Annotated in this window: 29 protein-coding genes and 10 pseudogenes; 19 read left to right on the top strand and 20 right to left on the bottom strand. The window is 58.7% G+C overall.

All coding sequences use genetic code 11. The annotated features are described in order from the left end of the window. Positions 1-311: 311 nt before the first annotated feature. Positions 312-1,013: an IS6 family transposase gene (locus GCT19_RS35180; RefSeq protein WP_026229095.1), complete on the bottom strand. Its 702-nt coding sequence runs from the start codon at positions 1,011-1,013 to the stop codon at positions 312-314. Between the two features lie 326 nt (positions 1,014-1,339). On the opposite strand from GCT19_RS35180, the gene GCT19_RS42990 reads away from it, so the two are divergent. Together GCT19_RS42990 and GCT19_RS35175 are read left to right on the top strand one after the other, a co-directional pair. Next, the gene (locus GCT19_RS42990; protein WP_176137971.1) at positions 1,340-1,498 is read left to right on the top strand and encodes a hypothetical protein; all 159 of its coding nucleotides are present in this window, start codon (positions 1,340-1,342) and stop codon (positions 1,496-1,498) included. A gap of 28 nt (positions 1,499-1,526) precedes the next feature. Next, positions 1,527-2,249, top strand: a complete 723-nt coding sequence (locus tag GCT19_RS35175) for an IS6 family transposase (protein ID WP_152854484.1) — start codon at positions 1,527-1,529, stop codon at positions 2,247-2,249. Between the two features lie 574 nt (positions 2,250-2,823). Here GCT19_RS35175 and GCT19_RS35170 read toward each other — a convergent pair. Beyond that, a pseudogene (locus GCT19_RS35170) lies at positions 2,824-3,171 on the bottom strand (integrase core domain-containing protein); the annotation flags it as partial. A gap of 126 nt (positions 3,172-3,297) precedes the next feature. Between GCT19_RS35170 and GCT19_RS35165 the strand changes: the two are divergent. After that, on the top strand, positions 3,298-4,491 hold the full coding sequence (locus GCT19_RS35165) for an IS5 family transposase (protein ID WP_051106769.1): 1,194 nt from the start codon (positions 3,298-3,300) through the stop codon (positions 4,489-4,491). 148 nt (positions 4,492-4,639) lie between these two features. Here the strand turns inward: GCT19_RS35165 and GCT19_RS35160 are convergent. Next, positions 4,640-5,419, bottom strand: a pseudogene (locus tag GCT19_RS35160) (IS3 family transposase); the annotation flags it as partial. A 135-nt stretch (positions 5,420-5,554) separates the two neighbouring features. Between GCT19_RS35160 and GCT19_RS35155 the strand changes: the two are divergent. Then, positions 5,555-7,297 (top strand): annotated as a pseudogene (locus GCT19_RS35155) (DUF4158 domain-containing protein); the annotation flags it as partial. Positions 7,298-7,456: 159 nt separating this feature from the next. On the opposite strand, the gene GCT19_RS35150 reads toward GCT19_RS35155, so the two are convergent. Next, on the bottom strand, positions 7,457-8,902 hold the full coding sequence (locus GCT19_RS35150) for an IS1182 family transposase (protein WP_026228897.1): 1,446 nt from the start codon (positions 8,900-8,902) through the stop codon (positions 7,457-7,459). 67 nt (positions 8,903-8,969) lie between these two features. Here GCT19_RS35150 and GCT19_RS35145 point away from each other — a divergent pair. Both GCT19_RS35145 and tnpC read left to right on the top strand, forming a co-directional pair. Then, a pseudogene (locus tag GCT19_RS35145) lies at positions 8,970-10,217 on the top strand (transposase); the annotation flags it as partial. Between the two features lie 6 nt (positions 10,218-10,223). After that, a complete protein-coding gene (gene tnpC / locus GCT19_RS35140) occupies positions 10,224-10,595 on the top strand; it encodes a Tn3 family transposase post-transcriptional regulator TnpC (protein WP_018436491.1) in 372 nt (123 codons plus the stop codon). 66 nt (positions 10,596-10,661) lie between these two features. Here tnpC and GCT19_RS44480 read toward each other — a convergent pair whose 3' ends face one another. From GCT19_RS44480 to GCT19_RS35120, 6 genes are all read right to left on the bottom strand, one after another. Beyond that, positions 10,662-10,787, bottom strand: coding sequence for a hypothetical protein (locus tag GCT19_RS44480; RefSeq protein WP_018436490.1), 126 nt, complete (start codon positions 10,785-10,787; stop codon positions 10,662-10,664). Positions 10,788-10,793: 6 nt separating this feature from the next. Beyond that, complete coding sequence (locus tag GCT19_RS43765) at positions 10,794-11,225, bottom strand: tyrosine-type recombinase/integrase (RefSeq protein ID WP_265102393.1); 432 nt, start codon at positions 11,223-11,225, stop codon at positions 10,794-10,796. A gap of 69 nt (positions 11,226-11,294) precedes the next feature. After that, positions 11,295-11,669, bottom strand: a complete 375-nt coding sequence (locus GCT19_RS43760; protein WP_018436488.1) for a hypothetical protein — start codon at positions 11,667-11,669, stop codon at positions 11,295-11,297. Further along, positions 11,648-12,877: a diaminopropionate ammonia-lyase gene (locus tag GCT19_RS35130; RefSeq protein ID WP_018436487.1), complete on the bottom strand. Its 1,230-nt coding sequence runs from the start codon at positions 12,875-12,877 to the stop codon at positions 11,648-11,650. The genes GCT19_RS43760 and GCT19_RS35130 overlap by 22 nt, the downstream gene beginning before the upstream one ends. A gap of 393 nt (positions 12,878-13,270) precedes the next feature. Next, positions 13,271-13,648, bottom strand: a complete 378-nt coding sequence (locus GCT19_RS45110) for a M20/M25/M40 family metallo-hydrolase (RefSeq protein WP_018436485.1) — start codon at positions 13,646-13,648, stop codon at positions 13,271-13,273. Between the two features lie 167 nt (positions 13,649-13,815). Continuing rightward, the gene (locus GCT19_RS35120) at positions 13,816-15,000 is read right to left on the bottom strand and encodes a M20 aminoacylase family protein (protein ID WP_018436483.1); all 1,185 of its coding nucleotides are present in this window, start codon (positions 14,998-15,000) and stop codon (positions 13,816-13,818) included. Positions 15,001-15,142: 142 nt separating this feature from the next. On the opposite strand from GCT19_RS35120, the gene GCT19_RS35115 reads away from it, so the two are divergent. Next, positions 15,143-15,622, top strand: a complete 480-nt coding sequence (locus GCT19_RS35115) for an Lrp/AsnC family transcriptional regulator (protein ID WP_018436482.1) — start codon at positions 15,143-15,145, stop codon at positions 15,620-15,622. Between the two features lie 5 nt (positions 15,623-15,627). On the opposite strand, the gene GCT19_RS35110 is transcribed toward GCT19_RS35115, so the two are convergent. Next, complete coding sequence (locus GCT19_RS35110) at positions 15,628-16,764, bottom strand: branched-chain amino acid ABC transporter substrate-binding protein (protein ID WP_018436481.1); 1,137 nt, start codon at positions 16,762-16,764, stop codon at positions 15,628-15,630. Positions 16,765-17,047: 283 nt separating this feature from the next. After that, positions 17,048-17,386 (bottom strand): annotated as a pseudogene (locus GCT19_RS43750) (SDR family oxidoreductase); the annotation flags it as partial. A 911-nt stretch (positions 17,387-18,297) separates the two neighbouring features. Between GCT19_RS43750 and GCT19_RS35100 the strand changes: the two are divergent. The 3 genes from GCT19_RS35100 to GCT19_RS42980 all read left to right on the top strand — a co-directional run bounded on the left by GCT19_RS35100 (position 18,298) and on the right by GCT19_RS42980 (position 20,684). Next, a complete protein-coding gene (locus GCT19_RS35100; RefSeq protein WP_018436479.1) occupies positions 18,298-19,638 on the top strand; it encodes a tetratricopeptide repeat protein in 1,341 nt (446 codons plus the stop codon). A 17-nt stretch (positions 19,639-19,655) separates the two neighbouring features. After that, positions 19,656-19,961 carry a hypothetical protein gene (locus GCT19_RS42985; RefSeq protein WP_026228895.1) on the top strand — a complete coding sequence of 102 codons (306 nt, stop codon included), beginning with the start codon at positions 19,656-19,658 and terminating at the stop codon, positions 19,959-19,961. A 156-nt stretch (positions 19,962-20,117) separates the two neighbouring features. Then, positions 20,118-20,684: a hypothetical protein gene (locus GCT19_RS42980; RefSeq protein WP_176137860.1), complete on the top strand. Its 567-nt coding sequence runs from the start codon at positions 20,118-20,120 to the stop codon at positions 20,682-20,684. Between the two features lie 632 nt (positions 20,685-21,316). Here the strand turns inward: GCT19_RS42980 and GCT19_RS35090 are convergent. Then, positions 21,317-22,783 (bottom strand): extracellular catalytic domain type 1 short-chain-length polyhydroxyalkanoate depolymerase, encoded by a 1,467-nt coding sequence (locus GCT19_RS35090; protein WP_051106766.1) that lies wholly within the window; start codon positions 22,781-22,783, stop codon positions 21,317-21,319. Positions 22,784-23,270: 487 nt separating this feature from the next. Here GCT19_RS35090 and GCT19_RS35085 point away from each other — a divergent pair, with 487 nt between their 5' ends. Further along, the gene (locus GCT19_RS35085; protein WP_018436476.1) at positions 23,271-24,719 is read left to right on the top strand and encodes a sigma-54 interaction domain-containing protein; all 1,449 of its coding nucleotides are present in this window, start codon (positions 23,271-23,273) and stop codon (positions 24,717-24,719) included. Positions 24,720-25,243: 524 nt separating this feature from the next. On the opposite strand, the gene GCT19_RS43745 is transcribed toward GCT19_RS35085, so the two are convergent. The 3 genes and pseudogenes from GCT19_RS43745 to GCT19_RS35075 form a co-directional block, all read right to left on the bottom strand. Next, a complete protein-coding gene (locus tag GCT19_RS43745) occupies positions 25,244-25,477 on the bottom strand; it encodes a hypothetical protein (protein ID WP_018436474.1) in 234 nt (77 codons plus the stop codon). Positions 25,478-25,499: 22 nt separating this feature from the next. Further along, positions 25,500-25,850, bottom strand: a pseudogene (locus tag GCT19_RS44875) (transposase); the annotation flags it as partial. 23 nt (positions 25,851-25,873) lie between these two features. Beyond that, positions 25,874-26,179, bottom strand: a complete 306-nt coding sequence (locus GCT19_RS35075) for a hypothetical protein (protein ID WP_221314192.1) — start codon at positions 26,177-26,179, stop codon at positions 25,874-25,876. A gap of 44 nt (positions 26,180-26,223) precedes the next feature. Between GCT19_RS35075 and GCT19_RS35070 the strand changes: the two are divergent. Further along, positions 26,224-26,567 (top strand): annotated as a pseudogene (locus GCT19_RS35070) (hypothetical protein); the annotation flags it as partial. A gap of 491 nt (positions 26,568-27,058) precedes the next feature. Here the strand turns inward: GCT19_RS35070 and GCT19_RS43735 are convergent. Then, a pseudogene (locus GCT19_RS43735) lies at positions 27,059-27,344 on the bottom strand (IS5/IS1182 family transposase); the annotation flags it as partial. Positions 27,345-27,457: 113 nt separating this feature from the next. Further along, a complete protein-coding gene (locus GCT19_RS35060) occupies positions 27,458-28,876 on the bottom strand; it encodes a methyltransferase domain-containing protein (protein ID WP_152854480.1) in 1,419 nt (472 codons plus the stop codon). Between the two features lie 758 nt (positions 28,877-29,634). Here GCT19_RS35060 and GCT19_RS35055 point away from each other — a divergent pair. Beyond that, positions 29,635-30,317 (top strand): annotated as a pseudogene (locus tag GCT19_RS35055) (transposase). A gap of 58 nt (positions 30,318-30,375) precedes the next feature. Here the strand turns inward: GCT19_RS35055 and GCT19_RS35050 are convergent. Further along, entirely contained in the window at positions 30,376-30,540 is a 165-nt protein-coding gene (locus tag GCT19_RS35050; protein ID WP_456299584.1) for an SDR family oxidoreductase, read from the bottom strand. Positions 30,541-30,812: 272 nt separating this feature from the next. Here GCT19_RS35050 and GCT19_RS35045 point away from each other — a divergent pair. The 6 genes and pseudogenes from GCT19_RS35045 to GCT19_RS35015 all read left to right on the top strand — a co-directional run. Further along, a pseudogene (locus tag GCT19_RS35045) lies at positions 30,813-31,215 on the top strand (LysR family transcriptional regulator); the annotation flags it as partial. Between the two features lie 452 nt (positions 31,216-31,667). After that, on the top strand, positions 31,668-32,471 hold the full coding sequence (locus tag GCT19_RS35040) for an EamA family transporter (protein ID WP_152854482.1): 804 nt from the start codon (positions 31,668-31,670) through the stop codon (positions 32,469-32,471). Between the two features lie 158 nt (positions 32,472-32,629). Next, the gene (locus tag GCT19_RS35035; RefSeq protein ID WP_026228999.1) at positions 32,630-33,325 is read left to right on the top strand and encodes an iron-containing redox enzyme family protein; all 696 of its coding nucleotides are present in this window, start codon (positions 32,630-32,632) and stop codon (positions 33,323-33,325) included. 10 nt (positions 33,326-33,335) lie between these two features. After that, a complete protein-coding gene (locus GCT19_RS35030; protein WP_227717777.1) occupies positions 33,336-34,568 on the top strand; it encodes an ATP-grasp domain-containing protein in 1,233 nt (410 codons plus the stop codon). Between the two features lie 220 nt (positions 34,569-34,788). After that, entirely contained in the window at positions 34,789-35,901 is a 1,113-nt protein-coding gene (locus tag GCT19_RS35025) for an ATP-grasp domain-containing protein (RefSeq protein WP_311544517.1), read from the top strand. 1,628 nt (positions 35,902-37,529) lie between these two features. Beyond that, a complete protein-coding gene (locus GCT19_RS35015; protein WP_152854479.1) occupies positions 37,530-42,980 on the top strand; it encodes an AAA family ATPase in 5,451 nt (1,816 codons plus the stop codon). Positions 42,981-43,134: 154 nt separating this feature from the next. Here the strand turns inward: GCT19_RS35015 and GCT19_RS35010 are convergent. Then, positions 43,135-43,633, bottom strand: a 499-nt coding sequence (locus GCT19_RS35010) for an IS66 family transposase (protein ID WP_152854478.1), incomplete at its 5' end; no start/stop codon positions are given.

Genomic DNA, 43,633 nt, shown 5'->3' with positions numbered 1-43,633 from the left:
CTGTTCGACATGTATAAATCATATAAAAATATATATAAAAATATATATAAAAAGAATACGTTAATTGAATTAAAAATTGATATAAATCAATATTTATTGATACTCCCAACATAAAGATACGATGATGATTTACTCTGCTTGACAGAGTATTTTTATCCGGGGCGCGTAATGACGATCTCGAGAGCGAGGGTACAAACCACAACAAAGCGGATTGGGATTTGCTGCCTTTCCCTGATTGCGTTCTGCCTCCATGTTGGTTCTGTCGCGGTAAGAATGAGAGGTTAGTAAAGACCCGATACGATACGGACTACTTATCCAGCCAGTGAATAGAATTGCTGTGCGGGATTCTGATCGACACCACCATCGTCCATCTGCCCCTTGACGATCATGTGCATAACTTCGATGCCGCCCAACAGGATGCGGGCACAACGAAATTTCTTGAATCCAAGCATCGGTCGGGTCCGGCGCTTAATCGCCCGATGATCCTGTTCGATGATGTTATTCAGATACTTTTTCTGGCGGACCTTGATCGGCACATCCCGCGGGGCGTTGATCGCTTGCAAGGCAGCCAGATTCGATCCGCTCCTGTCGATCGTCACGGTCTCGGGTTCGCCATTCTGGTCGATTGCCTTTTCGAAACAGGCCCGGGCTGCAGCCTTGTCCCGTCGGGCTCGCAGCAGAAAATCAACGGTGTTGCCTGCCTTGTCGACAGCCCGATAGAGATACCGCCACTCACCCCTGATTCGAATGTAGGTCTCGTCCATCCTCCAGCTCTTGCCGACCGTCCGTTTGCGCCGTCGAAACTCCTTCTCCAGGACCGGCAACAGCTTGAGTGCCCAACGATGAACGGTCGAATGATCGACCGCAATCCCGCGCTCGGCCATCATCTGTTCGAGATGACGCAGGCTCAGCGGATAGGTCACGTACCACCGAACGCACAGCAACATCACGTCCAGCGGGTAATGCAAGCGTTTGAGTACTTTTCCCACACCCGGACTCAGCTTCTCGGTCATCGATCACGTCACGCATTAAGGCCCGTCGGCATAGCAGACCGACTTATTGCGACAGATCCCGCGCGGGCGGCGGGCCAAGTCGGATCCGCGATGGGAGTCGCGATATTGGGTTCGTTTTTGTCTGGAGCACGCGGCATCAGCAATGTGCTGTTCATCTCAGCTTCCTGGGCTGCCATCGTTACGGCGTCCATTCTTGCGGTCAACGTCTACCTTCTGCTTCGCGCAGGGACCACCCAAACGTCGGGAGTGTCCCGGGCTGACTGAAGATGTGGTCGAAGTGCCTACACTTACAATTTTCCAATCTACCAACGTACATAGGATTACTAATGGAAATCTTGGCAAAAAAAGGAAGCGAATATCGTCACTCCACCATTTCCGGGCAAGGCTCCAAGAACGCCGCCCTCCCGCTACTCATCGCGTCGATTTTCACCGCCAGAAAGACGACACTGAAAAATGGGTTTTGTCGCAATAACGCGGTCAAGTAAAATCCGCCGACGACAACGCATGACAAGCATGATGACAAAGACGAAGACGCCATGCAAGAGGCTGCCCGCTGGCATTGGCAAGGTACTGAAGCGGCTGCACTACCCGCTGGACGTGATCCTGCTGTGCGTCCGGTGGTACGTGGCGTACTCACTGAGCCTACGAAACCTCGAAGAAATGATGGCCGAGCGGGGTATCGAGGTGGACCATTCGAGCGTGCACCGGTGGGTTATCAAGCTGCTGCCGGTGTTTGAAAAAGCATTGCGCAAACGCAAACGGCCTGTCGGCAAGAGCTGGCGCGTCGATGAGACCTATGTCCAGGTCAAAGGCCATTGGAAATACTTGTACCGTGCCGTGGACAAGGCGGGCAACACGGTGGATTTCCTGCTGCGCGCCCATCGGGACAAGGCCGCGGCGCGCCGCTACTTCGAGAAGGCGATTGAACAGAACGGCGAGCCCGAGACAATCACCGTGGACAGGAGCGGTGCCAATCTGGCTGCGCTTGAAGCGCTCAATGCCGAGCGTTTAACGCCGATCAAGGTCCGGCAAAACAAATACCTAAACAACGTCGTCGAGCAGGATCACCGTGCCATCAAATGCATCATCGAACCGATGATGGGGTTCAAGGATTTCCGCTGTGCGCGCATCATCCTGTCTGGCATTGAGATCGCACACATGATCCGCAAGGGGCAGATGTATGACGATGGCGTCGCCTCGACTGCAGCCGAACAATTCTATTCTCTCGTGATGTAAGCAATCCTCTTCACCTTAGGCGCCTGATCGTCGCATCGTCCTTAACGCGACACAACCCCTATCAACAGGGCTTGATTTTGATCAAGCGATGACGAGTTGAAGTCGGCGGTCCTATGCCTTGGTATATAAACTGGCTCAACTAGCGTCTACCTTTCCGGGAGACATTAGCTAGAAAATCGAGTGCCGTACTAGGATTGATTGCTCTATGCATTCATACACCCGCATTAATTGAAGTTCTTCTGATTTTGTAGGCCAGTATCGAAGTGTCATAAAGTTTTGTTTTCAATTCATGGGGATTGACATGTGCAAGAAGCTTAAAAAAGTGATATTCGTTGGTTTAATGGCGGCGACTGTGCTTGTTGGAGCTATGCCTGCAGTCGCAGCGGAAATGGATAGGTGGTCCGACGACTGTTTGTTCCTTGAAATCGGCAAGGGTGATTGGAAGATTTGTTTGTAACGCTGACGGGCTTAGGCGCTGCAGCCCTGACGGATTTGTCAGGTTGACGATAAGCGGCGGCAGAACGAAGGTGATGAAGAAAGCGAGTGGATTTGCCCCATACGTCCGGACACCGCCTCACACTAAGGTTGATGAATCGGTCCTACGTCGGAACTCGCGTGGCGAGCGATATTTCAGCGCGCTATGCGGGTGCTTCTCGTTGTAATGCTCGAACGCGACGGCCAGATTGCGAACAGCGGTCGCTGCATCTGGCTTGGGCATGAAGGCCACGTAGTCGCGCTTCATCGTCTTCACGAAGCTCTCGGCCATGCCGTTGCTCTGCGGACTGCACACAGGCGTCGTGAGCGGTTTGAGTCCAATGCCCGAGGCGAAGGTCCGGGTCTTCTCGGCGATGTAACCCGAGCCGTTATCGCTGAGCCATTCAATTTGCTCTGGCGCTTTCGAAACGTTGCCGAAGCGATGCTCAATGGTCGGCCTTGAACAATCCGCGAAAGCTTATGTGGTAAGGCTTCGAGGCCGAAATGGTGTTGTGGGAATTGCAGGGACCTAGCATATTGATGCCGAAATCCTGCAAATCCTGACGAGGTGCGGATGGGTCCGAAGACGCCTGTGACAGAGGGCGATTTCTTCCGGCAGCCGCTGCGTGAGCAGATCAACCTCAAACATCCGCTGGTCCGACTTGCTGACCTGATCAAGTGGGATCGGCTGGGCATGGCGATGAGCGAGAGCTTCGTGTCGCGCAAGGGACGGCCGGCAACATCACCCAGGCTGATCGCCGGCCTGCTGTATCTGCAGCACGCATTCGATCTGTCGGACGAAGAGGTCGTCTGGCAATGGGTTGAAAATCCTTATTGGCAGGTATTCACAGGCGAGACGTACCTGCAGACCGAACCGCCGATCGATCCGTCGAGCCTGACGCGCTGGCGCAAGCGGTTGGGCGAGGCCGGAGTTGAAGAGTTGCTGGCCGAAACGATCGATGCAGCCAAACGGGCCGGCGTGATCAAGGCCGCGAGCGTGAAGCGCGTGATTGTCGACCCGACCGTCATGGAGAAAGCGATCGCACACCCGACCGATTCGCGGCTCCTTGAACGGTGTCGCGAACATCTGGTGAAGGCTGCCGCGCGGCACGACCTGAAGCTGAGGCAGAACTACAACCGCGAGGCGCCGCACCTGGCGCGTCAGATTGGCCGCTACGCCCATGCGAAACAGTACAAACGCATGAAGAAAGTGCTGCGTACGTTGCGCTCGCGTGTGGGCCGGGTGATGCGTGACGTGGAGCGGCAGATCGACGCGGCCCCCAAAGGCAGCCGCGCGGTCCTGCAGGATCTGATTGGCCGCACAAAACGGATCCTGTCGCAGAAGACAAAGGACAAAAACAAGCTTTATGCACTGCATGCGCCAGAGGTGGAGTGTCTGGCCAAGGGCAAGGCGCGTACGCCGTACGAGTTCGGTGTAAAGGTGTCGATCACGACGACGCACAAGGAAGGGCTGGTCGTTGGCATGCGCTCGATGCCAGGCAATCCGTACGATGGCCACACGCTTGCAGAAGCGCTGGAACAGGCGGCAATCCTGAGCGACGTCACGCCGGAAATCGCCGTCGTGGACCGGGGATACAAGGGCGTAGACCTCGAAGGGGTGAAGATCTACCACCCCGGGGCTGCGGCGAGGCATCACGCGTGGCTTACGTGCGATGATAAGACGGCGCAGTGCGATCGAGCCAGCCATCGGCCACATGAAGACAGATGGCAAACTCGATCGGAACTGGCTGAAGGGGACGCTCGGTGACGCGATGCATGCTGTGCTGTGCGGCGCCGGTCACAACCTGCGAATGATCCTCAGGAAGCTGCGGTATTTTTGCGCCCTCGTTCTTGTCGTGATGTTTGTTCCTGTCGATCAGACCGCGCCCGTCATCTGACGTCAGCATCGGAAAAAACGCTTTATTCAGGGTCGACTCAATGGCCGCCAGCATGACACCACGTACAACGTCGCCGCTATGGCCACCGGTCGTTGCCGCCCAGCTCATGGCTTCGCAGTCACAGCAGTCGAGCGCAAAGGTCACGCGCAGCGGCTCGCCGTTGTCGCAACGAAACTCGAAACCATCGGAGCACCAGCGTTGGTTGCTTCTGGGCACGGCGACCTTGCCATCATGCCGAGGCTGTGGGCGCGGCGGCTTGGGCCTGCGCTCATGCAGCAAGCCATGTTCGCGCATCACGCGATAGACCCGCTTGGCATTGACAGAAGTCGCGCACTGGCGCTCCCGCTCGCTGCGCATTGTGCCCCACACGCGTGTCGGTAACCCCAGCTCGGCAAGCCAGCGATTACGCGCCGGATTTCCTCCACCAGTTCAGCGTCGTCGGTTTGTCGAGCCGTGTGGCCGACCCGCCAATCAGCGGGTCGAGCAAGCTTTGCCGCCACGTTTGAGCGCGCCACACCGAGAACGTCGCAAATCTGCTTCACTGGTCGTCCCCCGGCAACGATGGCGAGCGCGCAATCCATTTTTTGCCCGGCCATACTCCACGGCTTCGCGAAGGATTTCGACTTCGACGGTCTTCTTGCCCAGTAGCCGTTGCAATTCCGGGATTTGCTTGAGCGCGTTGGCCAACTCCGAAGCCGGCACGACTTCTTCGCCAGCGCTGACCGCAGAGAGGCTACCGTCTTGATAGAGCTTGCGCCAATGAAACAGCTGGTTCGGATTCACGCCGTGCTGGGGGTAGCGGCAAGATAACCGCGAATTCCTATCATAAGCTTTTTGGTTATAAAAACACGCCGAATCATTTCGAACTGACCTGGTAACGAACGGGTTTTCTTCGGCTAATCTAAGCGGCCCGCTGCGATCAGGACGACTCGCATGGCCACCATCGAACGCACCGCAGCGTATCCGCGCTTTCCCAAGGTCCTTGCCACGCGGGACCTGCAGGCCTGCTACACGCCCCTGCCCGATCAGTTGGAATGGGCGCGGCGGTCATCCCGGCGCGACCGCCCCCAGCTGGGCCTGCTGGTGCTCCTGAAAGTCTTCCAGCAGATGCATCATTTCCCGTCGCTCGACAGCATTCCGCCGGCCGTCGTCGAGCACGTGCGCGCGGCGGCAAACATCGGTCCCGCAGTACGCTTCGGTCACGACACGCAGGCATCGCCGACGCTGTTCCGGCATTACGCTGCGGTGCGCGAGTACCTCGGTGTCAAGCCGTAGTACGGCACCGACGCGGGCACGATTGCGACGCGCGCCGCACATACTGCGTCACTGTCCATGGACCAGCCGGTTGACATCATCAACGCCACGATCGACGACCTGATCGCGCAGGACGTCGAACTGCCGGCGTTCTCGACGCTGGACCGGATTGCCGAGCAGATCCATGCGAAGACCCAGGCACGGCTTTTCAGGCGGGTCGCAGCACGCCTGACCGATGAACAGAAGCGTGATCTCGATCGCTTGCTGGCCCGCGACTTGTCGAGCCGGCAGAGCGCCCACAACCGCATCAAGCGCCACGCCAGGCGCCCATCCCGGCAGCACTTGGACCTGTTGATTGACCAGATCACCTGGCTCGATGAAATCGGCGGCTTCACCGTCGCACTCGCCGGCGTTCCAGCATCAAAGCTGCGCTCACTGGCCATGCAAGCGATGGCGCTCGACGCGTCCGCTCTCCGGAAAGACACTCTTCCCGACAAACGCTATACACTGATCGTGGCGCTGCTAAATCGCATACGTGTGTGCACCCGCGACGATCTCGCCGACATGTTCGTGCGACGTATGGGTGCGATCCGTAAGCGCGCGAGCGACGAACTGGAGATCGTTCAGCGCAGGCAGCGTGAGAAGGTCGAGGATCTCGTGGTCCTGCTCGGCGGTGTCGTCGACATCGTTGCTGACGAGGCCGACGAAAAGACGATCGCCCAGTCCATACGACAATGGCTTGCACCGAAAGGCGACCTCGAACCGCTGCGCGAAAGCTGTGCTGAGATCCGCGCATTCAGCGGCCGCAATTACCTGCCGCTGCTCTGGAAGCATTTCCGGGCGCACCGTTCGGTCCTCATGCGTCTCGCCCGCGCGCTTCAATGGGACTCCACGAGTCAGGTGCGCACGCTGCTCGATGCTCTCGATGTGGTGCTGGAGAGTGAAACATTGCATCGCGAATGGATCGACGCCAGTGTCGACCTGAGTTTCGCAGCGGCACGCTGGCGCAAGCTTCTGCGCCGCGCACACGGTGAAGGGGCGCCGACCAACCGGCGCTATCTCGAGCTGTGCGTATTCTCGTATATGGCGGAGGAGCTGCGCGTCGGTGACCTGTGCGTGTCCGGGTCCGATGCCTACGCCGATTATCGCGATTATCTGCTGCCGTGGCGGCAGTGTGAGCAGAAGTTGCCTGACTACTGCGCGAAAGTCGGCCTGCCGGAAACGGGCAGCGAATTCGTCGCTCAACTGCGTCAGTGGTTGACCGACGCGGCGCGCAAGCTCGACGACGAGTATCCGCGCAAGCGCGAACATGTCACGATCGACCAGAAAGGCGAGCCGGTCCTGCGCAAGACCATTGCCAGGGAAATTCCGGCCAGCGCGATCGCCCTGCAGGAGCGGATCAATGCACGGCTGCCGACCCAGGTTGTGTGGAAATGCCTAGAAAGCGGCATGTACGACGCAGCGGCATCACACCGATCGGCGTGTTTAACTGTTTTTACAATCGATCCCACAACAACAAATTATTAGATGGCTCCAAGGCTTTGTACGCGTTTATTCACGTTTTGATTTGCGTTACTGGATTTATGCACCCGCCAACCGCATAGCTTTCATGGCCCTCCTGAATCCCAGGATTCTCAGCACTCGCATCAGATTGTAGGCAAGTACATTCAAGCTCATCTCAGTACCCACGTTTGGCAATCTGCGTGTCAGGAAGTGCGTGTAACCCATCCAATGCTTGAACGTCCCGAAGACATGTTCAACTGTCCGCCGGCGTATTGTCATTGCCTCCGGGGTCTTGTCGAGTCGACGTTGGACTCCTTCCAGTACCGATTCATGCTCCCATCGGCTAATTCTCCGATACTTACTCGGGGTACAACGAGATCTCATCGAGCATTGGGGACAGGAACTGCTCCAGTAGCGGCGCAATTGCATGCCATGTTCTTCTCCGGTGAAGCGGTAAATTGCACGCTCGCCAGCGGGACATTGGTATTCGTCGTCCCGCGCAATGTAGATAAAGTCGGCCCGGTCAAATCGACCATGGGCTTTCGCGCTTGATGTTGTGGGCTTCGGCAGCATTACTGCGATGCCGACATCTGCGCATGCTTTGATCTGGGGAGCATTGTAGTAGCCACGATCAGCGACTGCCCGTAGTCTGGTTCTGCCCATAGCGTCGCGTGCAGCTTGCGCCATGGGACTAAGCTGCGCCCGGTCGCTGCCAGAATTGGTGACCTCGTGAGCAACAATGAGATGGTGCTTAGCATCTACGGCCACTTGTACGTTGTAGCCCACCATTCCTGATCCCTTGCCGCTCGTCGCCATAGATCGTGCGTCAGGATCGGTCATCGAGAGTTGGCCATCAGGCTGTGACTTGAGTTGCTCCTTGATCTGCTCGAGGTTTCGCATCTGTTCGCGCAAACGCTCGATCTTGTCCTTCAACCTAGTTGTCTTTGCTTCCAGTTCTGCCGGTTGCGTGCGATCTGCGGTCTCCAGCGCATTCAGATAACGCTGGATGCTCTCTTCGATCTGCTTCTGGCGCTTATCAACCTTGCCTTCGGTGAAGTTACGATCGCGTGTATTGACTGCCTTGAACTTGCTGCCGTCGATGGCGACCAGTGCTTGCGAGAACAGCTTCAGTTCACGGCACAGCATCACGAAACGGCGGCACACGTTGCGAATGCCTATGCCGTTGTCGTGACGGAAGTCAGCTATGGTCTTGAAGTCGGGCGCCAGGCGACCCGTGAGCCACATTAACTCAACGTTACGTTGACATTCACGCTCAAGACGGCGACTCGACTGAACACGGTTCAGGTAGCCGTAGATATAGATCTTCAAAAGGACTGCGGGATGATAGGACGGGCGACCTGTAGTCGACGGCATTGCTCCATCGAAACCCAGTGATGCAAGGTCAAGCTCTTCAACAAACGCCTCGATAATCCTAACCGGGTTGTCCTCTGCGACGAAGTCATCCAGGCACTCTGGAAGCAGTGTCACCTGCTTGCGATCTTCACCTTCTATAAATCGCTTCATCCGGTCACCCATGCTTAATGAGTTAATCCAGTTTAGGTGATCAACATGTTTTCACACAAGCTCGACCCGCAACGTGCTCGACGTTCTCGCGAACATTGAGCACTGGACGCATTTTACCCGGCGCTTTGGACCGTTGTCCGGAATCGATCCGCAGATACGCAAGCCGGCCGAGGTATTTGCTGACGATTTTCGGGATAGGCTGCAATCTGGGTCCGACCCAGGCGGCACGCCATCTCGATACCGACGTGACGGCGCACATGCTGTCATTCGTGAACCGTCGGCACATGAGTCTGGACAAGCTCGAGGCCGCGCAGCGCGAGTTGATTGAACTGTGCCTGCGGCTCGATCTGCCAGAAACACTGGGGCGACGGCAAAACGGTCGCTGCCGACGGCACGCAGTGCGACTTCTTCGACAACAACCTGCTGGCCGGCTATCACTTCCGCTACCGAAAAATGGGCGCAGTCGCGTACCGGGATGTCGCCGGTAACTACATCGCAGTGTTCCGGCATTTCATCCCGCCGGGCGTCTGGGAAGCGATCTATGTAATCGAAGGACTCCTCAAGGCGGGCCTGTCCGTCAAGGCCGACACTGTGCATGCGAATACGCAGGGACAATCAGCCGCCGTGTTCGCGTTCACCCATCTGCTCGGCATCAAGCCGATGCCCAGAATCCGCAACTGGAAGGACGTCGTATTGTACCGTCATGACAGCGACGCTAAGTACAAGCTTTTCGCGGCGACCATCGACTGGGTGCTGATCGAGCGGCACCGGCAGGAACTCATGCAGGTGGCGCTGTCGATCCAGACTAGAACGATCTCTTCGCCGCTGCTGCTGCGCCGCCTTGGGTCCGAGAGCCGCACGAACCGTCTCTATCTCGCTGCACGCGAACTCGGCAAAGTCGTACGCACGGTCTTTCCGCTTGAATGGATCGGCAGCCGGGAACTGCGCCAGGACGTGACGGCAAACACCAACAAGATAGAGTCCTACAACGGCTTCGCGAAGTGGCTATCGTTCGCCGGTGATGTGATCGCGGAGAATGAACGGGAAGAGCAGCAAAAACGGCTACGCTACAATGACCTCATTGCATCGACCGTGATCCTGCAAAACACGGTGGACATGATGCGGGCCCTGCGCGACATGGTGACCGCCGGCGAGAAGGTCCGCGCCGAGGACATTGAATTCGTGAGCCCGTATGCGCACCCACAACATTCGCCGCTTCGGGCGCTACCGGCTGCATCTGGAACGCCCGTCCGAAGCTTGGCTTAACGATGCCCTGTTTGGTAGGGCGTCCCGGCCTGACGACGAAATGAGGTAACACAGGATGAGTGCAAGAGCAGCGGTAGCCACCACGCCGTACGGTGAGGTCGATGCCGCCGCACTGGACGCGCTGCAGGCGCACTATGACACGACGCGGGTGCTCGATGCGGTGGATACACTCGACGAACTGCGCACAGGCCTTAACGATCCGGAAGGCCTGCGGGACGATCTGCTTCACGTGCATGGCATGGCGCATGCACTCGTCAATGGTGCGAACTTCGCGGCAATAACCCGGGACGCGTCGATTGTCGAACAGATCGAGGTCGTGCTCGACCAGATCGATCACTATGTCGCCGGGCTTTTATCGATCCGGGATGTGCTGTGCCCGCTCGAAGCTCTACGCCATGAAGATCTGGCTGGTCCGGATCGCGATTGAGCTTGCAGCGAATCTCTCCCGGTACGTATCCGTCACGGGGACGTGGGGTGTGCCTCGAGCCAGCGGTTATGGCGCAGGCAATGCGTTGACCGGTAGTTCCTGCTTGCCCGCGCCTGGCGTCGCGAGTGCCGATTCGATGCGGTGCTGCGCGAACGGATCGGCCGCGTCGATGTAGCGCATCGCGGAACGCACGTCTTTCTAGCCAACGTACTGCATCAGCATTTTCAGATCCCAGCCGTTCGAGTTGGCCCACGTTGCGAAGCCCCGCCGTAGTGAGTGGCTGCTGTAGCTGTCCGGGGCGGCCAGGTCTGCCGCGTAAAAAAGCGCACGCAACAGCGGCATGAAGCTGCCCCCATGCAGTCCCTCGTCGCTGATGTTTCCCCTGCGGTCAATGCTCCGGAACACGGGCCCTTCCGTCCGGCCGGACGCCGCAATCCACGCCTCGTAAGCCGTCACCGGACACAGGCGTGAAAGCGCCGGGGCCTTGAAGGTCGTGCCCAGCTGCGCGCGGTCGCGTTTCGTGCGCGGCAGGTACAGCGTCATGCCGCGGCCAGCCTCAACGGCTACGTGCTCGATCCGCAGCCGACTGAGTTCGTCGGAACGAAAGCCGCGCCAGAAGCCCAGCAGCACCAAGGCCCGGTTGCGAATGCACGCGAGGCGCTCGCGCTCGTCTGCTTGTCCGACGATCTGCTCATCGAGCTAGGCTGTGAGCTTTTCGAGCTGCGCGAGCTGCATGGGCTTCGCCCGCTTCTTGGTTGCGGGATGCAGCGCGACGATGCCTCTGAGGACCTTGCGCACATGCGGGGCTTTCGTCGGATCCGGAAAACCTTGCGTCTGGTGCCATTGCGCAAGTGCTGCAAGCCGCGAGCGCAGGGTATTGATAGACAGGGTTTCTGCGTGATCGGCAAGGTACCGCGCGATCAAGTCAGCGCTCGCGGGCAGAAAGCTGCCCCACTCAACCTCGAAATGCTGGAGTGCGGACTGGTAACTGCGCCGCGTCTTTTCGCGCGTCGCGGCTTGGACGTTCAGGTCGCGAGCGAGCGCATGTGCGCTCAGGCCATCGCTTTGGCGCACCGAGCCAGTTGGCGTTCGAGGACGGATTCGGCTGACTCGCCGACCAGTTCCCGGTAGGTAGCAGGCGCAGTCGCGCCTTCTGTACTGACGAGCAATACGCGGGAAGCGCCATCAAGGCCAACTTGCCTCGCCAACTGCTGGTTCTGCAGCAATACCATGAGCCCAGCGAGACCTGCTACACCCGACTCGCCGGCAACGATGGGTGCGTCTACATCGCTGCCTGCCGCCAAAATGCGCATGGCGTGCACTGCATCATCATCGCTGATCGTCATGAATGCATCGACGCCAGGCTGCAGAAACCTCCATGCTAGCGGCGATGTTTCACCACATGCGAGCCCTGCCATCACGGAGTCGACGGTTCCCGTCGCACGCGCGGCGCGTCCAGCCAATGCGCTCTGACACAGACAGTCTGCCTGCTGTGGTTCGACCACGACGAATCGCGGGCGATGTTTACCATGGAATTCCCAAAGGTAACTGACTAATCCTGCCGCGAGTCCGCCGACACCGCCCTGAAGAAACACATGTGTGTAAGCCGGCTGGTTCGGTTGACTATCGCTCTGCTCGACAATCTCTGCCGCAATCGTTCCGTAGCCTTGCATCACGTCACGCGGGATGTCTTCATAACCGTCGTATGACGTATCGGATACAACGTGCCAGCCGTTCAGAGAAGCTAAGCGAGCCGCCTCTTTAACCGATTCATCGTAGTTTCCGGTGATCCGGATAATCTCCGCACCGTACGCTGCGATAGCCTTCTCGCGCTCGACGCTGACATTGGCGTGCAGCACGATCACGCAACGGCATCCCAGCGTCTGCGCGGCGGCAGCCAACCCCTTTCCATGGTTGCCGTCCGTAGCGCTAACCACCGTGAAATGCGTCAGCAGATCCCGATAGCAACCTTCGAAGAGGCCACGAGCGTCCAGATCATGGTTCGACCAAAGCCGCTGGATCAGGCGCACCAGTGCAACTGGCGCACCCAATGCCTTGAAGCTACCCAGTACGGAGCGCGCCGACTCGTCCTTGATGCTGATGCTGTCGATCTTGAGCTTGGCGGCCAGCCCGGGCAACCCACGCAAGGGCGTTCGCCCGGGCGAAATCTTGTCCCAGCAGGAAAGCCAGGCACGACTTTCCTGAGCTTTCCCGATACTGAGAGTCTGTTTCAACTCACCGGGATACGAGGTGCGCGTTGCGCGTGGATTAACTACCAGCATGACCGTGATACTCCAGTAATAATGATGGGAATTGGCGACCCGATATCTATCACTTCTCTGCGAGACGCCTGAGCACGACATCCATCAGCACGTTGGCGCCATCAATGAGCTGATCGTGTTCGCGAGGGTTGTGGCTGATGCCGCCGCGGCTCGGTACGAATCATCGCGGCCGGCGCGATGCGCTCGATCATCTGGATGTCATGGGCGGCGCCCGACGTCATCGACGGATAATGGCCGAACGTCTGGTCCGGTTTCGAGCCGGTCGTATTCGATGCTGCACTGGCAAATGCGATCGAAGCTTCGGCGGAGCGCCTAGGCTTCACGGATCGAACCGGACCCAGCTCGATGTGCAGTTCGAGACATTCGTGCAGAACGACTGCGCCGGGCTCTAGGTCACCTGGCATAGCCAATCCGCTTGAGTTCATCGCCAAGGCGGGTGCCGTCGATGCCAACTGTATCCAGCGCTCCTTCAATGGACAGTCCGCCAGCGAAAACCAGCGAGCCCATCATGTCTGGCTGATAGCGGATGCCTTCCTCGCTGGTGGAGGCGCCGATAATGATCGAACGCTGCGGCTTGATGCCTGCCTGACGGAATGCTCTCGCGACTGTAAGCCAAGCCAGTACGCCGTAACACCCATCCAGCGTTCCGGCATTTTCAACGGGGTCGATGTGGAACCCCGTAATCAGCGGACGCTGGCTGCCGTCATCTGATTCGGAATGCAACGTGCGGAAAATATTTCCGAGGTGGTCGACGCGGACATCAAGGCCCATCTCATGCATCCATCTGACGACAAGATCGCGACCGGCATGTTCATCGTCAGTGAGAGCGATGCAAGTCCGTCCACCTACCTCGCGATCGACGTCCAGTTCGCCGAGTTGATGTAGTTGCCGAAGCTGGCCTGCGCCATCAAGTTTCAGGGACGAAGATACAGAGGTATTCATTTATGTCCCATCAATTTTTGGCTACACGGCAACTCGAGCCGCGCGATCTCGGCAAAATACCGGGAGCCTGTCAGAAGGATTCCGTCATTGAAATCGTAGGTGGCGTTGTGCAACGGCGTGCCGCCGTCGCCCATCGACTCGCCGTTGCCTATAAACATGAAGTTGCCCGGAACGACCTGCAGGAACGCGCCAAAGTCTTCCGAAATCATCATTGGCTGAACATTGGCATCGACGGCATCGACTCCCGCGACATTGCGCGCCGCCTTGACAGTGACGTCTACGTATTGCTCCGAGTTCACAGTCGGAGCGAATTCGTGTGTGTAATCAAAAGTGCAGTCGGCTCCGTGAGTACGGCAAATGCCTTCGCATACTTCACGCATTCGAGTCTCGAGCAGAGTCTGGACGTCGCGCGAATAGCTTCGCGTATCGCCCTTGACGATGACATTCGACGGAATGACGTTTCTCAAGCCATCAGTGATGAATTCCGTGCACGAAATCACTGCCTGCAAACTCGGGTCGAGATTGCGCGATACGACAGTCTGCAGCGCCATGACGATCTGTGATGCGATGACGATCGGGTCCACCCCCATGTGCGGACGTGCGGCGTGTGTGCCCCGCCCCTTGACATGAATGACAAAGTTGTCTTCACTCGCCATGATGCCGCCTGGACGCGTTGCAAACGTTCCTGCGCGCATACCTGGCATATTGTGCGCGCCAAAGATGGCATTGACCGGAAACCGTTCGAACAGGCCGTCGGCCATCATCGCCTTCGCACCGCGACCATGCTCTTCTGCCGGTTGAAAGATGAAGCGCACGGTGCCGTTGAAATCGCGCCGTTCAGCAAGGAGTCGCGCTGCCCCCAGTATCATCGACATATGCCCGTCGTGTCCGCACGCATGCATTTTTCCGGCGCTGCGCGAAGCATGCGCCCTATCGGGTGCCTGCTCCGCGATGTTCAGCGCATCCATATCGGCGCGTAGGCCGATAGCACGTTTCCCCTCTCCGACCGTCAGATTGGCAACGAGTCCAGTGCCACCGATGCCACGGTGCACCTCCAGTCCAAGCGTCCTGAGAATGTTCGCCACATAGTCAGACGTATTGACTTCCTCGAAGCCAGTCTCGGGATGTTGGTGCAGATACTGGCGCCAGCTCTTGAGCTGGTCTTGCAGCGTGCTTTCCATTGTCGGACGTCCTTGCTGATGAGGTTCGTGGAATGGTCATGTTGGTCACGGAAATAATATTCCTCGTACATATAGAAAAAATCTCTAGACCGACGCCCCTCATGCAAAAATATCTCTTTTCGAAGCTTTTAGCCGAAACGCCATGACACTCAGCCTGGACGACTTTGACCTCAAGCTATTGATGGAAGTCCAACGCGACGCGCACATTCCTCAGAACGAACTGGGCGCACGCGTCAACCTGTCTACGGCCGCCGTCAATCGCAGGTTGCGACGGATGTCGGACGAAGGCGTCATTCGCAACTACGCTGCTATCGTCGCGCCCGAAAAGGTCGGCTATCCGCTGACGATCGTCGCGACGGTTGAGGTCGAGAGCGAGCAGATCCATCTGCTCGATTCGATGAAGCGCACTTTCGCACAATGCCCGGAAATCCAGCAGTGCTACTACGTCGCGGGAGAATGGGACTTCGTGCTGCTTCTGACGGTCCGCAACATGGATGAGTACACGGCCCTCACGCGGCAACTGTTCTTCTCAAACAACAACGTCAAACGCTTCAAGACGCTGGTGAGCATGAACAACGTGAAGGTGGGGCTCGGTGTACCCGTGGCTCCCGAGGGAGGTTGAGGCCGTCAACGCACGACTGACTTGTCGGTCCAGTCGCCCTGATCAAATTGGCGCACGGTAATTGCGCCGTTACGGATATCCCCTTTCTCATCAAACTGGATGGGGCCTGTCACACCGTCCAGCTTCGAAGCCCGCAGCTTCGGGAGATACAATTTAGGATCTGTCGATCCAGCGTCCTGCATTGCCTCCGCCATCGCAAGCACCGCGTCGTAGGCATACGGGGCATATAACTGCACGGGAACACCGAACCGCTGCTGATAGCGTTTGAAGAATTCGGGTCCTTGGGGCATCTTTGCAGGCGGTACGCCCGCCAGGGTGCAGTAGACGTCCTTGTCCATCGAAGACCCGGCCAATTTGATGAACTGGGGCGTGCACGCTTCGTCGCCGGCAATGAACTTCACCCTCAAGCCAAGCTTTTGCGCCTGCTGCACGAACACCGCTGCTTGCGTGTCGCCACCCGTGAAAGCAATACCTTCTGGCTGACGGCTCTTGATGGTGGTGAGAATCGCCATCCAGTTCGTTGTCTTGTCGGTGCCGTATTCGCGAGCGACCACGCTGCCGCCGGCGGCCTTGACTGACTTTTCGACCTCGTCGGCAAGACCTTGACCGTACGCCGTGCGGTCATCGACGATGGCGATCTTGCGCGCACCCAGATTGCGGACCAGATACGCGCCGATGACTGCGCCCTGTCTCACATCATTCGCAACCATACGGAACACGTTCGTGAAACCTTGCTGCGTGAGCTTCGGATTGGTTGCCGATTCGGTAATCATCGGGACGCCTGCATCCGAGTAGATCCTGGAAGCAGGTATCGATGTCCCGGAGTTCGCGTGACCAACGACGCCGGCCACGCCATCATCCACCAGCTTCTGAGCGACGGTTACCGCCGTTTTGGGATCGGCCGCATCGTCCTGGGAGTCGAGCACGAACGTAACGTTTTGCCCACCTATCCGAATCTTTCTGCTGTTCAGATCTTCGATCGCCAGCCGCACACCGTTTTCGTCATCCTTTCCGATGTGGGACAACTCGCCGGTGAGCGGGGAAACCTGCCCGATCTTTACCGTCAAATCCGCGTGAGCCGCGAGAGGTTGCAGGACAAGCGTCAAAGTCGCGAGACATATCAGTGGCCGGGATGATTGCATGGTCGTACTCTCGATAGATTGGCTGGGAATCGGATCGACAGAACCTACGACCCGTTGGGCAAGCAACATTGCGCTGACCTGTAACTATCCTAATGACGAGAGCCGGTAGCCGAAATCAGTCACGGTGACACTTCTGCAAATTACTATCGAAATACGGGCACGTTTCGATATCTTTTCCCGTCGCCCACTTCCTGGGCAGCGCCACTTTCCGGCAGCCTGAGCTTTCGCGCCGCTATCAAGCTGAGATGCACCTGGCCCATTTCCCGCGGGGCCGGACATCTTGCTACGACGTGCACGAATCAAATCGAGCAGGTAAGCCCCCATCGTCCCAGATGGCCTGTCCCGTGTTGTACGCCGCGCCGCCCGACGCGAGAAACGCGACCGTTGCCGCGATCTCTGCGCTTGTGCCCTACCGGTGCATCGGAACGCTTTAACGACGCTCTTCGGTAGCGGGAAGACTGTCAATCTGTTGATAATGGCGCCCGCGCTGTTTCTTCATGTGCGGCACGACGAGGCGGGTGGGTCGAGCCACGTTCTGGAAGTATGTGTCGATTCCCTGATGCCACTGCTCATCGGAGAGCTCGAGGAGCGCAGCCCTTGGACCGTACTCTGCGCTGTTGACGCTGCTGCCCATCTTGAGACGAAACGCATACACGAACGCCGAGGTCGAGCCGTAGCCCCATCGCGGTACGAGTCACGCCCATCCCGCTGCCGAGCAGTTCGATCGCCCTCACCATCCTGATCCGCCGGCACTACGGCCGCAAGCTCATGCCGGTCTCGCTGACGAACCGCCGTGCCAGCGCACAGGCCGACACGCCCAGCACGCGCCCCCAATCGTCCGGGCCGCGCGGGTCTGCCGTGTCCGCTTAAAGCGTCTCGCAAAGCGTCGGGAGCGCGCAATCTCTGGGCCATGGCAATGCCGTCGGGTGTGGCCGGGAACGCCGAAGCTGCTCGAGAATCAGAGCACTGATCCGACCGGCGTAGCCATCGTCTTGGTGTCACTTCGATGCCTGCCGCTTCAACGATCAGTGCCTTCAGCAACGGCGAAACCGCGAACACCATCGGTGTCGTGCCTGCGAGCGCGGTGCCGGTCTCCTCCGTGATCCAGAGACTGCAACACTGGACGCCGAGCCGTGAACCGATCTTGGCCGAAGGCCCGTCGGCAACCATACGGCTTGCTCGGGAGAAATCCCGGGCGAGCCGCCCTCCGATATCACAGTCAACGCGCCGGATGTCGCATAGACCATCTAATGCCAGTGATGAGAGAGCTCGGGGAAAAAGTGACGCGCCGGATGAACTGCGCGCGGACCGTGAGCCGCGCTGGCGGCTTGGCGTCGACCGGAGCCTCGATTATTTTCGAGTTCATAGCGCGTGCCCGAAATGTTGGCAGATAATCGACACATGGCGACAAGTAGTCGAATTTCTGCCACACAGAAACCGGGTTTAATGAATGTCTCACATACTGAACCGCTACGCGGCCGGCCGCAGACGATAGCCGAGCCATTGCTAACGAATTTCTGGAGTATCCGATTTATGGGCCGCCTTGACCGCTACGACCTGCCGCTTTCAACGACTTCCGACCTCGCTGCAGAGCGATACCGAACCGGTGTCGATCTCCTGCTGTCGTTGTGGCCAGGTGCCGGGGAAGCACTGGACGAGGCGATCGCCGCCGACCCGGACTTCGCCCTCGCGCATGCCGCACGAGCACGCCTGCATGCGATCAGCGCACAGCCGTCCGAAGCTCGCGCAAAGATTGTCAAGGCGCTCGATCTCGTCGCTAGGAACGGGACCGAGCGCGAGCGCACCCACGTTAACGCGCTGTCGCTCGCCATTCATGGACAGTCGGCCAAGGCGCTCGCGGCGGTGCTGGTGCACACGGACCGCTGGCCGCGCGACATCGTCATCCTGTCGATGCCGCTGGGCGCGTTCGGCCTTTTCGCCTTCTCCGGAATGGCCGACCACGATCAGGCACGCGTCGACCTGTGCGAGCGTCATGCCAAACACTTCGATGCCGACGACTGGTGGTTCCTCACCTATCGCGGCTGGGCACACGGCGAAAACGGCAACCTTCGGCTCGGACGCACGCTGACGCAACGCGCGCTGCAATTGCGGCGACACAATGTGAATGCGGCGCACGCGGTCGCACACGTGTTGTACGAGTCCGGTGCAAACGAAGAGGCGCAGGAGTTCATCACCGGCTGGCTCCCTGAGTACGACAAAACGGGCGTGCTGCACGGCCACATCGCATGGCATAGCGCGCTCATCGCGCTCGAGCTCGGGGACATCGAGCGCGCCCTCGCGGTCTATAACGACCATGTCGCGCCGGCCTCGTCGCAGGGCACGCCGATCAATATTGTCAGCGACACCTCGTCGTTTCTATGGCGCCTGCATGCGTACGGCCACACAGTTCCGGCGGGAATGTGGGACGACGCGGCGAAATACGCGTCGAATTTCTTCCAGGACGTGGGCTTTCCGTTCGTTGACTTCCATATGGCGCTGGTAGCCGCGGCGAGCGGCAACGGCGAGGCTGTCGAGCAACGGGTTGCTGTCCTCCACAAGCTCATCGAGGACGGAAAGCTTTCGGCTGGCCCGGTGGTACCGGCGATCTGCCGCGCGTCGTTGGCCTTTGCTGAAGAAGAGTACGCGCTTGCCGCGGAGATCCTGGCGCCGGTTGCGCGAGAGGTTGTGCGGATCGGCGGAAGCGGCGCGCAGCGCGAAATCGTCGAAGACATGCTGCTGGTTGCATTGATGCGAAGCGGCGAAGCCGCGAAGGCTCACGCGATCCTCAACGAACGGCTGCAGCGTCGCCCTTCTCCGCGCGACACGCGCTGGCTCAATCAACTGCTCAGTCCCCAGACGTCGCTGGCGAATTGATGAGATGACGGGGTGGAATGCGAAAGCTGGTCGTCGACGGGATAGGTCCGGTCGCTGAGATCTCGATCGCGCCACTGTTCGGCACGGCACTGTGGTTCAGCGCGAATAGTACTGCCGGAAACCTGGTGAACATCTGGCACATCAGCGCGGCCGACATCGGCCGGCTGGCGAGCGCGATGCAACTTGGGTTCATCCTCGGCACCTGCGTCGTTTCGCTGAGCGGCGCCGTCGATCGGATCGCGCGAGCCGAATTTTCGTTTGCAGCGCGCTCGCCGGAGCATTGTTCAACCTGGGCTTCGCGTGGCTGGCGATGGATCTCGTGAGTGCTGCGCTGTTACGCTTTGGCGTCGGAATCTGCCTCGCCTGCATCTACCCGATGGGGACGAAGCTGATCATCGGCTGGGCAACCGATCGCACCGGGCAGGCGCTCGCCCAGCTAGTCGGAATGCTGATTCTCGGCAGTTTGCTGCGAGCATGTGATGCGCGTGCTGGGCACGGTCTTCCCATGGCAACTGATCATTTCCGCTTCCTCGCCGCTTGCTGTCGGTGGGGCCGCTATTGTCGGCGTGCTTGACGATGGACCGCACTCGGTCGTGTCGAGCGGCTCGGCAGGCATGATGGATACACCGGCGGCATCGCCGCCCTCTGTGCTCGGCGCGTTTTGCATCGGTGGGTTCTGGGCCGCGACGCTGGGCTATTTCGGGCATATGCGAGAGCTCTACGCGTTCTGGACTGAGGTGCCGCTGCTCATTTCCCACACGTCGTTGGCAACCGGCTTTCCGGGGATCAGTGTTTCGGCGATGCCATTCGCCGTGACCGGCATTGGCGCATTGAGCTCCATGCTGAGTGGTGTTGCGTCGCGTTACCTTAGCAGTGCAAAAGTGGCGACATGTGCACTAGTGGTATCTGGACATGCAACGAGGTTTTGTGACCGCTGGGAACCCGATCGGACGAAAAGCCGACAAGTCGGACAGCTCGCCGTAGCTGCGGACGTTTTTGAGGATCGACCGGTGCGGCTTCCATCGAGGAACAGCGATTCCGGATAGATTTTTTGCAAGCCACGGGGAGTCAAGAGCAGAGGTAGCAAAATTCGGGCAGACCATAGATTCCAGAATTGCTTTGACATCTCATCTGGCCCTCACCTACCGCTGGGACAGATTGCAGGTCCATTTTCAGGCGAAGCAAGTCTTTCATTTTGCGAATGGTCGTCCGGTGGGCCGGCGTCATCGGTGTCCCCAAAAAGTAGCCACCATAACCGACGGCCGATAGAGCCGTCCGCAGTAACGCTGGACGAAACCGCGCCTTTCATATCGAACATGCATTTCGGTGAGGTGAACTGCGGTTTCGGAGCACCGAACACCGATCGTGGAATCCCTCGAAACCGTTCGACTTCAAGCGAAACGGCTACTCACTTTCCTCCCGAAATCCAGTTTGACTTTGACCGAAATCCGTGTTTGGCTTCGCCGAAATACGCACTCGCCCCGCTTAGCAAAGGTAAACGGGATTTGTGTACCGTCCTCGGTTGTTTGGAGTCGATATCGGCAAGCGTGATCGCGGCTCGCAACGACGTCTGTATCGGTCGGACGAAAAACGCGGCCACCATGTCGGAAACAACCATCGTTAGGTTTGCCTGAACGGACAGGATGTCCGTTCAGGCGTTCATCAATCGCGTCCCGTATTACGGACAATTGCCGATGACATAGTATCCGGCAGACGTCTGCGCCAGCGTGTTCGAATAAAAGACGTTGTCCAGCCCCATACTCTGGTTCGACCCGTTCGCATAGGCCGTGCCGCCGGAATCATGCGCTCGGCTCGCTTGTACATGTGCATAGTTAGTGGTCGTCGTCTCGGTGCACACGAAGCTCGATTGCGTCGTCGCCGAGACTGACGACGATTGGGCGCTCTCACCCGCATTTGGATCGATTTCGGTCACGGTGTAGGAATAGGTCGTCCCAGCGATCAACCCTGAATCGGTATAGCTGGCAGATGCGGACGAGCTCACCTTGCTTCCGTTGCGATAGACGTTGTAGCTGGTGGCATTTGCAACGGCATTCCACGAGAGAGAAACGGTCGTCTGTGTTGTTCCCGACACTGCGAGGCCGCTCGGTGCGGAGCCTGACGGTGCAGGCCCCGACGCCGCGCGGAGGTTATTCTTGACCCAATAGTCCATCAGGAATGTCGGATAGTTGATGTGGGTTGCATCCACGTAGTTCGCGTTGTTGCCGCCGGTTCCGGACGGCCATGCGTGCGACATGCCGGAAACTGAGATCTCGTGCGTCCGAACCTTTCCGCTGCTGTCGGAATACGGCGTGTTCGTTCCGCCGCCCTGAATCGTCACCTTCGCCCCTTGGGTAAAGGTGCCGCCGTAGAGGATTCGAAAAGTGGCAGTGTCGAGTGGGCCGTACGCCTGCGCGACCGTGTAATCCGATGTCCCCCAGACCGCGCCGGCGATCTGCGTTGAGAATTTGCCGACGTTCGATCCTGCCCATGCCCTGCACTGGTTCGCCGCGGTCGTAGCCGTATAGCCGCTTGGCACATAACCGATCTGCGCCGTGGTCGTTCCAGGCGGCGGCCCGGCATTGATACCGATTCCGGCGAAGATGTCGGGGGCAATGCAACCCAGCACCATCGTCATGCCACCGCCCGAGGAGAGGCCCGCGACGTACACCTGATTGGGATCGATCGCGTACTGCGAATTGGAAACGAAGCGGTTCACTAGATCCAGCAGCACACCGACATGCCCGGTACCGCGGCTCGGGGACGTGTTCGCATAATCCCAGCAGTGGTTGCTATAAACGTTGCCGGTCGCGTTCGGCGCCAGAATGATCGCGCCGTACTGATCTGCAATTGCTTTCCAGTTGAAACCGGCCGCACTGCTGCTGTTGATCACGTCGCCGGACGCGGTCTGCAGACAACCGTGCAGCACAAGTATCAGTGCCCGCTGGCCATTGGGAGTGGTGGGCTGGCTCGCCGGCCAATAGTAATAGCCGGTCAGGTTGCCGCCATTCACCGAATCTGTGGCCCAGATCTGCTGCCCACTCCAGGTTCCGGGTCCGGGCGTGACCGCGGCCAACGCAGGAGTCGTCGCCAGCGCGACGAAGAAGCCAACAATCCATCGTCTTTGGGGTCGTGAGAGCGGTTGCATAACGTCTCCTTTAGTTGTATGGACACTGCTGTCGAGAGGCAAGCACCCCGGGACGTGGGGGCATTTAGACTCGATGGGATGATTGGTTCGCGATGCGAAGTGACAATTCGCCATCTTCGCCGAGAAGCAAACGGACAGAACCGCCGCCCCTAGCACCGCCGCGAACCACAAGCAGCGTCCATGCCATGCCCATTGTGGATACGGCATCGCGCCAGCGGAGCCACGTAACCGTCGGGCACGGCGCGTCCCTCAACGCTCAAAGACCGCTCTCCCATCCTTTTCCGCCACCCCTATGCAGCCCGACATTGAGGAATCCACACTTCATTTCCGGAAATGCGCTAGCACCAGCCACAGAACTGGATTGGTAGGGGAAATCCCACTCCCGCGCGGATCCACAACTTGAGACACTGCTCGCCTTCGCCTCTGGTCCGAGACGGTTCATAGCAAGCTGGACCGGGCGGCGCTGTCACACGAGGAGAAGATCCGAATGGCAACCGAGGTCGGCACAATCCTGAGCGACTACAGCTATGTCTGGCGGCGCGCTGTGCGTTCGCTCTTCGACACCCTCATTAATTCAAGCGAGGGCACCCTGATCGTCGACCGACAGGCCAAAGTCGTCTGGATCAGTGAGAAATATGCTGCTCACTTCGGCTTTGCCGATCCCAAGATTGCAATTGGTCTCGATTGCGAGACCGTTGTCCCAAACAGCCTCATGCGAGAAGTCGTCAAAACAGGAAAGCCCATTCTGCTCGACATACTTGAAACCGAGCGCGAACCTTTCATCGTGACGAGATTGCCACTGAAGGATGACAACGGCGCCACCATAGGCGCCATCGGCTTTGCCCTCTTTGGACAACTGAAAGCACTCACACCGCTCTTTAGCCAGTACTCGCGCTTGCAAGCAGAGCTCATCGCGACGCGACACGCGTTAGCACACACACGGCGGGCCCGATACAGCCTGTCGAATTTCGTCGGCACGAGCCCTGCCAGCATGGAAGTGAAGCGCCTCGCGCTACGCGCAGCCCAGGTCGATTTTCCCGTCCTTTTACTCGGTGAAACGGGTACCGGTAAGGAATTGATCGCCCACGCGATACATGGGGAATCGGCACGCGCCGACAAGCCATTTGTCGCCGTGAACGTCGCGGCAATTCCCGATTCGCTGCTCGAAGTCGAGCTGTTCGGCGCCGCCGCAGGCGCGTACACCGGCGCCGATCGCAAGGGCCGCGTGGGTAAGTTCGAACTGGCTAGCGACGGCACGCTTTTCCTGGATGAGATCGGAGACATGCCGCTTTCGCTCCAGAGCAAGCTCCTACGCGTGCTGCAGGAAAAGGAATTCGAGCCGCTTGGCTCGAATCGCGTGGTAGCGACCAATGCGAGAATCATTGCAGCGACTTCCGTCGCGCTTCCCGAGCTCGTCGCCGCCCGCCGCTTCCGCGCCGACCTCTACTATCGGCTTAACGTGCTCGTCATCCGAACACCACCGTTGAGAAAGCGTGCGCACGATATCGCCGCACTTTCGGACATGATCCTCGATGAGTTAGTGGCACACCACCATATCGGCCGCCCAGAACTCAGTGAAGATGCACTACAACTGCTTCGTGAGCACGCGTGGCCGGGCAATGTGCGTGAATTGCGCAATACGCTCGAGCGGGCCGTGATATTTTCCGATCACCAGTGCATCGACGCCAACTTGCTGGTTGCGTTCGTCAACGACATCGACTCGACGCTCTCCGCTCCAGAATTTGCCCGCGAACACGGTGAGGCCCGTGACGCGGACATCAATGAAGCAAGTTACGAGAACGCGATGCGGATGTTCGAGAAGCGGTTTCTCGGTGCCGCACTGCGATGCGAGGGCGGATGCGTATCAAAGGCGGCCGCACGGATCGGGATCGGACGCGCGACCTTTTACAAGAAAATGGCCGCGCTCGGGATCTGACGTCGATCGACGCTAGCCGCTGCGTGCGTGCCTGCCGAGCCATTCCAGTGAAGCTTACAACGCACGTCGCGATGTCATGCATCGGCGATTTCCCGAGCCATGTGCGTCCATTCGTGGAGAGGGCGTCTCCTGCCGGAGACACCGGGGTTCCGCTTTACGAGACTTGCACTCGCGGAGCGGTCTGCCGTCATAAACACCGATCGGCGTTGCATCATCGTTCGGACAATGGGAAATCGCTCGCCAACGAAGTCCAACACAAACAATGCGGCGAACGGAGACATGATCCACGGTCCGTCGACCGCCCGGCAACGCCATCCTTCACCGACACTCACGACGCTCTGCGTCACCGTGCTGTCAACCGCCATGCTTGCCGCCTGCAACGGCGACGACACGGTCAGGTCGCGGCGTACGGATCATTGCCTACGACGGCAACACGGACGGTCTTGCAACCCGCGGCCGTGACAAAGCGGGGCTTGCGACCGGCTTTGTCCGGATGGGTACGAGTTCCCGTGCCATGGACGCGACTATGGATTTTTGACGCAAACGCGTTTGCCGAAGGCGTTCCACCGGTTCAGCAGGTTGGCGATGATTATGCCTTCGCCTTCCTGCGACGCAAGCTCCTGCGTCAGCAGGCGTTCGCCGATGCAGCGCTTGATGCGCGAGATCTGTGCCTCGACCAGCGAGCGCACACCGTAGCCGTATTGCTTGTGAAATGCATAGATGCCCTTTGTCCTCGATGTATCTGACGATCTGGTCATGCCAGCGGGTTCGCTCCTCGCCGTGTACGACAGCGTGAGCTGGCGGTGGGATGACGGGCGTCACGCCCGCGCCTGAAAGCGCTTCGGTACGCTCGATGCTGTAATACGCGCCATCGGCAATCACCCGATCCATCGGCACATCAGCGGGCAGCACGGCGTCCACTCCTTCGCTGTCCGATACTTCTGTAGTGGTGATGCCGATCGCGTGTACGTTCATGTCAGCGTCGATCGACAGATGCATATTGCGCCACGGCGTGCGCGCGGCCTTCTGAGCGTACTTTTCCTCATACCACTGGCTCGCCCGCCCAAAGCTCAATCCCGTGCTGTCGACGATGAGACTGCTCGTCCCGCCGCGCGCGAGACGCCGGGCCACCTGTTCGCAACGCTGCGTGACGCTCACCTCCTGTGAAGCGAACCGTTCGCCCAGCTGACCGGCGCTGGGCACCGGGATGTCCAGCCCGCGAGTCTCCCGTTAGTCCTCCATATAGCCGGTGATCTGCCGCATCCCCCCCAGCCGAACAGCCGATAGAAGGTAAAGATCAGCTCGATGTACGCCGTGGTGTAGGTCGGCTCACGCCCCGACACGCCCGGCGTACGGCTCTTTGCGTTGATAAGCTGCGCCTTCAGATCGCCGCCCGGCACATACAGGCTGATCATGCCGCCCTTTCTCAGGCTCTGGTTATACGCCCGCGCGTTCGTCACCCGGTACCCCGGCTCCATCCGGACAAAAGCCCTGTTCCGGAGGGCCACGCAAGATCGTGACCGACCAGTTGCTCAGCTTTCCTGCGACGAAGGCCGAAATACCCGAACTCGCCACCGTCAAACACGTCTTCGTCAAAGCCTGAACCGGGCCGAAAATAGTCATCAGCCCACGCGTGAACGCGGGCGGCGCATGCAATGCCTCCGCTCTCCCGATCGCACTCAAACTTTCCTATCGAGCTTCGGCCTGATCCGGCAGCACGTTCTGGTCAAACGAAATCTGTTTCGCGCTTCGCTCTATCGAAAGCAATCGCTATCCCGGACTCACTCAAGATCCGTTCACATTCTGAGAAAGGACGAATCCTATCCCCATCTTGTCTCGATTGTTTAATTGGTCTTACTGTGTAGCAGCATTAGTTAAGCGAATTATTGTCGCACATGAAGAGAGCCATCGTTGCATGAGCCTTTGTCCACGCAGGATGCCCCAACGTAACAATGGAATCAGGAACGTGACGTTAAGAGCACTGAACTGTCCCAATGGATGTATCCAGGGAAGGGACAGTCAGCGCGTGTTCAAGGAAGTTCTTTACCAGGACGTCCGGTCTGCTGTGCGACATCAACCGCCGACGCTGCCCCGGCGGGCGTTTTGCGCGCACATCAGGAAATCAATCGCACCTCCATTCAGTGTGATGTCGTGACGCATCGGCCGAGAATCGGTCGGCATGGATTTAATTGTCAACGCCGGTTGAATTCTGAGCCGCTCAGTTTTACATCGGCGCTAACATTTAATCATGCGTCCACCCGTCACAAGGTGCCGTAGTCGTAACCACATACCTGTGGTCGCCCCTCAGACGCGGCGTGGGCCGACTGTGCGAGCATACCGGCCACCATGACTTGACGCATCAGTTCTCCTAGCTGCGCGTGCACCTGATCACTGGCCGGCGTCACATGCACCGCGAGCAACTGCACCAGGGTATCAATAGCCCCTGTTGACCTTGCTAAGGCGCTTGCGCTTGTAGCCGTCGTAACCAGCGCGAGACTCAATCTCGCTGGTCAATTGAAGCGTACGCCCGAGGATGACCGCGCAGGCTTGACCACGGAGCAGCTGAGCGACCCGGGTGATCGAATGCAGGTGGCTTACCATGGCCTCGAAACAGCCCGCGGGAATTCAGCGTTGCGCAGGGCGAAGTGGCACTCTTCGCCCGATACATCTGCTGGGTAAGGCCCACGCTTCTTGACTCCGCAAGGTTACCAAGTCTGACCGTAAGTGCTTAACACCTTCTAATCCGCCCCGGTAAGCCAGAGTAGATCATGCTCCACTACGATCTCGTAGCCTTTATCTTTCTTGCTCCTATGAAGAAAGTCCTCCAAAAACTGGTTGCCATCGAGTCGCCTCACTGAGCCCGTCTGCGCCGGATCGCAATCCATTGCGATGAAAAATCGACAGAGAGCCGAGAATTCTTCCCTTCTTTCGCAGATGTATCGATCCGCCTCGGATATAGACTTATAGGACACACCCAAGTCATTCAATACCTTCTGTATATGCCCACTGTTTGTGTAGTTTATGTCAAAGAACGAGCACAGTTCATGATACGTGTTTCGCGGCGCGGTCATGACAATCGCAAGCACCCCGGTACGTTTCAAACCTGCCCTAAGCCTTAACACAGCCTGCGTGATTTCCTCAATTGAGAACCGATAGAACACGTCAGAGCAAAGCACAAGATCATAACGGCCCACGGGCAATTTCACATTAATCACCGACTCGTGAAAAACCATCTCAGGCAGAAAATTAATATGCGTCATCAGATCGGGATTGATCTCCACGATAGATGTACGCTTAAAGTTCTTCGAGATTGCGTTTGTAACGATGCCAGTACCAACCCCTACCTCGAGAAAGTCCTCTTCCTCAGACAATTCGCCGAGGATGTTCCTCTCCAAAGCATTGATGATGGTCTCACCACGACCTGAGCTGTCCATGACGCGAAGCGCATCGACGTATTCCCGATCTGAGATTACACTCGCTTCCATACCGCCATTCTGAGTCTCCTCTGCGGCCCCGACGCCCTGAACTGTTTCACTGGTACCCAAGCGCAGCAGGTCAACCGTGAGAATCTCGTCTCCGCACAGTACTGCAAGGCGCGCGGAGTCAGGTTCGTCGGCACATAGCTTCAACGCTGGCTCGGTTGCACGGTTGTTATAGCGTGTCACTGCAGCAATTACTGCCGACATCTCGTGAGCTTCCAGGTGAGATCGCAAGTAGGCCACAAGGCCCTTGTCATCAAACTGACCATCCCCCACAAATGCATCTTTACCTTTTATCATCGCGTAAATCAGCTGGGCCAGTGTGACGCCCGCATCGGCATCCTGTTCGCAAGCCTGTTTAAGCGGCCCAGCGACGGACGGATCGACGGCACTTGTGCTCCCCGGCCCCCGATCCCCGAATAAACCGAAGCAGGCACGCATGTAGTCCCGAAGAAGTACGAGAGGGAACCCGGACAGCTCGGAAGCGCTGGGTGCCGCCGCGCAATGGATCCGTCTGTGACGTTTCGCCAGTTGGTTAAACGCTACAATTGCCCGTACGGTCTGTTCTCGATGGCTAGGCGGCGGCCGCGTATCCGAAGGAAGCATCCCTGATGGCAGTTTCCCAGAAACGTTTTCTGCACTGATTTTTGAAGTTCTTAGGTTTTTATCGCGGCTCATATGAATAATCTACCGATTGAGCAATGCCGACCTCGTCATCGACATCCATTGGCCGACCTGTAACAGTAGAGAGGTTGACAGGACAAATGCCGTTATGAGTAAGCCGTTGTGGGCCGGGTTAGGCTTCGAACCGGTCCGCGTCTTTACTGGGCGGCGGGATTTCATCCGCAGCAGCGTCTACCCGTCTCACAGCTCGTGGCTGCCCCTGAGTCGAAGCAGCACGAATCGAGAACTATGGTAGCCCGACCCTTGCGCATTGCACCAAGACTGCACTATGCAAAAGGCGTCGCCTTCGCGGGGATGCTCTACTGCGCCTATTCTCGGATATCGCCTTGCTTGCGTTTTATTCTTGTCGCATCGAAATGATGTCGCGCAAGTCTTGCGTGATGACAGGTTGACACCCATCAAGAATCCTCGCATCTGCGTGTCTCACTTGGCGTCAATGTGGCTCGTGCCGTTGAGCTCCGCTTATGCTACGGCGAACAAGCCGTGGTATTTGTTGTGTCGGAAAGGAGACGGTTTAGTTCTAGGGAAAGTTTTTTGCCTGCATTTTCTGTCCGCGCGATCACCTTCTGGATCGGTACGTCAACCGGATGTGCCGGCGCAGCATGACACATGCAGGAATATCAACGACTGCTGGCTGTCGCGCCGCATTTACGCTGAAGAATCCAATCGCATGAACGACGAACGGGATCGAAAAACTACCCGACGGGGTCACGGGAAGTGGCAATTTCCGATGAGCCGATCAGAATCGTTCGATCGCTGGGGTAGTGTCAGACGAAGAATGGAGCTTCGCGGCATCCTATCTGCCGTTGATGGATGGGGATGCGTCGCGGCGTAATATGAGTTGCGCAAGAGGTCTAATGCGTTGCGCTGGATGGCTCACGCTGGGGCTGCGTGGCGAATGCTGCCGACCAACTTTCCGCCGTGGGAACTCGTGTACCGGCAGACGCAACGATGCCTGGTGGCCGGCTGTTTTCGAGTGCATGGTGAGCGATCTTTGTCAGCTCATTCGTGTCGCACAGGCGCGCCGGGAGCAATCCAGCGCTGCGATCCTTGATGACCGTAGTGAGAGCGGTCCACGCGCACGCAATGACGGCTACAAGCGCAAGCGTGGCAGTAAGGTACGTACGGCGGCCGATACGCTCCGACAGATGCTCGCCGTGCACGTACACCGGCCAACGAGTAGGAGCGCGCACAAGTGGCGGAACTGGGGTGCCAGGTGCAGAAGGTAGCAACGGAAGAAACCCTGAAAGTGGCCTTTGCCGATCAGGGTTACACGGATGACGACCCTGCACAGGCCGCGGGCGCTCAAGGAATTGATCTCCAGGTGGTTAAGGTCGATGCAGCAAAAACGGATTTCACACCCGCAGGTCTGCACTTTGTCGGCTTCGCCACGCTTATGCTCGTCCATGCGATCCCAGTAATTCGAAGTTCATAACACCGTCCAGGGTTGATTTGCAGATAGACCATTTTTGCTCCTCTCAAGGAAGACTCGATCAGGCTTGGCCTTCCGCCATCATGGACAATCTGAAGAAAACGGTACCTGTAATCCACGACGCGCCTAGAGAAGCCATGAACAGAATCGCCTCGGCAACATCTGCCGGCTGGCCATTGCGACCACGCGGATCGAAAGCATTGAATGCAGGCCCGAGGCGTCGCACCGATGGCGCCGCCGAGCTGTTGCATCACCTTCGCGGCGGCCTGCGCCATGAAGAACGTGCCCTTAATTCGACCACCTCGGTCGCAGTGGCGGGACGGCTTTGCGGAGAGCTGAACCGCCGCCCGTGACAATGACTACCGTGGAAGAGAAATTATGTTCTGTGACTGTTCCTGAAAACGATAAAAACGGAAACGGCAACATGAAATGCCCTTGCTTTGCAGACCGATTTGAACATTCCTGGCCAGTCGACGTTACGCTCACAAATGAGATGTTTTGTTTGTCGTTGAAAGAAAATCTTTCTGTGCATGGCCGGCTCCCCCGGCCGCGCTGCGAGCCTTGGAGTCGAGCGCGCGCCACCCGGGCTTCTCGGCTACTGCAATGGAACTGAATGTTACGCCCACCGACGTTGGTCAATTCGTTCGCAGCCTCGAAGAATGCCTCGACGTACCGCTGTTCCACCACGCTACCGGCGGGCGACCGCGTCTTGTACTAACGGCCGTCGCCCTTCGGGCGCTCCCTGACATCCGCGAGGGGTTCGATCGGTTGAATCTGGGATTTGCGCGACTGAAGAAGGGGCTCGGCTGTGGGCGTGTTGACGGTGACCGTTAGGCCGGCGTTCGTCGCGAAATGGCTTCTGCCGCGCATTGACCGCTTCCAGAGCGCATGGGCAGAAACCGCTGCGTGTCGACACCAGCCATCAAGTTGATGCATTTCAGAGCAAAGGAAGCCCATTATCCCGCCATACTCAAAGCACGCTGCGGCACATCGCATGACTGGACTGTCCGGCGCGCAATCGAGACAATCATCCGATAAGAACCAGAACTCTCTTTTCCACAGCAGTGAGCCTACCGCCGGCGGCTTTACCTGCAAAAACAAGCTTTTTCTCGATCGCGAATCATCAATATGATTGATGCGCTCAAAAAAATTAACGGCTTATACAAAGCGGATATGCGCTGTTAGGATTCTCTCGTCGTCACCGCGGAGCCGAGTATGAGCGAAGATTTAGATGTCGTCCAAGCAAGTCGTATCGACACTAGGGTTGAGCCAGTTAAAGGCGATGCGTTTGATGCTAACGCCCCTGATTCCGAGCCGTCTTCGCAACCTGTTGCCAGCGTGCTCGCGCCTGCCATGGCTATCGCGTCGATGTACAGCGTGCAGCTTGGTGCTGCATTGTCGCGACCCGTGACAATCCAATACGGTACGCTCAGCACGACTTGGCTGCGTCTTTGTTTCGCGGGCTTGATGCTCGCGATCGTGGTGCGACCGCCGCTCCATACCTACTCCCGACAGCGCTGGATCGCCGCTTTCGTCCTCGGTAGCGCCATGGCTGGCATGACACTGTGCTACTTCGAAGCCGTGCAGCGCGTGCCCCTTGGTCTCGCAGTCGCCATCAGCTTCATTGGTCCCCTCATCGTCGCGACGGCCGGCATCCGCAGATTCCGGATGCTAGTGTGGCCCATGGTGGCGATGGTCGGCGTCGTCCTCATTGCGCGGCAGGACGGCATGTGGGCCACCTCGTTAACCGCCTTGGTCTTTCCTGTTGGGGCTGCGCTCGGATGGGCAACGTACATCGTGATGATGAAACGAGTCGGCACGCTGTTCGATGGCTTGGAGGGGCTCTCAATGTCGCTGATCGTCGCGGCCCTGGTCACCACGCCGTTTGGTCTTGCGCAAAGCGGTGGCCATCTGCCCGCCGCGCAATTGATTGACGCCGCGTATCTCGCGGTACTCGTGCCGCTCTTGCCCTACATCCTCGAGATGTTCGCGCTGCGGCGCATGACGGCGTCCGCGTTCGGCATTCTGATGAGCATCGAACCCGCCATTGCTGCCGCAATCGGTTTTGTCGTCCTCGGTCAGCCTATGACGGTCTTGCAAAGCATCGGCACGTTGCTCGTGATCAGCGCCAGCATAGCCTGCTGCCGCCAAGCATAGGCCGGCGTTGCCGGCAGGTGGATCGTCGTCTCGCACTGCATTTTCTTCCGCGTCTTCGAATGTTGCCGAGACACTAACTGCGGATGGTTCGCTTCGTCGTTGTATGTGTCGCGCTTGCGATGCTGTTTCCCTTCATGTGGTTTTACTGGAGACTGAAAATGGCCCACCAAGATCGTGCCCGTTTTGAACTGGTTGCAGACTGTGAAATGCAGGCGCTCTTTTCCGCCTCGCCCGACACCGCCGCGTTTCACCGTGGCGAATGGATCGACCGCGAATACTATCGGCGGCATCTCGTCGAGACAGTGCTGCGCATCCGCCTGAACAATGAAGTCGATGCATTCGCGCTCTACAAGATCGGCTTCAAGGACAATCAACTCGCGCAGATCCTCGCGCAATACCTCGCCGAGGAATACGGCCACGAAGGGCTCTTTCTGCGCGACATCGAAAAATTCGGTCTCACGGCCGAACAGATTGACACCATTGAGCCGCTCCACTCGACTAGGAAGCTGATCAATTATCTGTATCTCAGCATCGAACGCGATGGCCCATTGCCGACGATGGCGTGGAACTGGTTCGTCGAATGGTATTCGGGCCGCTACAATAAGACGATCACCGAGGCTGCGGGTCGAGCCTTCGGGCACCACACCGTTAAGGGTTCGCTTGGCCATATCCAATACGACGAATCGCACGACCACGACGATCTGATGTGGGGCGCCGTCCAGCGCGCGATCGAAGGATGGGGTGGCATCGACAAGGCCGAAATGCATCTTCGCAACTTCATCGGCTTGGTCGGCGATTACTTCGACGAACTAAAGGCAGAAACCGGGCGCCAGTCGGACGTGGTCGTTGCATGAGGAGCGCATCGTGGCTATTGTAGTAGTGGAGCCTGTCTCATCGGGCACCGCGCTGATCGCTGCAGCGCAGCGGCTCGGGCACCCGGTACACGTGTTTTGCGCAGATACCCACATCGTGCCGCCAACGCACCTACGGACCGTGGCGTCGCTGACGAGTGTCGACACTGGCTCGGCTGATGACGTCGCTGCAGCAGTGCGGACAGTCGGGGGCATCGACGCGCTCGTTCCCGGCTTTGAGTACGCGGTCGACGTCGTCGCGCAGGCGGCCGCGCAATTGGGGTTGCCGCATCTACCGCCCGAAGCGGCCGCGCTCACACGTGACAAATACCGTAGCCGTCAGCGACTCAGCATGGCCGGGCTCGCTGTACCGCGTTTCGCGCCGATCGCAAAGCGTGGCGACGTCGCCCGCGCGGCGGCGCACGTCGGATTTCCGGCCGTCGTGAAGCCGGTCGATGGTTGCGGCAGCCTACTGGTGCGCCGCGTCGATTCGCTCGCGCAGTTGCACGCGACGATCGACAGCGTTGCGCATCGATCTGTTCCGGACATGGGCCGCGAAGTTGGTCAAGCGATGATGCTTGAACAGTATCTCGACGGACCTGAATATAGCGTGGAAGGCTACGTCGGTCCGCTCGGTCCGCGCATGCTTGCCATTACCGAAAAGATCCTCGGGCCCGAGCCCTACTTCGTCGAAATGGGACATGTGGTCGACGCTACGCTCGACGACCGCGACCGAGCTCGGCTGAGCGCGTATGTCGAAACGGTGGCGAGAGAGATCGGCCTGACGCTGGGCGTGTTTCATGCGGAAGTGCGCATGACGCGCGACGGTCCCACGCTGATCGAAATCGCCGCGCGGCTCGGCGGCGACCGGATCTACCGGCTGGTTGAGCTAGCTAAGTCAATCTCGCTACCGGAAGTCATGCTCCGTAGCTATCTCGGGGAATGGGACCCGGCCCCGGGATACTGCCACGGGCGGAGCACCCGGGTAAGCGGCGTCCGGTTTCTCGCACCCGAGGCAGCCGGGCCGTTCGTCGGTGTCAGCGGGCTTGACGAAGTGCGTGCGCAGCCTGGCTTCCAAGAAGCGGAAATCTATCCGCGCGCCGGCGACTGGGTATCGCCGCCGACCGACTTCCGTGGCCGGGTCGGCCACGTGCTATTTACAGCGCCCGATCGCCCCACGCTCGAACGCCGACTGAACGGCGCGCAATGCGCGCTCGAAATGGGGTTGACATTCAAGGTCCATTAAAGGACGAGTCGCGATGATGAATACCCCCTTCCCCCGCCGTACCCGAAGTGTCGTAATGAATCGCTGGTCCGACGATTTTGCCGCCTATCACCGATACATCGATCACGACGCGCACGACGTTGCCTATCTGTGCACACCGGAAGGCGCGAAAGCTCTCGAAGCGACGCGCATCTCGCACATCGAGATCCTCCCGGACTTCAACGATATACACAGGCTGCGCGTGGCGTTCGACGCATGCCGTACTAGGCTGAACGGCGTCGACCGACTGATCGCGCTGTCCGAATTCGACTTGCTCGCCGCGGCACAGCTGCGGGAGACTTTCGACGTCCCGGGCGACCGGCCCGCCACCGCAGCACGCTTTCGCGACAAGACGGTGATGAAGCGCGTCGTCAGTGCGGCCGGTCTGCGCGTGCCGCAGTTCGTCGAATTGAACGATCGGGAGGACGCGCTCGCCACTGTCGCCGGATTGCGGCATCCGCTTATCGTCAAGCCGCGAACCGGCGCGGCAAGCATCGGTGTCCACCGGGTCGATTCGGTGGAACAGTTCGGTGCGCTCCTGCCCCGACTTACGGGCACTTCGTACGAATGCGAGGAGTTCATCGAAGGGCCGATCTATCACGTTGACGGTATCGTCTCGAGCGGCAAGCCGTTGCTGATCCGGGCGTCGCGCTACCTTAACTCATGTCTTGACTTCGCCAATGGCAAACCGCTCGGGTCGATAATGTTGCAGCCTGGACCGTCGAACGACGAACTACTCGCGTTCGCGCAAACGAGTCTCCGCGCTCTATCGCTGGTGGACGGCGCCTTTCATCTCGAAGTGATTCGTGGCTCCGACGGCCTGTATTTCCTTGAGATTGGCGCGCGCGTAGGCGGCGGCGAAATTCCGTTCCTGTTCCGCGATCTCTACGGCATTGACATCTTCAGCCTGTGGGTCCGTCAGCAGCTCAACTACGGGACGCCGCTCGCATCCGAGGCAGGCGTGGGTGCAGCGGCCCGCTCCACCGAGCTAGGAGGGTTTCTGCTGCTCCCCGAGGCGACCGGCAGCCGCCTCTTGCGAGCCGTTGTCCCGGACGGTATCGCACCGCTGTATGCGGCCATTACGCCGAAGGCAAATCATGTCTTCGACGGCAAGGGCGGCTACGACAAGATCCTCGGCCGGTTTCGCTACCGCGGTCGATCGGAAGATGAGATTGATGCAGCGATCGCCGCGACCTTGGAGCGCTTCCAGTACGAGCTCGGCGATATCGATGCCCCTAGCCGCCCCGCTTGGCCGCGCGGGCATTGGCATGATGGCTATCCGTTGCCCGAAAATGCGCCATCACGCTGCCGATGAGGCGCTCGTTGGAAGGAGAGAATGAACGCGACGAAATCGCTTTACCACGGCCAGCGGTTCCCTGCTGTTATGATCAGCTACGCTGTTGACGGACACTTCTCGTTCGGAGCGAGGCGGCGTACTCAGGTACGGAACCAACGATTCGTTGCTGGCATGCCAAGTCCGGCTATCGATTGGCTCGGTGTGCTAGGGCGGTTCGGTAGAAACCTCGCAGCACTAGGCATTTAGAAGTGGTGTTTGTGACGCCGCGCGACGAGACGTATGTGGTGGGGAAACTGCTCGATGAGCAGGACACGCAAACCCGGCGTGCTGGAGCAAAGCGTCGCCGACCAATCGCGCAGCTATCCCGCGGCAAGTGGGAATTCCTAGACTCCCTAGGGCTAAGCACATTTTTATCAAAACGGCTGCACGCGTAATCTGCCGACCCGTAACCGCGAACGTCAGATGTTCCCTTTCGAGATACGCGTCGCACACAATCGCTAAGCCCCTTTCGTCAGCGCTTGGTGCTGCAGACACGGAGGAACGCGGCCTGTTATTTCGCCATAGTCAAACAGCGCATCGGCACATGGTACGGCTGTACGTTCCGGGAGCAATCAAAACAATAATATAGTAAGCATTACTACTGTTCACACAGGGAGTGCAGATGGGCACCAACCTGACAGCGCCAGGTTTGCCGCAGCGCTCGATAAGAACGCGCGTCGCCTTAAATTGGTGGAACGTCGATTCCGCCTGAGTGAATTGCAGGTGCATGACGGGACTGGTTGCGTCATCGACATACACACCAACGGCGTGCACGCTGGACCGCGGTCCTCGAGCTAGCGGTGATCCCGCCATCAATCTGGATGAACTCGCCCAAGCGCTCCTATCGTGTGCGTGACTGGTAGACCGTCGGCGGATGCAGTCGACGCAGGATCCACAGGCCTTCGCTCGTCATTCGATATGACCCCTTTCGTCGCCCTGCGGACTCTGAGATTCCCGTGGCTTCTCCAACGCTAGGGGCCGGCCCAAAATCGGCGTATCAACCGCGGATAATCGTGAGCACGATCGGAACAAGGCATCTCGACAGCGTCTCGCTGCGCGAGATTTGTGTCCGGAAACCAGTCCACGGCCCAAATTCCGAGCCGCACAACAAGCCGGCGAATCTGCCGCACCGTCAGTTCCGGCCGTTGCGCGGAACGTTAGCGGTTTCAGCTTGCTATCCACCACGACGTTCAAAATGGTATGGAATTGTCCAGCGGGCGCATCGCGACCGTTCGCTCTGTTGCTGCAGCCCATTAAAGCTCCCTGGAACTGGACCTCCGACAGGCTACACGCTTGCGGTGAACGCCGGTTTTCCATTGGCAAAACCCAGACGTTCCCGGTGTAGTCAAGACCTCACTGAGCCTTCTCGGCGGTTTCATCATATGTTAGAACCCTTGCCCGGACAGCCAGTGGTTCAGATACTTTTGCTAGGATTTCCATAAACCATACAAAGGTGCGATGCAAGTGGCCATTGCGGGCGTCGCGGCGCTCTTGTGCGGCAATTACCCTATGGTTCTAACGCGTAGCCATAGGCACTTTAGACAGACGAATTGGGCTGCGTCCTTTGATACGATCGGGGGCTGAACTTGACTAGTGAATGACGGCAGATGAACGATCCACATGGCTCTGACACAGGCTTCAGTGTCCACATCCTTTGGGAGGATGCAGAGCGCACTTTCTGTCGCGTCCGGTCCCCGAGCGGCAGCGATAGCGTCCTGACTCTCCGGACCACCGAGGAACATCCCTCGATCGCCCTTCTCGAGCGCCTTGCTCACGAATTCGCGCTGAAAGAACAACTGAATGGTACGTGGGCGGTGCACCCGATAAGGCTGGTACGCGAAGATGAACGGATGGCACTGGTTTTCGAGGATCCGGGCGGCGAACCACTTGAGCGACTGGTGGGCGCGCCTCTCGGGGTGGAACGTGTTTTGTGCCTCGCCGTCGGAATTGCCGGGGCGCTTGAGAAGCTCCACCGGAGTGGGTTCGTTCACAAGGATTTCAAGCCTGCTCATGTGCTAGTTGACTGCACGGACAGCCGGCCGCGGCTCACAGGATTTGGGATCGCTTCACGACTGCCGCGCGAGCGGCAATTTCCACAGCCACCCGAAACGATTGCCGGCACCCTACCCTTCATGGCGCCCGAACAGACTGGGCGGACGAACCGCTCGATCGACTCTCGCAGCGACCTCTACGCGTTCGGAGTTACGCTTTATCAAATGCTCACGGGGTCCCTACCGTTCACTGCTGCGGATCCGATGGAATGGGTACATTGCCATGTGGCGCGTAAGCCGGTGCCTCCGATAGCACGGGTAGACACGGTCCCCCTTCCCGTCTCAGAGCTTGTCATGAAGCTGCTCGCCAAGACGCCCGAGGAACGGTATCAGACGGCGGCTGGCGTCGAGCGGGATCTGAGGCATTGCCTGACCGAATGGCAGCGTCAACGCCACATCGATCCCTTTGTGCTGGGCGAATACGACATGACCGACCGCCTCCTGATCCCTGAGAAACTCTACGGGAGGCAGAGGGAGGTGGATGCATTGACCACTGCGTTCGATCGCGTAGTGAGGACTGGCATCCCTGAACTCGTGCTCGTCTCCGGGTATTCGGGTATCGGCAAATCCGCAATCGTCCATGAACTGCATAAGGCACTCGTACCATCGCGCGGGCTGTTCGCGTCGGGCAAGTTCGACCAATACAAGCGCGACATACCCTATGCGACGCTCGTTCAAGCTTTTCAGGGCCTGATCAGGCCGCTACTCGGCGAGCCTGACGCGGAACTCGCTACCTGGCGCGAGACGTTGATCGGGGCACTCGGTCCTAACGCGCGACTCGTGACCGATCTGATCCCTGCGCTCAGGCTGATCATCGGCGATCCCCCGCCCGTCCCAGAGCTCGAGCCGAATCAGGCGCGCCGCCGTTTTGAAGTCGTCTTCCAGCGCTTTATCGGCGTCTTTGCGCGACGTGAACATCCGTTGGCACTATTTCTTGACGATCTGCAATGGCTCGACGCCGCGACGCTCGACTTGCTCGACGGGCTCCTTGCGCGCTCGGATCTGCAGCATCTGATGGTAATCGGCGCCTATCGCAGCAATGAGGTAACTCCCGGAAATCCGCTGCTGCACAAGCTTCAGACGTTAAGGGCTGCCGGCGCAAGGCTCGATGAAATTGTTCTCGCGCCTCTTGCTTGTGAACACGTCGAGCAACTGATTGTCGAAGCGCTTCACTGTGAGCCGGGACGTGCGGCACCGCTTGCGCACCTCGTGCATGAGAAGACGGCGGGCAATCCGTTTTTCGTCATCCAGTTTTTGCGCGAGCTTGCCGATAGCGATCTGCTGAGCTTTGCCCATGACACGGCCTGTTGGAGCTGGGACCTGCCCCGCATCCACCGGAAAGAGTACACCGACAATGTAGTCGACCTAATGGTGGTAAAGCTAGTGCGCCTACCGGCGTCAACGCAACGCGCCGTGCAACAGCTTGCCTGTCTCGGCAACACCGCCTCCTATATGATGCTGCCTAAAGTTCTGGGCGTCTCGGAGCAGGAAATTCGGGCGCTGCTGAAGCCGGCACTCGCGCAGGAGTTGGTGGAGCAACTAGAAGACGCCTACGGGTTCGTGCACGACCGGGTGCAGGAAGCCGCCTATTCGCTGATTCCCAAAGAGTTACGTGCTCACACGCATCTGCGTATTGGACGGTTACTCGCGGCGCAAACTCCCGCTAGCAAACGGAAAGAGGCGATCTTCGATATCGTCAGTCAGCTTAACCGAGGCGCGGCGCTGGTGAGATCCAGGCAGGAACGCCAACAACTGGCTGCCTTTAACCTGATCGCCGGCAAGAGAGCCAAGGCGTCGACAGCCTATGCGTCGGCGCTCACCTATCTCACTGCCGGCGCTCAACTCCTCCAGGACGATTGCTGGGGACGTAGGCACGAACTGGTCTTTCCGCTCCAGTTGAACCTGGCAGAATGCGAGTTCCTCACCGGGCGGCTAACCGATGCCGAAGAGCGGCTGGCGATGCTGTCAAACCGCGCGACGAACACGGTCGATCAGGCGAGCGTCGCGTGTCTGCGAATGGATGTTTACCTGACTCTCGATCGAAGCGATCTGGCGGTCGAGGTTTGCCTCGATCACCTCCGTCAACTCGGCATCGACTGGCCGGCACACCCACATGAAAGCAACGTACGGGGGGAGTACGAAAACATACGGTTGCGGCTTGCGGGCCGGGCTATCGAGGCACTCATCGATATGCCGTTGATGTCGGACCCAGCGTCGCTCGCAATTACTGACGTGCTTAGCAAGCTCCTGAGACCAGCCTGGTTTTTTGACGCGAATCTGGCTTCTCTCGCTATATGCAAAGTGATCAGCTTGAGTCTGGAGTGCGGGAACTGCGACGCCTCGTGCTTCGCGTATGTCATGTTCCCGCGGATCGCTGGGCCACGCTTTGGCGATTACCACGCTGGAGTCCAGTTCGGTCAGCTCGGCTTCGATCTGGTCGAGCGACGCGGACTCAAACGCTTCGAGGCAGTCACCTATCTTTGCTACGCGCTGTATGTTGTGCGCTGGACGAAACACGTGCGCTTCAGCAGCGAAGTGCTGCGCCGTGCGTTCGAAGCAGCGGGCCGGACCGGGGACCTTCCGTCTGGCGCCTATACCTGCTGCCATATCGTTTCGGACCGACTTTTCGGCGGTGACCCTCTAACCGATGTCGAACTCGAAACTGAACAGGGCCTCGCGTTTTCCAGGAAGGCACGTTTCGGCCTGGTCGTCGATAACCTCACCACGCAACTCGCATTGATCCGGATGCTCCGCGGCGTCACACTGAAATTCGGCCACTTCGACTATGACGAATTCAACGAGCTTCGTACAGAGGAGCACCTGTCCGGCAACCCCGCGCTCGCGACGGCCGCGTGCTGGTACTGGATCCGGAAACTGCAGGGACGATTCTTTTCAGGCGACTATGTGGCCGCCATGAACGCGGCATCGATCGCGCAAGAGCAACTTTGGAGCTCGTCGCCGCACCTGGAGGAATGCGAGTACCATTTTTACGCTGCTCTCACAAGGGCCGCGCATTTCGACCGGGTGCCGGCCGAGGAGCGACAGGAGCACCTCCACAGCATCGCCGCGCATTGTCGGCAATTGGAGATCTGGGCGAACAACTGTCCGGCGAATTTCGGCAATCGGGTTTCACTGGTAAGCGCCGAGATGGCGCGCCTGGAAGGCCGTGATCTCGAGGCGATGCGACTCTACGAAGCGGCCATTCATCTTGCGCGCGCAAACGACCTCATACACAATGAAGCGCTTGCCAATGAACTCGCATCCGCGTTCTACGCGGCGCGGGGGTATGAGAAGATTGCCCGTGTCTATTTGCAGGACGCACGACGGGCTTATCGACGCTGGGGGGCAGAAGGCAAGGTGCGTCAACTCGACGAACTGTACCCAGGTCTCAGGGCCGACGAGCGAGCGCCTGACTCAGGCAGCACTATCGGGGCGCCTCTCGAACACCTTGACCTTGCTACCGTCATAAGGGTGTCGCAGGCTGTTTCCGGAGAGGTTTTCCTCGACAGACTGATTGAGACGATCATGCGTACCGCTATCGAGCAGGCGGGAGCCGAGCGTGGATTACTGATACTTTCGCATACAGGAGAACAGCGGCTCGCAGCGGAAGCATGGACGGACAGCGACAAGGCATACGTCCAATTGCGTGATGCACCCGTGAGCGCGACCATGATTCCCGAGCCTGTTCTCTACGATGTATTGCGCACAGGCGAAAGTGTCATTCTCGATGATGCTGCGGCCGATCCCAGGTTCGCGACAGATCCTCATATCCGGCAGTATCTGACTCGTTCCGTCTTATGCCTGCCATTAATGAATCAAGCGAAGCTGATCGGGGCCCTGTACCTCGAAAACAATCTGATCACCCGCGCCTTCAGATCGACCCGGATTGCACTGCTGCGGCTGCTCGCGTCGCAGGCGGCGACTGCGCTGGAGAACACCCGCCTGTACCGCGACCTGCAGGAACGGGAGGCCAGGATTCGCCGCCTCGTCGACGCCAATATCATTGGCATCATCGTCTGGAATGCCGCCGGCGACATTCTCGAAGCCAACGACGCTTTTCTTCGCATGGTGGGATATGAGCGAGAGGATCTTGCGTCAGGATGCCTCCGCTGGAGGGATCTCACGCCAACTGACTGGCAGGAAAGCAGCGAACGGGCTTTGGCCCAAATCAGAAACGACGGTGACGTTCAACCCGAGGAAAAAGAATACATGCGGAAGGATGGCAGTCGTATACCGGTCATGGTCGGCCGCGCTGCTTTCGACTGTAGCGGGAAGGAAGGCGTTGCTTTTGTAGTTGATCTCACGGAGCGCAAGGAAGCTGAGCACCGCTTGCGTGAGTCCTACGAGATGCTGCGTGAACTTGCCTCACATCGCGAGACGGCTCGCGAGGATGAACGCAAGCACATTGCGCGGGAAATGCACGACGAACTCGGGCAACACCTTACCGCGCTTCGCCTGAGGGCGTCGATATTGCGCATGAGGCTTGGCGCGGATCACCCGGATCTGGTCGAGCATACGCAGGCGCTCGTTTCACTTGTGGATGTAACGATGCAGGTGGTCAGAGGCGTTATCGCGTCGCTGCGCCCCGCAGCGCTTGATTCCGGTATTGCAGCAGCGCTCGAGTGGCTCGTGGCCGATTTCAACCGCAACGGCCGGACGGTCTGTCATCTCAACTTGCAGGACGAGAATATCGCCGTAAGCGAGGATCGCGCTATCGTGCTGTTTCGCATCGTTCAAGAGGCACTGACTAATGTCACCCGACACGCTGCGGCCAGAAGAGTAATCATCGCATTAGAGCGAACCCCCGATGCTTGCCTTCTCGAAGTGCACGACGACGGTTGCGGATTCGATGTTTTTGCAACGAGAAAGAGGTCATTCGGACTGGCAGGGATGGAAGAGCGTGTTCTGATGCTGGGCGGTGCGATCGACGTTATCAGCTCGCCGGGAGCCGGCACCATGATCAAGGTGCGACTTCCTGACAAGTGGGCGATCGAGAATAGCCGTTAAAGTCACACACGTAACGCCTGCGCTCGCTCGGCGTGCTGAACCGAAGGTCCGGAATCCTTGCGCGCCGTAGATCCGGAACTCGCCGTTCCGAGATCGGTCGGAAAAAGTGGAAGCCAACGGTAAGGGGCCAGCAAACCCGTCTTGACGAATTGAGCTAAGCGACCGCAACTGTCGGCTGCCAGCGATGAGGCAGCAATGTTGCGACGTCGCTGGCCCTGTGGGTCGGCAATCGCGTGAGGACGTCCTTCAGATAGGCGTGCGGTTCGTGCCCATTGAGTTGTGCTGAGCGCAACAGGCTCATGATGGCGGCAGCGCGTTGGCCCGCTCGGAGTGAGTCGGCGAACAGCCAGTTGGCCCTGCCGATAGCCCACGGACGTATTTGGTTTTCGACCCAGTTGTTGTCTATGGGCACATGTCCGTCGTCGAGATAGCGCGTCAGCGCTTCCCAGCGTTTAAGGCTGTAATCCAGCGCTTTCGCAATCGCTGAACCTTCCGAAACCAGCTTGCGCTGCGCCACCATCCATTCATGAAGTGCGTCGCACACCGGTTTGGCCCGGCTCTGTCGAAGCCTGCGACGCTCTTCAGCTTCCAGTGTCTGCGCCTCGCGCTCGATGTCGTAAAGCGCAGCGAAGAATGGCAGCGCCAATGCGGCG

The sequence above is a fragment of the Paraburkholderia atlantica genome, assembly GCF_009362785.1.
Classification (GTDB): domain Bacteria; phylum Pseudomonadota; class Gammaproteobacteria; order Burkholderiales; family Burkholderiaceae; genus Paraburkholderia; species Paraburkholderia atlantica.
The sequence above is the reverse complement of the archived record's forward strand: the minus strand, read 5'-3'. Positions and strand labels throughout refer to the sequence as shown.

Bases quoted from the DNA above. Each gene is read 5' to 3' on its own strand.
- GCT19_RS43745 (WP_018436474.1), bottom strand. From the start codon at position 25,477: ATGACCAGATCGTCAGATACATCGAGGACAAAGGGCATCTATGCATTT.
- GCT19_RS35040 (WP_152854482.1), top strand. From the start codon at position 31,668: ATGGCTATCGCGTCGATGTACAGCGTGCAGCTTGGTGCTGCATTGTCG.
- GCT19_RS35015 (WP_152854479.1), top strand. From the start codon at position 37,530: ATGAACGATCCACATGGCTCTGACACAGGCTTCAGTGTCCACATCCTT.
- GCT19_RS35115 (WP_018436482.1), top strand. From the start codon at position 15,143: ATGACACTCAGCCTGGACGACTTTGACCTCAAGCTATTGATGGAAGTC.
- GCT19_RS35165 (WP_051106769.1), top strand. From the start codon at position 3,298: ATGGGTCCGAAGACGCCTGTGACAGAGGGCGATTTCTTCCGGCAGCCG.
- GCT19_RS35090 (WP_051106766.1), bottom strand. From the start codon at position 22,783: ATGCAACCGCTCTCACGACCCCAAAGACGATGGATTGTTGGCTTCTTC.
- GCT19_RS42985 (WP_026228895.1), top strand. From the start codon at position 19,656: ATGCGAAAGCTGGTCGTCGACGGGATAGGTCCGGTCGCTGAGATCTCG.
- GCT19_RS35085 (WP_018436476.1), top strand. From the start codon at position 23,271: ATGGCAACCGAGGTCGGCACAATCCTGAGCGACTACAGCTATGTCTGG.
- GCT19_RS35035 (WP_026228999.1), top strand. From the start codon at position 32,630: ATGGCCCACCAAGATCGTGCCCGTTTTGAACTGGTTGCAGACTGTGAA.
- GCT19_RS35175 (WP_152854484.1), top strand. From the start codon at position 1,527: ATGATGACAAAGACGAAGACGCCATGCAAGAGGCTGCCCGCTGGCATT.
- GCT19_RS42980 (WP_176137860.1), top strand. From the start codon at position 20,118: ATGCGCGTGCTGGGCACGGTCTTCCCATGGCAACTGATCATTTCCGCT.
- GCT19_RS35180 (WP_026229095.1), bottom strand. From the start codon at position 1,013: ATGACCGAGAAGCTGAGTCCGGGTGTGGGAAAAGTACTCAAACGCTTG.
- GCT19_RS42990 (WP_176137971.1), top strand. From the start codon at position 1,340: ATGGAAATCTTGGCAAAAAAAGGAAGCGAATATCGTCACTCCACCATT.
- GCT19_RS35130 (WP_018436487.1), bottom strand. From the start codon at position 12,877: ATGCTGGTAGTTAATCCACGCGCAACGCGCACCTCGTATCCCGGTGAG.
- tnpC (WP_018436491.1), top strand. From the start codon at position 10,224: ATGAGTGCAAGAGCAGCGGTAGCCACCACGCCGTACGGTGAGGTCGAT.
- GCT19_RS35110 (WP_018436481.1), bottom strand. From the start codon at position 16,764: ATGCAATCATCCCGGCCACTGATATGTCTCGCGACTTTGACGCTTGTC.
- GCT19_RS35150 (WP_026228897.1), bottom strand. From the start codon at position 8,902: ATGAAGCGATTTATAGAAGGTGAAGATCGCAAGCAGGTGACACTGCTT.
- GCT19_RS35120 (WP_018436483.1), bottom strand. From the start codon at position 15,000: ATGGAAAGCACGCTGCAAGACCAGCTCAAGAGCTGGCGCCAGTATCTG.
- GCT19_RS45110 (WP_018436485.1), bottom strand. From the start codon at position 13,648: ATGGGCCTTGATGTCCGCGTCGACCACCTCGGAAATATTTTCCGCACG.
- GCT19_RS35100 (WP_018436479.1), top strand. From the start codon at position 18,298: ATGGGCCGCCTTGACCGCTACGACCTGCCGCTTTCAACGACTTCCGAC.
- GCT19_RS35060 (WP_152854480.1), bottom strand. From the start codon at position 28,876: ATGAGCCGCGATAAAAACCTAAGAACTTCAAAAATCAGTGCAGAAAAC.